At 30.3% G+C, this 56,445-nt stretch carries 41 protein-coding genes, 2 tRNA genes and 1 rRNA gene; 22 read left to right on the plus strand and 22 right to left on the minus strand.

Annotated features, from left to right (window positions below):
- The first annotated feature begins 19 nt into the window (after positions 1–19).
- Positions 20–128 (plus strand): 5S ribosomal RNA (gene rrf, locus L0U72_RS10535).
- Positions 129–567: 439 nt separating this feature from the next.
- On the opposite strand, the gene L0U72_RS10540 is transcribed toward rrf, so the two are convergent.
- The gene (locus tag L0U72_RS10540) at positions 568–2,793 is read right to left on the minus strand and encodes a SulP family inorganic anion transporter (RefSeq protein ID WP_233899135.1); all 2,226 of its coding nucleotides are present in this window, start codon (positions 2,791–2,793) and stop codon (positions 568–570) included.
- Positions 2,794–3,621: a universal stress protein gene (locus tag L0U72_RS10545; protein WP_233899139.1), complete on the minus strand. Its 828-nt coding sequence runs from the start codon at positions 3,619–3,621 to the stop codon at positions 2,794–2,796.
- A gap of 78 nt (positions 3,622–3,699) precedes the next feature.
- On the opposite strand from L0U72_RS10545, the gene L0U72_RS10550 reads away from it, so the two are divergent.
- Positions 3,700–5,523 carry a cation:proton antiporter gene (locus tag L0U72_RS10550; RefSeq protein WP_233897952.1) on the plus strand — a complete coding sequence of 608 codons (1,824 nt, stop codon included), beginning with the start codon at positions 3,700–3,702 and terminating at the stop codon, positions 5,521–5,523.
- Here L0U72_RS10550 and dnaX read toward each other — a convergent pair.
- The 5 genes from dnaX to purB all read right to left on the minus strand — a co-directional run bounded on the left by dnaX (position 5,512) and on the right by purB (position 12,104).
- Positions 5,512–7,245 (minus strand): DNA polymerase III subunit gamma/tau, encoded by a 1,734-nt coding sequence (dnaX, locus tag L0U72_RS10555; protein ID WP_233899141.1) that lies wholly within the window; start codon positions 7,243–7,245, stop codon positions 5,512–5,514. The genes L0U72_RS10550 and dnaX overlap by 12 nt on opposite strands.
- Before the next feature lie 110 nt (positions 7,246–7,355).
- On the minus strand, positions 7,356–9,689 hold the full coding sequence (locus tag L0U72_RS10560) for a TonB-dependent receptor (RefSeq protein WP_233899143.1): 2,334 nt from the start codon (positions 9,687–9,689) through the stop codon (positions 7,356–7,358).
- Between the two features lie 217 nt (positions 9,690–9,906).
- Positions 9,907–10,227 (minus strand): hypothetical protein, encoded by a 321-nt coding sequence (locus L0U72_RS10565; protein WP_233885553.1) that lies wholly within the window; start codon positions 10,225–10,227, stop codon positions 9,907–9,909.
- Between the two features lie 114 nt (positions 10,228–10,341).
- Entirely contained in the window at positions 10,342–10,761 is a 420-nt protein-coding gene (locus tag L0U72_RS10570) for a hypothetical protein (RefSeq protein WP_233885555.1), read from the minus strand.
- Positions 10,761–12,104: an adenylosuccinate lyase gene (gene purB, locus L0U72_RS10575; RefSeq protein WP_233899145.1), complete on the minus strand. Its 1,344-nt coding sequence runs from the start codon at positions 12,102–12,104 to the stop codon at positions 10,761–10,763. The genes L0U72_RS10570 and purB overlap by 1 nt, the downstream gene beginning before the upstream one ends.
- Before the next feature lie 216 nt (positions 12,105–12,320).
- Between purB and L0U72_RS10580 the strand changes: the two genes are divergently transcribed.
- The 9 genes from L0U72_RS10580 to fabG all read left to right on the plus strand — a co-directional run bounded on the left by L0U72_RS10580 (position 12,321) and on the right by fabG (position 26,412).
- On the plus strand, positions 12,321–12,740 hold the full coding sequence (locus L0U72_RS10580; protein ID WP_233899147.1) for a group III truncated hemoglobin: 420 nt from the start codon (positions 12,321–12,323) through the stop codon (positions 12,738–12,740).
- Between the two features lie 64 nt (positions 12,741–12,804).
- Positions 12,805–14,892: a VWA domain-containing protein gene (locus L0U72_RS10585; RefSeq protein ID WP_233899149.1), complete on the plus strand. Its 2,088-nt coding sequence runs from the start codon at positions 12,805–12,807 to the stop codon at positions 14,890–14,892.
- Between the two features lie 75 nt (positions 14,893–14,967).
- On the plus strand, positions 14,968–15,363 hold the full coding sequence (locus tag L0U72_RS10590; RefSeq protein WP_101918242.1) for an acyl-CoA thioesterase: 396 nt from the start codon (positions 14,968–14,970) through the stop codon (positions 15,361–15,363).
- Between the two features lie 77 nt (positions 15,364–15,440).
- On the plus strand, positions 15,441–15,800 hold the full coding sequence (locus L0U72_RS10595; protein WP_145993236.1) for a hypothetical protein: 360 nt from the start codon (positions 15,441–15,443) through the stop codon (positions 15,798–15,800).
- A gap of 323 nt (positions 15,801–16,123) precedes the next feature.
- Positions 16,124–20,509 (plus strand): CusA/CzcA family heavy metal efflux RND transporter, encoded by a 4,386-nt coding sequence (locus L0U72_RS10600; protein WP_233899151.1) that lies wholly within the window; start codon positions 16,124–16,126, stop codon positions 20,507–20,509.
- Between the two features lie 66 nt (positions 20,510–20,575).
- A complete protein-coding gene (locus tag L0U72_RS10605; RefSeq protein ID WP_233899154.1) occupies positions 20,576–21,778 on the plus strand; it encodes an efflux RND transporter periplasmic adaptor subunit in 1,203 nt (400 codons plus the stop codon).
- 38 nt (positions 21,779–21,816) lie between these two features.
- A complete protein-coding gene (locus L0U72_RS10610; protein WP_233899155.1) occupies positions 21,817–23,841 on the plus strand; it encodes a heavy metal translocating P-type ATPase in 2,025 nt (674 codons plus the stop codon).
- Positions 23,842–24,098: 257 nt separating this feature from the next.
- Positions 24,099–24,935 carry a prohibitin family protein gene (locus L0U72_RS10615; protein ID WP_101918247.1) on the plus strand — a complete coding sequence of 279 codons (837 nt, stop codon included), beginning with the start codon at positions 24,099–24,101 and terminating at the stop codon, positions 24,933–24,935.
- Between the two features lie 730 nt (positions 24,936–25,665).
- Complete coding sequence (gene fabG / locus L0U72_RS10620) at positions 25,666–26,412, plus strand: 3-oxoacyl-[acyl-carrier-protein] reductase (RefSeq protein WP_193706654.1); 747 nt, start codon at positions 25,666–25,668, stop codon at positions 26,410–26,412.
- A 92-nt stretch (positions 26,413–26,504) separates the two neighbouring features.
- Here the strand turns inward: fabG and L0U72_RS10625 are convergent, their stop codons facing one another.
- The 5 genes from L0U72_RS10625 to L0U72_RS10645 form a co-directional block, all read right to left on the minus strand.
- Positions 26,505–26,933: a helix-turn-helix domain-containing protein gene (locus L0U72_RS10625; protein WP_233899157.1), complete on the minus strand. Its 429-nt coding sequence runs from the start codon at positions 26,931–26,933 to the stop codon at positions 26,505–26,507.
- Positions 26,934–27,979: 1,046 nt separating this feature from the next.
- Positions 27,980–31,693, minus strand: a complete 3,714-nt coding sequence (purL, locus tag L0U72_RS10630) for a phosphoribosylformylglycinamidine synthase (RefSeq protein WP_233899159.1) — start codon at positions 31,691–31,693, stop codon at positions 27,980–27,982.
- A gap of 232 nt (positions 31,694–31,925) precedes the next feature.
- Positions 31,926–32,759, minus strand: a complete 834-nt coding sequence (locus L0U72_RS10635; RefSeq protein WP_233899161.1) for a carboxypeptidase-like regulatory domain-containing protein — start codon at positions 32,757–32,759, stop codon at positions 31,926–31,928.
- A 138-nt stretch (positions 32,760–32,897) separates the two neighbouring features.
- Positions 32,898–32,980: transfer RNA gene (locus tag L0U72_RS10640), tRNA-Leu, on the minus strand.
- Positions 32,981–33,076: 96 nt separating this feature from the next.
- Positions 33,077–33,149, minus strand: a tRNA-Lys gene (locus L0U72_RS10645).
- A 151-nt stretch (positions 33,150–33,300) separates the two neighbouring features.
- Here L0U72_RS10645 and L0U72_RS10650 point away from each other — a divergent pair.
- The gene (locus L0U72_RS10650; protein ID WP_233899163.1) at positions 33,301–33,816 is read left to right on the plus strand and encodes a shikimate kinase; all 516 of its coding nucleotides are present in this window, start codon (positions 33,301–33,303) and stop codon (positions 33,814–33,816) included.
- Between the two features lie 113 nt (positions 33,817–33,929).
- On the opposite strand, the gene L0U72_RS10655 is transcribed toward L0U72_RS10650, so the two are convergent.
- Together L0U72_RS10655 and L0U72_RS10660 are read right to left on the minus strand one after the other, a co-directional pair.
- Positions 33,930–34,445 (minus strand): phosphoribosyltransferase domain-containing protein, encoded by a 516-nt coding sequence (locus L0U72_RS10655; RefSeq protein WP_101918252.1) that lies wholly within the window; start codon positions 34,443–34,445, stop codon positions 33,930–33,932.
- A 57-nt stretch (positions 34,446–34,502) separates the two neighbouring features.
- Positions 34,503–34,901 carry an RNA-binding S4 domain-containing protein gene (locus L0U72_RS10660; RefSeq protein ID WP_101918253.1) on the minus strand — a complete coding sequence of 133 codons (399 nt, stop codon included), beginning with the start codon at positions 34,899–34,901 and terminating at the stop codon, positions 34,503–34,505.
- Positions 34,902–35,064: 163 nt separating this feature from the next.
- Here L0U72_RS10660 and L0U72_RS10665 point away from each other — a divergent pair, with 163 nt between their 5' ends.
- Complete coding sequence (locus L0U72_RS10665; protein WP_193700206.1) at positions 35,065–35,940, plus strand: peptidylprolyl isomerase; 876 nt, start codon at positions 35,065–35,067, stop codon at positions 35,938–35,940.
- Positions 35,941–36,034: 94 nt separating this feature from the next.
- Here L0U72_RS10665 and L0U72_RS10670 read toward each other — a convergent pair whose 3' ends face one another.
- From L0U72_RS10670 to smpB, 4 genes are all read right to left on the minus strand, one after another.
- Positions 36,035–36,667 (minus strand): porin family protein, encoded by a 633-nt coding sequence (locus L0U72_RS10670; protein ID WP_233899165.1) that lies wholly within the window; start codon positions 36,665–36,667, stop codon positions 36,035–36,037.
- A gap of 225 nt (positions 36,668–36,892) precedes the next feature.
- Positions 36,893–37,849 (minus strand): transketolase family protein, encoded by a 957-nt coding sequence (locus L0U72_RS10675; protein ID WP_193706651.1) that lies wholly within the window; start codon positions 37,847–37,849, stop codon positions 36,893–36,895.
- A gap of 90 nt (positions 37,850–37,939) precedes the next feature.
- Positions 37,940–38,563, minus strand: coding sequence for a Maf family nucleotide pyrophosphatase (locus tag L0U72_RS10680; RefSeq protein ID WP_233899167.1), 624 nt, complete (start codon positions 38,561–38,563; stop codon positions 37,940–37,942).
- 35 nt (positions 38,564–38,598) lie between these two features.
- Positions 38,599–39,057, minus strand: a complete 459-nt coding sequence (gene smpB, locus L0U72_RS10685) for an SsrA-binding protein SmpB (protein WP_193700202.1) — start codon at positions 39,055–39,057, stop codon at positions 38,599–38,601.
- A gap of 172 nt (positions 39,058–39,229) precedes the next feature.
- Between smpB and L0U72_RS10690 the strand changes: the two genes are divergently transcribed.
- Positions 39,230–39,895, plus strand: a complete 666-nt coding sequence (locus L0U72_RS10690) for an OmpW/AlkL family protein (RefSeq protein WP_101918257.1) — start codon at positions 39,230–39,232, stop codon at positions 39,893–39,895.
- Positions 39,896–40,072: 177 nt separating this feature from the next.
- Here L0U72_RS10690 and clpB read toward each other — a convergent pair whose 3' ends face one another.
- Positions 40,073–42,691, minus strand: coding sequence for an ATP-dependent chaperone ClpB (gene clpB / locus L0U72_RS10695; protein ID WP_233899169.1), 2,619 nt, complete (start codon positions 42,689–42,691; stop codon positions 40,073–40,075).
- A 284-nt stretch (positions 42,692–42,975) separates the two neighbouring features.
- Between clpB and L0U72_RS10700 the strand changes: the two genes are divergently transcribed.
- A complete protein-coding gene (locus L0U72_RS10700; protein ID WP_233899171.1) occupies positions 42,976–43,431 on the plus strand; it encodes a thioredoxin family protein in 456 nt (151 codons plus the stop codon).
- A gap of 80 nt (positions 43,432–43,511) precedes the next feature.
- The gene (locus L0U72_RS10705) at positions 43,512–45,077 is read left to right on the plus strand and encodes a DEAD/DEAH box helicase (RefSeq protein ID WP_233862389.1); all 1,566 of its coding nucleotides are present in this window, start codon (positions 43,512–43,514) and stop codon (positions 45,075–45,077) included.
- 106 nt (positions 45,078–45,183) lie between these two features.
- On the opposite strand, the gene fahA is transcribed toward L0U72_RS10705, so the two are convergent.
- Positions 45,184–46,473, minus strand: coding sequence for a fumarylacetoacetase (gene fahA, locus L0U72_RS10710; protein WP_233899173.1), 1,290 nt, complete (start codon positions 46,471–46,473; stop codon positions 45,184–45,186).
- Between the two features lie 319 nt (positions 46,474–46,792).
- On the opposite strand from fahA, the gene glyA reads away from it, so the two are divergent.
- The 6 genes from glyA (at position 46,793) to L0U72_RS10740 (ending at position 54,160) form a co-directional block, all read left to right on the plus strand.
- On the plus strand, positions 46,793–48,067 hold the full coding sequence (glyA, locus tag L0U72_RS10715) for a serine hydroxymethyltransferase (protein WP_233899175.1): 1,275 nt from the start codon (positions 46,793–46,795) through the stop codon (positions 48,065–48,067).
- Positions 48,068–48,252: 185 nt separating this feature from the next.
- A complete protein-coding gene (locus tag L0U72_RS10720; protein WP_233897972.1) occupies positions 48,253–49,494 on the plus strand; it encodes a cation:proton antiporter in 1,242 nt (413 codons plus the stop codon).
- A gap of 167 nt (positions 49,495–49,661) precedes the next feature.
- Entirely contained in the window at positions 49,662–50,213 is a 552-nt protein-coding gene (locus tag L0U72_RS10725; protein ID WP_233899176.1) for a 1-acyl-sn-glycerol-3-phosphate acyltransferase, read from the plus strand.
- A 77-nt stretch (positions 50,214–50,290) separates the two neighbouring features.
- Entirely contained in the window at positions 50,291–51,628 is a 1,338-nt protein-coding gene (locus L0U72_RS10730; RefSeq protein WP_233885631.1) for a DEAD/DEAH box helicase, read from the plus strand.
- Between the two features lie 325 nt (positions 51,629–51,953).
- Complete coding sequence (locus tag L0U72_RS10735) at positions 51,954–52,418, plus strand: cold-shock protein (RefSeq protein ID WP_101918266.1); 465 nt, start codon at positions 51,954–51,956, stop codon at positions 52,416–52,418.
- A gap of 206 nt (positions 52,419–52,624) precedes the next feature.
- Positions 52,625–54,160, plus strand: a complete 1,536-nt coding sequence (locus L0U72_RS10740; protein ID WP_233899178.1) for an SDR family NAD(P)-dependent oxidoreductase — start codon at positions 52,625–52,627, stop codon at positions 54,158–54,160.
- Positions 54,161–54,268: 108 nt separating this feature from the next.
- Here the strand turns inward: L0U72_RS10740 and L0U72_RS10745 are convergent, their stop codons facing one another.
- Both L0U72_RS10745 and L0U72_RS10750 read right to left on the minus strand, forming a co-directional pair.
- Positions 54,269–55,090 carry a type 1 glutamine amidotransferase domain-containing protein gene (locus L0U72_RS10745; RefSeq protein WP_233899180.1) on the minus strand — a complete coding sequence of 274 codons (822 nt, stop codon included), beginning with the start codon at positions 55,088–55,090 and terminating at the stop codon, positions 54,269–54,271.
- Between the two features lie 16 nt (positions 55,091–55,106).
- Positions 55,107–56,267: an iron-containing alcohol dehydrogenase gene (locus L0U72_RS10750; protein ID WP_233899182.1), complete on the minus strand. Its 1,161-nt coding sequence runs from the start codon at positions 56,265–56,267 to the stop codon at positions 55,107–55,109.
- Between the last annotated feature and the right edge of the window lie 178 nt (positions 56,268–56,445).

The following is a 56,445-nucleotide window of genomic DNA, read 5'->3' on the forward strand; positions in this document are numbered from 1 at the left end:
GAAATATACTGAAACATTTTAAGGTGATTATCGCAATGGGGCTCACCTCTTTCCATCCCGAACAGAGAAGTTAAGCCCATTTGCGCCGATGGTACTGCCAATGGTGGGAGAGTAGGTCGTTGCCTTTCTTTTAAAACCTCAATCTTTCTAGCTAGATTGAGGTTTTTTTGTGCTAAATTGAAATGATTAAAGCCCTTTTTTAATATCTAAACGTTATGCTGAATTTATTTTAGCATCGTATAAAAACGAAGAACTACGTCAAATCAGAATGCAAAACTGAAATAAATTTAGGTTGACGGATTCTATTTCTTATTTTTCTCTGATATTTTTTTCAGATAAAATTTAAAACAGACTCTACTAATAATTACTACTACACGTTTACCTATCTGTTAAAAAGATTCTTTGAAATGACTGGATTTCATAAATAAAAACTAATTTATGAATTTACCGAAACTCAATAAATAGACTTAGCCCCGATTGAAGCTTTGTTTGAGCTCTTTTTTTGATTTTTCTTTAAAAAAAAGCGAGTGCGGAAAGCGGGAATAGCTTCTAATAAAAAATAACATTTTACTTACCAATAATATTTTTTAATCGAATACCAAAATCAGCTAATTTTTTAACCTCTTTAATTCCTGCCAATCTTTCAGATCCTATAACTAATAATCCATCATTAGTTCCCTCAATATGATAATACGTATTACTCTCAAAAAATAAAACAAGATCATCCGTGAAGAAACTTCTTATCTCAGTAGAATTTTTACCAGAAAGATAAAAACGTTTTGAAAAATCAGAATGGTTTTTAATATCAATATCCTTAAAACCAGAAAAATGATAAATGTATTCAAATATTCCTTCTTTATCTAAAGTAAATTCAGGAATATATTTATCAACATTAATATACATCATCGTAACTTTTATAATCTGTTTCGCTATTAATTCTCCCTCAGAAAATTCAACATCAAACAAAGTACAATTTCCATTCGATAATGTATTTGATATTTTACTAATATGACGTGTTTTAAAATATCCAAAATTATATATTTCATCAATAGAAAATTTTGGTGAAACAGTATAATTCCATTTTAAATCATTACAAATACGCTGTAAAGACTTTTGTCGCTTCGTTAAATTTTTTTGTGAATTTAATAATTTATCTTTTTCTAATAAAACTTCAGAAACCAAAAGAGGAGTGTTTTTACGCAAAGCAAATGGATGATTACTTCTTGTCTTATAACCATCTAAACCAATAACTTCAAAATGTCCTCCTTTACGCTTAAAAGTTTCAGCGTAATTATTAAGGTTTTCCATTACAGAATGATCAATAAAATCACATAAAGAAAAATCAATAATAGCTTCCTCACTTTCAGGAATCTGATCTAATTTCATTTTTAACTTCGTGAAATTTAAAAAACTAGAGAAATTTTTAACCGAAACGTAATATTTATCCTCTTCTTTAAACATTAAAACATTTGGTTTTAATAAATTACGAATAAAAAACATACTATTCTTTTTAATAATAATATGAATAATAAACGTAATAAAAATTCCAGCTAAAATTCCTGTAATCAAATTAGTAGTGATAGTAGTTAAAAGAGTTACTAAAAATATAATTAATTGCTCTTTACCAATTTTAAATACTTTTACAATATTTTCAGGAGATGCTAATTTATAACCTGTATATACCAATATCGCGGCTAAAGCAGGCAAAGGTATTTTTCGTAATTCACTAGCAAAAATTAAAATAAAAAATACTAAAAAAGATGCATGGAAAAAATTTGCAGAACGATTACTACCCTTATTATTTACATTTACCGAACTTCTAGCAATTACTGTAACAACATTTAATCCTCCTAAAAAACCACTAATTACAGTAGCCAAACCCAAAGCACGAATATCTTTATTTACATTCGAACGTCTTTTTAATATATCTAATTTATCAACAGCTTTAATACTTAATAAACTTTCGATACTTGCAATTAATGTAATCGAAATAACAGCATTTATAAATTCAAATTCATAAATTTTACCGAAATCAGGAAAAGCAAAATTAGATAAAACATCATCAGGTAATTCAATTAATAAACTTTTATCAATAGGGTATTCTAAAATAGAAAATAAATCAAAATAATAATACATTCCAACACTTAAAACAACAATCCACATAGGAGCAGGGATTAATTGAAAATATTTGTTGCGAATCTTACTGTAAAAAATCATGATTAATAAACTGATAACACCAACTAAACCAGCATAAAAAATACTTGTATCTGGTGTTTTTATAAAATCAAAAATTCCAGTAGGTATCTGTAAAATTAAATCAACAATACTTCCTTTTGCACTTAAATTCCCCAACATTACATGTATCTGTTTTGCGAAAATTCCAATTCCAATAGCCGCTAACATTCCTTGAATTGCTGAAGAAGGAAAATAATCACCTAAGGCACCCATCCGAAGAAAACCTAAAATAACCATAATAATTCCAGAGATAACAATTGCAGCAAGTGTATATAAATATCCTTGATGCATATCGCCAGCTCCTAGAGTTGTTATTGCGGCAAGCACAACGACCACTAATCCATTACCAGGACCTGTAATTGTTACATTAGAACCTCCTAAAATTGAAACAACTGTACCGCCAACCACCGCAGCTATAATTCCTGATATTGGAGGAGCTCCTGATGCTAAAGCCAACCCAAAACCTAAAGGAAGTGCAATTAATGATACAACAAAACCAGCAAAAATATTCTGCGGAATCTCACTTAAAAATGTTTTAAAGTGTTTTCTTTTTCCCATTTATTTAACAATTAAAACATCAGTTGGTAATTCGGATAAAATATATTCTAAATCATGTGGAAAAATTCGGTCTAAAATACCTGTCTTTTTACAGGAACTCATCACTAATAAATCCGCTCTTTTTACTTTCGCATAATGACCTATAGAATAGCCACTACGACCGAAAATACCTTGAGTTTTTATGATAATATCACTCGTATCTATATGTTCTAACATCTTGTTAACCCGTGCATCTTCACGTTTTTGCATCCGTTCTTTTGTTATTGTTGTTTTACGTAATGATACATCATCACTAACGTTTACTTTTAATGTTGCTTGATCAATTTCTTCAACAATTATTACTCTTTTACATGCTAATTTTTTTGAAAAATAAAATCCAGCTTTTATAGTTTCTTCTGTTTTTTCATCTTGCAAACCACTGATAACAATATGTTTACAAGGATGTCTTTCAATAGATGGTTTTATCAGTAATAATACCGAACAGAGAGCTTTACGAGTCAGTTTTCGAGCAATAGAACCTACATAATATTTGTATATTTTTTCTTTTTGCAAAGCACCGAGTATTAATAAATCGATGTTTTTGTGTACTGTCGTTTCTAAAATAACATCTACAGGTTTTCCTTCTTGCCAGATTACTTTTAATGGAAATTTTAAAGTAGGAACTTCACTTAATAAATTATTTAATTGCGTTTCTTTTTTAGTAGATTTTTCTCCAACATGCACGCCAAATAACTGCGCATTAAACATGTTTGACAATCGAATCGCTTCACATAAATTTGCTTTTAAATTAGGAGAAAAAGCAATACCAATAAGTATATTTTTTATCAAAGTATAAAAATTTAAACGTTCGAAGATATAATTTTATTGTTGTTTAAAAAAAAATTACTTTTACACAAAAAGATTTAGATGATAGAATTAGCAGGAATTATTATACTTGGAATTTTAGCACAATGGTTTGCATGGAAATTTAAAATTCCAGCCATATTACCTTTAATTTTAATAGGACTCCTTGTAGGTCCTATTGCTGCTGAATTTTTAAGCGAAGATGGAAGCAAATGGATAGAGCCAATTTGGAATGGTAAAAAAGGGCTTTTTCCTGGTCAAGGGTTATACTATTTTGTTTCATTATCGATAAGTATTATCCTTTTTGAGGGAGGATTAACACTCAGAAGAGATGAAATTAAAAATATTGGTCCCGTAATTACAAAGTTAATTACCCTAGGTTCTAGTATTACTTTTTTTGGAGCAGGAATTATAGCACATTATACTTTTGATTTAAGCTGGGAATTATCTTTTCTATTTTCAGGATTAATTATTGTAACAGGTCCTACGGTTATTACACCAATTTTAAGAAATATTCCTCTTAAAAAAGATGTATCAGCAGTTTTAAAATGGGAAGGAATTTTAATTGATCCTATTGGCGCATTAGTTGCTGTACTTGTTTTTGAATTTATTAGTGTTGGTGGAGGCGCAGGTTTTACACAAACAGCTTTATTAGAATTTTTAAAAATTATTTTATTTGGATCAACATTTGGATTTACTTTTGCACATGCTTTAATTTTTATCATTAATAAAAAATGGGTTCCTCATTATTTATTAAATGTAGTATCGCTGTCTGCTGTACTTTTGGTTTTTGTACTCTCAGAGTTATTTGCGCATGAATCAGGCTTATTAGCGGTTGTCGTAATGGGAATGGTATTAGGAAATAGCAAGTTGAAAAACTTAAAAGAAATACTTTATTTTAAAGAATCATTAAGTGTTCTCTTAATTTCAATCTTATTTATTTTGCTGGCTGCAAATATGGATATTAAAGAGTTAATGTTATTATATCGATGGGAAACAGTACTCCTTTTTACACTGATAGTATTTGTAATTAGACCATTGGCAGTGTTTATAAGTACTTATAAATCAAACTTAAAAGTAAACGAAAAACTTTTTATAAGTTGGGTAGGTCCAAGAGGTATTGTGGCTGCTGGTATCGCTTCATTATTTGGGAGTAAATTACTTAAAGAAGGTGTCGAAGGAGCAGAATACATAACTCCACTTGTTTTTATGGTTGTCCTAGGAACGGTATTATTAAATGCAACTACCGCAAGATTCTTTGCTAAAGCTGTAGGAGTCTTTTTAAAACGTTCTAACGCTATTATGATTATTGGTGCTTCGGATCTTGCAATTCTTATAGCGGTATATCTAAATGAAAATAATAGGAGAGTAGTTGTAATAGATTCGAATAAAGACAATATAGAAAAAGCTAAAAATAAGGGTTTAGAAGCTTTTGAAGCTAATATTTATGATGATGAATTAACCAATAATATAGAACTTAATGATGTTGGTTATTTACTCGCCTTAACAGGTAGTGATTCAATTAATAAACATACGATATCAAATTTTTCATCTGTTTTTGGAGAGCAAGGTGCTTATCGTTTGGCAAGTTCACAAGAAGTAATTACCAAAGAATACGAAAATAAGGAACAATTATTTACTGTTCACGATGATTATTTAAACTTAATGGAAGCCGTAAGAGAGTTTCCTGAAATTAATGAAACTCCTGTTAATTCTATTGAAGAATATAAAGAAAAAATCAGTAAAATTTATGCTGAATTAAAATCGACACCTATTTTTGTGAAAAATAAAAATAATGAAATCTTATTAATTGCGGAGTTTGAAAAAAATACTACAATAATCGAAGATTGGAAATTAGTTTATATCGGTAAAAGATTAAAGATCTAAACCAAAGATATTTTTTAATTTTTCTATTAATGGATTTTTCTCTTTTAATTTTGCGTATTTTTCTTGAGGAGTGTAGGCAAACTTTTTTTCAGAAACTTCATTGATTATAATTTCGATAGTAATTCCATAATTATTTAATTTTTCACGTAAAAACTTTGTAAGTTTTGGTTTCACACGTTCTAATTGAATTTTCATTAAATCATTAGGAAGTGAAAAAAGAATTATAAAGTTTTTTGTGTTTTTTGATAATTGTGGTTCACTAGAAGATAAAACGGCAGAAATACTACGTTCTCCAAGTTTTTGTATTTCTAAAGAATAGGTATTCCACGCATTTTTAAGTTGTTGTTGGGTAAAAATTGTTCTTGGATGATTTTCGAAATTTTCATCAATATCTAAGGACGTTTTAACCGTTGTTTTTTGATGAATACTTTTCAACGATAATGCTGATGAACGTCGTTTTATATCTTTTATAAAAGGTTTTGATGGAGTTGTAGCTGTTTTTTTTACTACATTTTCTATTTTAACTGGTTTTACTACGGATGAATTAATTTCATCCGTATTTTTTATATTATTTTTTGTTACTTTTTTTATTGTTGGAGATAAAGAAGTAAAAAAAGTAGCTGGAATTATGTAGTTGCTAGATTTTTTTTTTGCTCCATCAAAATTGATAGAGGCTATTTTCATTAATGTTAATTCCACCAGCAATCGTTGATTTTTACTACCTCGATATTTTAAATCACAATCATTTGCTTTATCAATCGCGGGAAGTAAAAATTGCATGGTTGCTTTCTTTGATTGCTCAAAGTATTTTTTCTTAATTGAATCACCAACTTCTAACAAAGTAATTGTTGCAGCATCTTTAGCTACTAATAAATCTCTAAAATGAGATGCTAATCCGTTTATAAAATGATGTCCTTCAAAACCTTTGCTTAAAACATCATTAAAAGCCATTAAAACTTGCGGAATTTTTTGTTCAATTAGTAAATCAGTAATGTTAAAATATACTTCATAATCTAAGACATTTAAATTTTGAGTAACGGCTTCACGTGTTAAATTTTTCCCCGAAAAACTAATGACTCTATCAAAAATAGACAAAGCATCACGCATAGCACCATCTGCTTTTTGAGCGATAATATGTAACGCATCATCATCAGCGGTAATATTTTCTTTGATACAAATGGTTTTTAAATATTCTTTTGCATCTAAAACACCAATGCGTTTAAAATCAAAAATTTGACAACGAGATAATATCGTAGGAATAATTTTATATTTTTCTGTCGTTGCTAAAATAAAAATAGCGTGGGCAGGTGGCTCTTCTAACGTTTTTAAAAAGGCGTTAAAAGCCGCTTGAGAAAGCATGTGAACTTCATCAATAATATACACTTTATATTTTCCTGTTTGCGGCGGAATACGAACTTGATCCGTTAAATTTCGGATATCATCGACAGAATTATTGGAAGCTGCATCTAACTCAAAAATATTAAAGGCAAAATCTTCATCAGGATTTATAACATTTTCTTGACTTTGATGATTTATTTGTTTTGCTAAAATACGCGCACACGAAGTTTTACCAACGCCTCGAGGACCTGTAAATAATAAGGCTTGTGCTAAATGATTATTTTTTATAGCATTTTCTAACGTATTTGTTATCGCCTTTTGCCCAACGACATCTTCAAAAACTTGAGGACGATATTTACGCGCTGATACTATAAAATGTTCCATTTAATTGCTCCTTTTTATACTCACAAAAATAGAAAAACTCCGCTATAATAGCGGAGTTTTTTACATTTATTTAGAATAAATTATTAAATTTAAGCTGATGTTTAAAAAAATTAAATAGTAAAATCAATTCCAAAAACAATATTTCTACCAGAATTTAAAATAGCGTCTGATTTTAAACGAGATAAATGATTTATATATTTTTTATCGAAGATATTTTTAACAGTAACGGAAGTTCTAAATTTATATTTATTGATAAAAATATTACCACCAATGCCAAAATTAACCAAACTATAGCCAGGTGTTTTTGTTTCAAAAGAGCTTATGTTTTTTTGTTCAAAAGAAGAATGAATGCTTAATGAAGTATATCCATTTTGTAACCATTTAGTGTTTAAAAATTCGGTTCTAAGCGTATTTTTTAACGTGTTTGCAGGAATTAATGGCAAATACGTATTTTCATTTTTCGTATTATCTCGTTTACCGATAACGGTTTCAAAACTACTTTCTAAATGCAACCAATCTAAAGGGTGTGGATGTAAATGAACTCCAAATTCACCACCGTATAATTTAGCATCTTCTTGTAAATAGGTATAAACAGGTGCTTCATCTTCAATTTTACCCGTTGGCGATAGATAAATATAATCATTTATTTTATTATAAAATCCGTTTGCAAAAACTTCAAAATGTTTCGATTTATAATCAAAAGAAATATCTAATTGCACATTTTTTTCATTGGATAAATTATTATTTCCTTCTTCAAATCGATTCGTTCCGTGATGAACGCCGTTTGATGTTAATTCGGCTAAATTTGGTGCTCTAAAACCGTTAGCGATATTAATACGGGTATTTATTTCTTTAAAAAGTAAGGTTTTAAAACCTAAAGATGCAGTAAAACTATTAAATTGTTTATCTATTGGATTAAAAACATGCACTTCATCTTCATGTTTAATTTCATGTTTTTCGGTTTTTATAGCTCTATTATCGAAACGAATTCCTCCTTGTAGTTTAGTGGTTTCGTTTACATCAAAATTAGCGGTTGTAAAAACACCAAAATCATTAATAGTTGCATCAGGAATTAATAATTCTTCACCAAAATTAGTGTTTGTTTGATGCAAACCTTGTGTTCCTAAAAGAATTTCAAAATTTTTCATTTTAGGAAAATGATATTTCAAATTATAGCTAAATGTTTTTAGCTCCATATTTAAGGCCGGCTCATTATTTACGTGTTCGTCATGCTCCTCATGGTCATCGTGTTCGTCGTGGTCATGATCTTCGTGATTCGCATGGTCATCATCATGGTCATCGTGTTCATCTTCATGATGTTCGTGTTCATCTTCAAATTCTTTTCTACTATTGATTGTATATCCTAAATCGATATCTAATTTTGAAGCATTAAAAAAAATGTGATTATGCAAACTTATAATATGATTATTAATATCTTGATACGGTTTTTCGAAACTCGTTTCTTTGGTTTGCGTGCCAATTCCTTCTGTTAAACCTAATTTTGAGTTATTAAAATTATAACGTAATTCTGAAAAAAAGTTTTTTTGATGAAAACCAACGCCTACTTTTAAATCTTTTTCTTTAAAACGAGTATTAGTAACACGATATGATGGTGTTTTATAATCGGAATGAATTCCATGAGTTCCACGGGCTAAAAATTGCCAGTTTTTAAGAGATGATTTAACACCTAGCGACACATTACTACCCATAGTATTGCTAAAATAACGCTGATTAACATTGATTTTAGTGGTATTTTCTGATGCAAATTTTTCTGGTTGAATATATAAAACTCCTCCTAAAGCATCAGAACCATAAAGGAGCGATGCAGGTCCTTTTATAACTTCAATTCCTTGAATACCTGCCTCATTAATACCTAAGCCGTGTTCACCACCAAATTGTTGATTTTCTAATCGAATTCCTTGTGTGTACACTAAAACACGGTTACCACTTAAACCTCTAATTACAGGTTTTCCAATAGATGCACCTGTCGATATTTGAGAAACTCCAGCAATATTTGTAATTCCTTCGGATAAAGTAATAGCACCTGTTTTATGCAATGCTTTTGCCGACAACCGCTCGACTTTCATTACATTTTCAGATTGTAATTTATTAAAAGGCGTAGAAATAATTATTTCATCAATTTTAAAAATAGCTTCTTCTAACGAAGGATTAAATGTTTGATTTTCATTATTAAAAATAAACTCTTTTGAAATGTTTTTAAAGCCTAAATAATTAAATGTAATGGTTATTTTTCCGTTCGGAATAGTATTAAAAGTATAGTTTCCTTGCGCATCCGAAGTAACTCCTTTATGTAATTGTTCGGCATAAATTTCAACGCCTAATAAAGGAGTTTTATTGATATCTGTAATTTTTCCTGATAGGCTATTTTGTGCGTACGAGTTTGACATCCCTATTAAAAATAGGAAAAATATAATTTTTTTCATTAAATGTTTTTTATAAATATTTTTTACTGATAAACCCTTTATAAGTCAAATAATTATTCATTATTAAAATCATTTAAAATCATTATAAAGTGTTGTAAAGTGTTGTAAATGGTGTAATATGTAATAATGAAGCATCATTTTACTTTTTTTTTGAATTTAAAAATCAAAAAAGAAGCAAAATCAAGTTCAAAAAACTAGATTACATAAAAAGACTATTTTAAACAGTAAAATAGGGCGGACCTCTGGTAAGTTTTTTATCCGTATAAACAACCGAAATTACTTGTGGTTGCTCATTATATTGCTTTTTGTAAAAATGTTGAGGAATTACAGCATACTTTGAAATCGCCGTATATGAAAATATTTGAAGATGAAAATCATCTAACGAACAATCTAATTCTTGTTCGTGAAAATGATGCTCATCAGTACTGGTACAAACAGTATGTTTATGGTTCTCAAAAGTATGCGCAAGTTGTATTACTGACGGAAGCAGTAATAGCAACAAACTAAAAAAGGCGATATGTTTTTTAAAACGATACATTAAGTTTGCAAATGTAATAAAAAAATAAAGACCTGAGAGTTACGTATAACTATTCAGGTCTTTAAAAAATCAAAAATAATAAATTCAATAAATTTTTTACTGATTTTATCTAATTTATTCTTTTATATAAACTGTTCCGTTTTGTTTGAAATTTGAATATCCAATTTTGGCGGTAAAGCTATAAGAAGTATCCGTAACTTTTGTTATTTGTACAAAAATAGGATCTTTATCCAAATCAGTTTTTGGACTTTTCATTCGCAATGAATAGGCGAAATTATTTTTCCATTTGATAAAAAGCGTATCAATATGTTTTTCTTGCTTTTCCGTAACTGAACCATCAGCAGAAGAAACACTTATTTTTTTAGTGTATTCTTCAATTTGTAAACTATCGGTTCTCACAATCGTTGTTGCACCGTAGTTGTCGCTTCCTGGAATTTGAAAAGTTCCATATTTAAAACGCGTAGGATTTCCTTTTTTTTCAGGAGTACACGAATAAACCAAAAAAATGACTAAAAAAATAAGTGAATATCTCATTAAATTCCGGTGTAATTAGCGGGTGTAATTGCTTTTAATTCTTCTTTAATTTCTGATGAAACTTCTAAAGTATCAATAAAATTAGCAATTGATTTTTGATTGATTTTTTCATTCGTACGCGTTAATCCTTTTAAAGCTTCGTAAGGATTCGGATACGCTTCACGACGTAAAATTGTTTGAATAGCTTCGGCAACAACTGCCCAGTTATTTTCTAAATCTTCGGCAAATTTCGATTCGTTTAATAATAACTTATTCAATCCTTTTAAAGTAGATGAAAAAGCAATTAACGTATGTCCGAAAGGAACTCCTACGTTACGTAAAACCGTACTGTCGGTTAAATCACGTTGTAATCTTGAAAGTGGTAATTTTGCTGATAAATGTTCAAAAATAGCATTTGCTAAGCCTAAATTTCCTTCAGAATTTTCAAAATCGATAGGATTTACTTTATGTGGCATTGCTGATGAACCAACTTCTCCTTCTTTAATTTTTTGCTTGAAATAATCGTTAGAAACGTAGGTCCAAACATCTCTATCTAAATCAATTAAAATAGTATTGATACGTTTTAAACCGTCATATAAAGCCGCCATGTGGTCGTAATGCTCTATTTGAGTTGTTGGAAAAGAATGGTGTAAACCTAAAATATCTTCTACAAAATGCGTTCCAAAATTTTTCCAATCAATATCTTTATACGCTACTTTATGTGCGTTAAAATTACCTGTTGCTCCACCAAATTTAGCAGCGTGAGGCGTGTGTTGAATATGAATTGCTTGGTTGTTAATTCGCTCTACAAAAACAAAAAATTCTTTTCCTAAACGAGTAGGAGAAGCTGGTTGTCCGTGCGTACGTGCTAACATTGGAATATCGTCCCATTCTTCGGCTAAATCAGCTAATTTAGAAACCAATTCATCTAAAGCAGGATAATAAACTTCATCCATCGCATCTTTAATAGATAATGGAATTGCCGTATTATTAATGTCTTGAGAAGTTAATCCGAAGTGAATAAATTCCTTGTATTTATTCAAGCTTAACTTGTCAAATTCTTCTTTGATAAAATATTCAACCGCTTTTACATCATGATTTGTAATCGCTTCAATATCTTTAATTTTCTGTGCATTTTCCGTAGAAAAATCCTCATAAATTTTACGTAAATTAGGATATAATTCTTTGTTGAAATCGGCTAATTGTGGCAACGGAATTTCACATAAAGCGATAAAATATTCAATTTCAACTTTTACTCTATATTTAATTAAAGCTTCTTCAGAAAAATAGTTTGCTAAATTGGCTATTTTATTACGGTATCTACCATCAATAGGAGAAATGGCGTTTAATTGTGTTAAGCTCATGATTTGTGCTATTTTATGTAATTTTGTTGTGAATTTGTTGTGTTGTTTGGCAAAAATAGAAAATACTATTCTTTTTTAACGGATTATAATTGATTAATAATCGTATTATTTTGGTATTCTTTTTATTTGTGAAATAAAAATTATGACACTTGTCATAGAATAATATCATATAAAAAGATATTTTTGTATTTTATTAAATAGAAATTTAAGAAAATAATGAATAGTAAAATAGATACAAAAGAAATTGAAAATAGAGAAGATGTTTATTTATTAGTATCAACTTTTTATGATAAAATTAAAGAAGATGATTTTATTGGGCATATTTTTTTAAAAACAATTCCTACGGATGCTTGGGATGCTCATTTAGAAAAATTAACTGATTTTTGGGAATCGAATCTTTTTTTCGTTCGAAAATTTAAAGGAAATCCGATGAAAGCCCACAAAGATTTAGATGCTCATTTTAATCACAGTATTTCACAAGAGCATTTTGGAAGATGGTTGCTTTTATGGTTTGAAACATTAGATGAAAATTTTCATGGCAATAAAGCCAACGAAGCCAAAGAACGTGCTAGAAACATCGCTTCTATGTTGTTTTTTAAAATGTTTGAAGATAAACCGAAAGAAACTAATTCATAATAAAATAAGTGAATCTATTTTTATTTGATAGCTTTTTTTATCTTCACAAATTAAAATATTTTTTGTGGAAAAAATAACTATCATTTATATTGTTTTAGCTGTTTTATTGAGTGTAGCAATCGCTTATTTTCAATATTTCTACAAAACAACATCGAAATTTAGCTTAAAACTTAAAAGAAAAACGCTTCTTTTTGCTCTAAAAGCATTGAGCTTATTTTTACTGTTTTTATTATTGATAAATCCTGAAATAAAAACCGTTGAAACTCAAAATATAAAACCTGTTTTAACTATTTTAGTTGATAATTCATCATCAATAAAATATTTTAACGAAGACAAAAAAGTTAAAAATATCATTCAGAAAATAAAAAAATCTGAAAAAATAAACAATAAATTTGACGTTGAATCTTTTTATTTTGATGAAAAAACGGCTGTTTTAATTGCTGATAGTTTAAATTTTTCAGGAACTCAAACAGCTATTTATCAAGCAATAAATTCGGTTAATGAATTGCAAAAAGAACGTTTAAATGCAACTGTTTTAATTACTGATGGAAATCAAACCAAAGGAAATGAGTATCAATATGTAACATCAAAAAACAAGATTTTTCCCGTTGTTGTAGGCGATACTACTTTATATAAAGATTTACAAATATCGCAGGTAAACGTAAATAAATACAGTTATATAAAAAATAAATTTCCTGTTGAAACATTACTATATTATCAAGGAGAATTTAACGGAAAAGAAACTGTAAACGCTACTTTTTCAATTACACATCAAGGAAAAAAAGTATTTTCTAAGAAAGTAGCCTTTTCAGCAGAAAATCCTACAAAAACAATTACCACTACTTTAACTTCGGATAAAAAAGGAATTCAATATTATAAAACTTCGATTAGTAAAATTGAAAACGAAAAAAACACCAAAAATAATTACAAAAATTTTTCAGTAGAAGTAATTGACGAGCAAACAAAAGTATTAATTTTAAGCACTTTTTTGCATCCTGATATAGGAGCGATTAAAAAATCAATAGAAAGTAATAAGCAACGAAAGGTTGATATCGCTTTTATAAATGATAAAAATATTAAATATAATGACTATCAGTTTTTTGTTTTTTATCAGCCAAATAGTTCTTTTAAAAAGGTTTTTGAAAAAGTAACATCTAATTATTTAATCGTTTCAGGAACAAAAACTGATTGGAATTTTTTAAACACACAGAATTTAGGCGTTCAAAAAGAAGCAATTAAGCAATCTGAAAATTATACGGCACTTTACAACGCTAATTTTTTACCTTTTTTACAAAAAGATATCAATTTTAATAATTTTCCGCCACTAAAAGATGTTTTTGGAGAGGTAACAATAACAGGCGATGCACAGATTTTATTGCATCAAAAATATGCAGGTTTTAAAACCAAAGAACCCTTATTAGCAACTTTCGAAAACTTTCAAAATAAAAATTATGAAACTGAAAAATTGGCAAAAACCAATCAAAAACAGGCTGTTTTATTTGGTGAAGGAATCTGGAAATGGCGTTCAGCTAGTTTTTTAGAAGCACAAGGATTTGAAAATTTTGATGCTTTTTTAGGCAATTTAGTACAATATTTAGCATCTAACAAAAAAAGAAAAAGACTCGATGTAAAAAGTAAATCATCGTATTCACAAAATGAATACGTAACAATTTCAGCATTTTATGTTAACGAAAATTATACCTTTGACAACAGGGTGTCACTAGAAATAACGATTACAAACAGCCAAACAAAGCATCAAAAAATACTGCCTTTTTCATTGGTCAATAATTCGTATCAAGTTTCAATTTCTGACCTTTCTTCTGGCGATTATTCATATAAAGTTGCTGTAAAAAATCAGAAAATAAACAGCTACGGAAAATTTAAAATTACCGAGTTTAATATAGAAGAGCAGTTTGTAAATGCCAATGATCAAAAACTACATCAATTAGCCTTAAAAACAGCAGGAAAATTAATATATCCTGATAAAATAAATACTTTAATTACTCAATTATCCGAAGATAAAACCTATTATACTACTCAAAAATCAATCACAAAAAAAGAAAATTTACTAGATTGGAAATGGATATTATCTTTAATCGTTGTTTTACTTTCTGTAGAATGGTTTATCAGAAAATTTGATGGCAAAATATAAAAAACAAATTGCTTTTAATTGTGTAACTTAGCATTGTTCCTGTAATTTGTATAAAATAACTAAAACTAAAAAAACATGAAGTTTCACACAAGAAAATGGATAAAACCAGAAGATTTAAACCCAAACGGTACTTTATTTGGCGGTCGATTATTACAATGGATCGATGAAGAATTAGGAATTTATGCTATTATTCAATTAGAAATACCTCGAACAGTTACTAAATTTATGTCTGAAATAGATTTTGTAAGTTCGGCTAAACAAGGCGATATTATTGAAATTGGTATTGAAATTGTTAAATTTGGAAACACCTCAATTACTTTACATTGTCAAGTACGTAACAAACTGACGCATAAAAAAATTATTGGAATTGATAAAATTGTAATGGTTACTTTAGATGAAAATGGAACGCCAATGGCTCACGGAAAAACGAAAGTTGAATATGTTAAAGACCGATTAAATCCGATTAAATAAATAATCTAATTACTTTTTTTATATATTTGTCATTTAGTATTCTTTTATTATTTCTGAAATAAAAATAAGTAAATCATTTGAAAATTATTAGCATCCTCATATTAATATTATTACTGTTTGTGCCTCCTGTTCAGGTGCATTCGGATGCTATTATTTTTAATGATGGTAATGTAATAGTTAATGATGGCGATGTAATTCACCATATTAACACGATGGACTATGCGCATTCTGAAACGCATCATAAAAACAATACCGAAGAAGAAAGCAAGGAACACCATCATATTTGTATTTTTTCAGGTATTTCAAGTGCTATTATTACGGAGGAATTTAATTTTAAAATTGTTACATTCTTTCAAGAATACTCGAAAATTCATTTTCATAAAGTGTTAAATACCGCTAGTTATTTAGCCCAACTTTTTCATCCTCCAATAGTTTAATTCTTTTTTTATTATTCGATAATCGTATTATTTCAGCTGTTTAAAACAGTCGAAATGATATTATTATTTCGTGTAAATTTTTATCATTTTCATTTATTTTTATTGACTTTCTTTGAAGCAATTTCCCGCTTTCCGCACTCGCTCTTTTTTGAAAAAAATCAAAAAAGGAGCTCAAACAATTGCTACAATCGGGGCTAGGCATATCGGTATTCAACATTATTTAGAATATTAATTCATAAGAAGTTATATCAATATAAAAATAAATTACAGGTGATAAATTACACTTCAAAATTTTTAAAAATCAAGAATTAAATACATCAAAAATGTTAGATAACATTATAAAATTTTCAATTAAAAACAAATTGATTATTGGCGCTTTTGTATTGGTGTTAATTGGTTGGGGAATTTATTCGCTAAAACAATTACCGATCGATGCAGTGCCAGATATTACCAATAATCAGGTGCAAATTATTACTTCGGCACCCTCACAATCGGCACAAGATATTGAACGATTAGTAACATTTCCTATCGAAATGACCATGTCTAGTATTCCTGATATTGAAGAAGTTCGTTCTTTTTCTCGTTTCGGACTAAGCGTGGTTACTATTGTTTTTAAAGACGATGTCGATATTTATTGGGCAAGGCAACAAATTAGCGAACGCTTAAACGAAGCAAAAAGCAATATTCCAGACGGAGTTGGTTCGCCCGAAATGGCGCCTGTAACTACTGGTTTAGGAGAAATTTATCAATATACATTATTTGCAAAAAAAGGTTTTAAAGAAAAGTTTCCTATTATGGAATTACGTTCTCTTCAAGATTGGGTTGTTCGTCGTCAATTATTAGGAATCGAAGGAATTGCAGACGTAAGTAGTTTTGGTGGTTTTTTAAAACAATATGAAGTTGCTTTACAACCCGAAAGATTGCAAACATTGGGTGTAAGTGTTAACGAAGTTTTAGAGGCTTTATCTAAAAACAATCAAAATACAGGAGGTGCTTATATTGATAAAAATCCGAAAGCATATTTTATAAGAAGCCAAGGATTAATTCAAACACCTGAAGATATTCAGAATATTGTTATTAAAAATACCCTAAATGGTACGCCAGTTTTAATTAAAGATATCGGAAAAGTACAATTAGGAAGTGCCATCAGATACGGCGCAATGACCAGAAATGGCGAAGGCGAAGTTGTCGGTGGAATTGTAATGATGCTAAAAGACGCAAACTCATCAAAAGTAATAAAGCGTGTAAAAGAGCGAATTGCGCAAATACAAAAAAATTTACCCGAAGGTGTTGTAATCGAACCTTTTTTAGATAGAACAAAATTAGTTGATAAAGCAATCAGTACGGTATCCACCAATTTAATTGAAGGCGCTTTAATTGTAGTTCTTATTTTGGTATTATTATTAGGAAATTTACGTGCGGGTTTAATTGTTGCATCTGTAATTCCGCTGGCAATGTTATTTGCAATTATATTGATGAATCTTTTTGGAGTTTCAGGAAACTTAATGAGTTTAGGAGCCATTGATTTTGGAATTATAGTTGATGGTTCGGTGATTATTGTGGAAGCAACATTGCATTATTTAGTGCTAAAAAAATCAGGAAAAAAATTAACGCAATCCGAAATGGATGAAGAAGTATATCAATCAGCTTCAAAAATTAGAACGAGTGCGGCCTTTGGAGAAATCATTATTTTAATTGTATATCTTCCTATTTTGGCGTTAGTCGGTATTGAAGGGAAAATGTTTAAACCGATGGCGATAACCGTAAGTTTTGCCATTTTAGGGGCTTTTATTTTATCATTAACATATGTTCCGATGATTAGTGCCTTGTTTTTAAAGAAAACAATTAGACATCATAATGACAAAAAAAATATTTCTGATAAAATAATAGGTGCATTACAAAATGTTTATACACCTGTATTGGAATTTGTTTTAAGTTATAAAAAATCAGTACTTATTGGCGCTGTACTTGTTTTTATAGTAAGTCTTTTTACCTTTAAAAATATGGGTTCTGAATTTATTCCATCTTTAGATGAAGGAGATTTAGCCGTGCAAGCAACGGTTTCTACAGGAAGTTCATTATCATATACGATTGATGTGACAAATAAATCTTCAAAATTATTATTAAAAGAATTTCCAGATGAAATTGAACAAATTGTAAGTAGAATTGGTTCATCAGAAATACCTACAGATCCAATGCCTGTTGAAGTTGCGGATATTATTATCATCTTAAAAGATAAAAATGATTGGACAAAAGCAAGCAGTAAAGACGAGTTAACCGAAAAAATGAATCATTTATTAGATGAAAATATGTTAGGTGTTAATTACGGATTTCAGCAGCCTATACAAATGCGTTTTAATGAATTGATGACAGGAGCAAGACAAGATGTTGTCTTAAAAATTTACGGAGAAAATTTAGATAAATTAGTAAAATACGCAAATGAATTAGGTGAAATTATTCCTGATATAGCTGGTGCTCAAGATTTGTATATCGAAAAAATGACAGGTTTAAAGCAAATAGTTATCGATTACAAAAGAAATCAATTAGCCTTATATGGCTTAAATATTTCTGATGTAAATACGGCTGTAAATACCGCTTTTGCTGGGCAAAGCGCAGGTTCAGTGTATGAAGGCGAACAACGTTATGATTTGGTTGTTAGAATGAATAAACAAAATAGAGCGAGTATTCAAGATATTCGTAAACTGTATGTAACGACATCAAATGGATCACAAATTCCGTTAGAAAATGTTGCTGATGTAAGCTTTAAAACAGGACCAAATCAAATACAAAGAGATGACGCAAAACGAAGAATAACAGTCGGTTTTAACGTTCGAGGGCGTGATGTAGCAAGTATTGTTGCTGAATTACAAGCTAAAGTTAGTGAAAAAATACAATTCGATACAGGATATTATATCACCTACGGTGGAACTTTTAAAAATTTGGAAGAAGCACGTACACGATTAGGAATTGCAGTTCCTGTTGCCTTATTATTGATCTTTTTATTATTGTATTTTACTTTTAAATCGATTAAACAAAGTTTCTTAATTTATACGGCAATTCCAATGTCGGCAATTGGTGGAATTTTCGCTTTATGGTTTAGAGATATGCCTTTTTCAATATCCGCAGGAATAGGATTTATAGCCTTATTTGGTGTCGCTGTTTTAAACGGAATTGTATTAATTGCCGAATTCAATCGTTTAAAAGAAGCTGGAATGACGGATATAAAAGAAATTATAAAAAAAGGAACTTCTGTTCGATTACGTCCCGTAATTATGACGGCAATGGTAGCATCATTAGGTTTTTTACCGATGGCAATTTCAGCATCAGCAGGAGCAGAGGTTCAAAAACCATTGGCAACCGTGGTGATTGGCGGTTTAATATCAGCAACCTTATTAACTTTATTAATTTTACCAGTTTTATATCTGTTTTCTGAAAGTAAATCAGGAAATAAAACAGCTAAATCAATGAAAATAAACTCAAAAATACTCAGCTTATTATTTATAGTAACGGGAAGTTTATGTATTCAGGCACAAGAAAATACACAAGAAATAATACAAATAAATATTCAGAAAAATCCTCAGAAATTAAGCGAGCAAGACGCAATTAATATCGCTTTAAAAAAATCAGTAGCTCGTTATAAATCAACTTTAAATATCGCTAAAAATAAAGCAGGGATTGCAAGTGCAATTACTTTAGATCCTATTGCTGTAAAATATCAAGATGTTGGAGTTAGTACTGGTTTATCAGAAAAAGAATGGTCGGCTACTCAAAATTTCGGAGCTGTTTTAACACATCTTCAAAAAAGAAAATTAGCGATTGCAAAACATGAATTAGCCATTTTAGAAAATGATATTTCAAGAAAAGAAACGATTCGAACTGCTAGAAGTTTATATCAGCAATGGCATTATTTATATGGACTTATTTCATTACTTGAAGAACAAACTAAAAATAGTAATCTGATAAAAAGTATTTCTAATAAATTATACGATGCAGGAGAAATAGGAGGCTTAGAAAATGATTTAACAATCTTACAATCGTTAGATATTCAATCTAAAAAAAGCACTATTTACAAGGATTTTATACAGATAGAAAATAAACTAAAAGAAGTATTACAATTGAAAAACTTGATAGTTCCTGAAACAAAATTCCCTATAAAAAAGCTAGTTTCACTTCAAAATAAGAACGAAAAAGATAGCATTTCAACAGCCTTTTTAGAAATTTTATCTAAAAGAGAAAAAGTAGCTCAAAAGAATATTTCAGTAGCAAAATCATCTTATTTCCCAGAGATAACCGCAGGGATTATCAATAGAAAAACAGGAAACTTAACCGATTATACAGGTTTTAATATCGGTTTAAATGTTCCTATTTCATTTTGGGCTAACAATGCTAAAATTAAACAGCAAAAAATAATATCCGAAGAAATAGCTTTTGAAAATGACGCGCGTAAAATAGCAATTCAGAATAATTTTAAAAGTTTACAAGAACAATTAACGTATTTAAAAACGGAATTAATTCCTATTGATACAATGAAAATAAAGGCTGAAAAATTTATCAAAAAACTAAAAATAGCCTATACAACTGGCGAAATAGATGCGTATCAATATAATCAAAGTTTTAATACTTATTTTCAGGTGATGCAAAATTATTTGTTATTGATTCATAATTATAATCAAACAGTAATTAGCTACGAGTTTTACACAAAAAAATAATTAAAAATTAAAAAATACCCGACTTTTATTTAGTCAAGATTTAGTCAGGTTAAAAAATATAAAAAGATGAAAAAATTTATCAATATAATCAGTTTTGTAGTATTCATATTATCGGTTAGTAGTTGTAATTCTAAAAAAGAAAATCATACAGGACAAGATCATACATCCGAAGAAAAAGAAAAAAAACAGGGAAAATCAGAAGAAAAATACACCGAAAATGAATTGCATTTAACAACCGAACAAATAGCATCAGCAAATATAAAAGTAGCCGAAATTACACAACGAAAAATACGCAATAGCATTGCCGTTACAGGAACTATTGAAGTGCCTCCACAAAGTAAAGCAACTATTTACGCGCCTTTAGAATCGTTTGTATATAAAACATATTTATTGCCTGGAGATAAAGTGAAAAAAGGACAAACCGTAGCTGTATTACAGCATCCAAATTTTATAAAATTGCAATATTCATATTTAGAAGCAGTTAATAATAATAAGGTTACAAAAGCAGATTATGAGCGTAAAAAAATGTTATTAGCAAACGAAATCACTTCAAAAAAATCGTTTCAAATAGCAGAAGGAATATATAATTCTTCAAAAAGTTTAGTGGAAAGTTATGCTTCACAATTAAAAATGGCAAATTTATCGCCAAATACGATTTCAAAAAATGGAATTCAACAATATGTGTACATAAAAGCACCGATTTCTGGCTATGTGGTAGAAAATAACTTAAATAAAGGAATGTTTTTAGCAGGAAATTCAAAAATGATGGAAATTATTGATACCGATCATATGCACGCCGAATTAAATGTTTTTGGAACCGATATTACCAAAATTAAAAAAGGCGATTCATTTGTTTTTAAACCTTCAGGAATTGACTCAGAATATCAAGGATACATCAAATTAATTAGTCAGAAAGTAAATGACAAAACAAAAACAATAAATGTACACGGACATTTTGAGGATGAAAAAAATAACTTAAAATCAGGAATGTTTATTAACGCAGATGTATTATTAGGCGGTGAAAAAACAATGGCTGTTCCTCAAACCGCAATTATAGAAAAAGAAGGCGAAAGCTTTGTTTTTATGGCAAAAAGTACTGTTGAATTTATTCCTTTAAAAGTAACATTGGGAAATAATGATGCTGGTTTTGTAGCCATAAAAACAATTGAAGGAAATAATTTTGATATTAAAATAGTTACGCAAGGTGCACATATTTTAAAAGGAAAATTATTACAACAAGCAGGTGGCATGGAAGGTCATGCACATTAAAAATATAAATCAATTTTATTCAAATATCAAATACAAAAATGGCAACAAAAAGTTCAGTGAAAAACTCAGAAGAACATTCACAGCAGCATCAAAATAACCATCAAAATCATGGTGGAATATTAGGCGAAAAATCAGAATTATATTTCGCTATTTTAAGTGGAGTTTTCTTTTTTACAGGATTAATTATCGAAAATTTCACTTCTTTATCAATAAAGTATCCAACTTATATTGTCGTCAGTTTTATGATTTCCATCATTTTAGGTGGGTGGTTCACGACAATCGAAGCTTTTAAGAAAATCAAAAAAGGAGAATTTGAAATCGATTTTTTAATGTTAGCCGCAGCCGCTGGAGCTATTTATATCAATAAATGGGGAGAAGGCGCTTTGCTATTATTTTTGTTCAGCTTAGGACACGCATTAGAACATTTTGCCATGAACAAAGCCCGAAAATCAATAGAGAATTTAGGAAAATTATCACCTAAAAAAGCCTTGGTGAAACGTAACAATAATCTTGTTGAAGTTTTAATCAATGAATTAAAAATAAATGATATCATCATTGTAAAACCAAATACCAAAATTGCTGCCGATGGCGTAATTATCAAAGGAAATAGTAGCATTAATCAAGCGTCGATAACAGGAGAAAGTATGCCTGTTGATAAAACAGCAATTAATTCAATAGAAAATATTGCCAAATATAAAGATTTTAACGAAATACCTAAAAAAAATGTAGTATATACCGGTACAATTAATGGAGATAGCGTACTAGAAATTCAGGTTTTAAAACTAAGTAAAGATAGTACCATTTCTCGTTTAGTGAAAATGGTAAGTGAGGTAGAAAATCAAAAATCACCAACGCAATTAGTTACTAAAAAATTTGAAAAATGGTTTGTGCCAATCGTACTTATTTTGGTACTTACATTATGTTTTGCATATCTGGTAATTAATGAATCTTTTGAGCAAAGTTTTTATAGAGCAATTACCGTATTAATAGCCGCAAGCCCTTGTGCTTTAGCAATTTCTACACCAAGTGCTGTATTGAGCGGAGTCGCACGTGCTGCAAAAAGTGGCGTGCTGATAAAAGGAGGAAGAGCCTTAGAGAATCTGGGAAGTTTAACAACCATTGCTTTTGATAAAACAGGAACACTAACACAAGGAAAACCAAAATTAACCAACGCAATTGCTCTTAATAATTTTGATGAAATCGAATTTTTAGAAATAACGCTAGAAGTCGAAAGTTTAAGCAATCATCCATTGGCAAAGGCAATATCTAAAGATATTAGTACAAAATATCAACTGAAAAATAACAATAATGCATCTGATATTAAAGCTATCCAAGGAAAAGGTATTAAAGCAACCTATAAAAATAAACCTGTTTTTATCGGAAATAAAAAATTAATGACCGATGAAAATATAATCGTTTCTGATGCAATCGATACTCAAATGAATACGCTTCTTTTAAACGGACATACCGCCATGTTAGTCGGATATCAACAGCAAATAATAGGATTGCTAAGCGTAATGGATATCCCAAGAATTACAGCTAAAGAAACCTTGAATAAATTAAGAAAAATAGGCATCAAAAAAATGGTTATGCTTACTGGAGATCATCAAAATGTAGCAAATTCAATAGCATCACAAATAGGTTTAACTGCCGCCAAAGGAAATTTATTACCCGAAGATAAAGTTATCGAAATTCAAAAATTAAAAGCAAATAATAATAAAGTTGCCATGGTTGGCGATGGCGTAAATGATGCTCCCGCAATGGCAAATAGTACCGTTGGTATTGCTATGGGAGCCGCTGGTAGTGATGTCGCATTAGAAACAGCAGATGTTGCTTTGATGTCCGATAAAATAGAAAAATTACCATTCGTAATTGCATTAAGTAGAAAATCAAAAACTATTATCAAACAAAATATTTGGATTAGTTTAGGAGTCGTTGCAATATTAATTCCCCTAACATTATTCGGTGTAACATCAATAGGATATACCGTATTGATTCATGAAGGATCAACATTAGTAGTCGTTTTAAATGCCTTGAGATTGTTAAGATTTAAAGAAGAATAATCAATAATAATGAAGACAACTATTTAGAGCCTGTTTAAATTTTATTCCAAAAATTTTTGTAACATCAAAATAGCAAGGCAAGGGGTTAAAACCCCTTGTTTTAAAAATAAAAATGCGTCAAAGGAAATTTATTTCAGTTTTGCATTCTGATTTGTCGCCATTTTTTGACACTATATTTTTTTCAGATGAAAAATCGTATATTTGGTATATATATAATGACATCATTTTATAATATATCATCAACTTAAATTCAAAAAATGAGTAACAACAGACAATTAGATTTTCAATTACCAAAAGGAGGACTTCTTATCGGAATAATTGGCGTACTTGCAATTATCGGATTCTCAAAATCAACAGTAACTATTAAATCTGGTCAGGCAGGAGTTTTGTACAAAACCTTTGGAGGCGGGGTCGTAACAGATGAAGCTCCAATGGGAGAAGGATTTCAAGTAGTCGCTCCATGGAATAAAGTTTTTATTTATGAAGTTCGTCAGCAAGAAATATATGAAAAAATGCAAGTTTTATCATCTAACGGATTAGAAATTCAATTAGAAGCTTCTGTTTGGTTTCAGCCACAAGCTGAAAAAATAGGTTCGCTACATAAAGAAAAAGGAGAAAATTATATTTCAAGAGTTATTCAACCTGTTATCCGTTCCGCAGCACGTAGCGTTGTAGGACGTTATACACCCGAACAATTATATTCTAGCAAAAGAGATGTAATACAAGTTGAGATTTTTTCCGAAACAAAAAAGATTTTAGACGAACAATACATTCAATTAAATGAAGTTTTAGTAAGAGATGTTACCTTGCCTCCAACTATTAAAATGGCAATTGAACGTAAATTAAAACAAGAACAAGAATCGTTAGAATATGAATTTCGATTAGTAACCGCTCAAAAAGAAGCCGAAAAACAAATTATTGAAGCAAAAGGAAAAGCCGATGCTAATAAAATTTTAAGTGCTTCTTTAACTGATAAAATTTTGCAAGATAAAGGTATTGAAGCTACACTAAAATTAGCTGAATCACAAAATAGTAAAGTCGTGTTAATTGGTGCAGGAAAAAGTGGAATGCCAATTATTTTAGGAAATCAATAATCTAAAAATCAATACTTTTCTACTTTCCTAAGTAAAAGTTCAGTAAAAAAATAAAAAACCCAGCTTGATACACATCAAGCTGGTTTTTTTATTTATATAAATTCTCTGTAATTTATTAAGAGCCTGTTTAAATTTTATTCCAAAATTTTTTGTAACATCAAAATAGTATGGCAAGGGGTTAAAACCCCTTGTTTTCAAAATAAAAATGCGTCAAAGGGATTTTATTTCAGTTTCTCATCCTGATTTGCCACATTTTTTAGCTTTTTTTGTGATTTTCAGCTCCTTTTAACAAGGGGTTTTAACCCCTTGCCGTCATTTTTTGCCACTATATTTTTTTCAGATGAAATTTAAACAGGCTCTAAAAATTATCAAATAATTTTTTTATTTATTTTTATTTAAAAATTAAACACAAATTGTTATATTTGTCTTTCGTAAATCGAATTTTAAACTAATTTTGATTGACTTTGTTTGACATAATAAAACTATTCTAAAATAATTTAGCCTATAACTAAATTATTATTTAAGGTTATTATTATTATTGATGAGGTTTTAATTAAATCATTTTTTGAAAATTTATCAATAAATTCTTAGCCTATAACTAAATTTTTAATTGATGATTTTTAAAAAATTAGAATTAAAAATTATACATAAAAATAAATTTATTTCTATGTATTGATAAAATTTAGATTTTTCGACAAGAGAAACAAAAAGACTAAAGAACAGAAAAAGAATGAAACTTTTAAAAGATAAAACAGCCATTATTACAGGAGCTACCAGAGGAATCGGTAGGGGTATCGCATTAGAATTTGCAAACCAAGGATGTAATATTGCGTTTACTTATAGTTCATCAGTTGAAGCAGCGAATGCTTTAGAAAATGAATTGACCGCTTTAGGAATAAAAGCAAAAGGATACCAATCGAATGCCGCAAATTTTGATGCCGCTCAAGAATTAGCAAAAAATGTTTTAGAAGAATTTAAAACAATTGATGTACTTGTAAATAATGCAGGAATCACCAAAGATAATTTATTGATGCGTATTTCAGAAACTGATTTTGATAAAGTTATTGAAGTTAATTTAAAATCTGTTTTTAATTTAACGAAAGCTGTTATCCGACCAATGATGAAACAACGTTCAGGTTCTATCATAAATATGAGTTCTATTGTTGGATTAAAAGGAAATGCAGGTCAGGCAAATTATGCAGCTTCAAAAGCTGGGATTTTAGGTTTTTCTAAATCAGTAGCCTTAGAGTTAGGATCAAGAAATATTAGAAGTAACGTAGTTGCTCCTGGTTTTATTGAAACTGAAATGACTGCTAAATTAGATGAAAAAGTAGTAGATGCTTGGCGCAATGATATTCCTTTAAAAAGAGGAGGAACTCCAAAAGATATCGCAAACGCTTGTGTATTTTTAGCGTCAGATATGAGTAGCTATATTACAGGACAAACATTATCTGTTGATGGTGGAATGTTAACCTAGAAAAAATAAATTTTATTTTTTAACTTAACTTTATTTTATAAAACCAAAAAAGTAGCAATTCTAGAATTGCTACTTTTTTGGTTTTATAATTATTATTGATTGAATTCATTAAAACTACCATCATCATATAAAAGTACGATTTTTACTAATTTTTTATTTCCAGAATTATTAGGCTCATTTTTTGAATTATTCTCGATAGAAGTAGTGCTTGTAGAGAATAGGGTAGGGCTAATTTCTGTTTTTTCTTCTTGAATAATTTCTTTTGTTGAAGTTTCTTCGGCTACTATTTCCTCTTCAGGCTCTATTTTCGGAAAAGTTCCTTCGCCATATAAGAACCAATACAAATCAACTTCAGGAAATTTATTAATTGTCTTCATAACAAAATCTAAACTTGGCTTATTTCTACCAGATAAAAGGTGAGATATGCTAGAACGTTGAACATTTATAGCGTCAGCAAATGTTGATGAAGTTAAATTATAATGAGAAATAATCTTTTTTAAACGAGTAAGTATATCATCCATAGAGTTTATTTTTTTACAATTGTAATTATATGTTTATATGTAGCAAATATATACATTTGTCAATTAATTACAAATTATTATTTAAAATTTTAATTTGTTTTTTGTATTCTAAAATAATTACAACAGTTTACAAAAGAGAATTAAGTAATAATTATGAGAAGTAAGACAAGTACACAAATGTAAAATTAGTTAGTAATCGTTGCTGTTTGTTTCTGCTAATTACATTTGTATCAAGCATCATTAATAAAAAAATAAAAGCATTAAACTTAAGCTTTAAGCAATCATCGTTTTATCCTTTTGCTTTATATGAAAAGAAAAGAGATTATATAATCACAGTAGAGTAGGGAAAAGGAACTTAACTACAACGAACGAGGTATGACAGGCATAATTAATTAAGAATAAAATTAAGATTATTTATATAATGTTTGTTTTAGAGTACGAGGTTTAAACAACACATAATTGTATTTTACATATGTAACAGACTTGTTCTTTAATTAATAAGGTTCACTGAATATTTAGTAAGATTACATTTGTATACGACTGAATTATGATTAACTTCCTGTTTAATTTTCTTAAAAGAATATTTTACTGTTTACAATTGTGCATCAACTAATTGACGAATACTAATTTACTTTTGTATCAATAAATATAAAGGAAGAGGAGATTCTATCTATTGACTAAAATTAAAATCTGTTCAAATAATTTTACTTTACTCAAAAGTTTTATAGATAATCGAACTCGTCATGATAATTTATTTCAGCTTGACGTTGATGGATTCGATTTCTTATTGTTCTATTTTAAGATACATATGAAAACTTAATTTACTTCTCTAAAATATTAAGTTTTGTTTAAGGCACAAGCAAAACACTTCCGCTAGGATTTTTCTTAATAAATAAATAGAGAGTAAAAGAGTAAAATAAAAAAAAGCCTGAACAATTTGTTCAGGCTTAATAAGAAACAATATAACTAAAATTTAAAATAAAGTATTATGAATAACAATTATTTTATCCATTAAAAGTAATAAAAAAACTGATAATTTGTTTGATTTATTTCTTATTTTCAATCCAAGTTTTAGCATTTACAAACGCTTCTAACCAAGGTGAAACTTCGTCTTTTCTTCCGGCAGGGTAGTTTGCCCAGTTCCATTGAAAAGTTGAACGTTCAATATGTGGCATTGTTACTAAATGACGACCTGTAGCATCACATAACATTGCGGTGTTATAATCTGAACCATTCGGATTATTAGGATACCCTTGATAACCATATTTAGCTACAATACTATAATTAGTTTCAGCTTCTGGTAAGTTAAATTTTCCTTCTCCATGAGAAATCCAAACACCTAATTCAGTTCCTGCTAATGATGATAACATTACCGAATTATTCTCTTGAATTTTAACAGAAGTAAATGAGCTTTCATGTTTCTTAGAATCGTTATGAACTAATCTACCATGAACTTTATGATCAGGATTGATTAAATCTAATTCCATCCATAATTGTGCTCCGTTACAAATTCCTACAGATAAAGTATCTTCACGTTTAAAGAAATTCTTTAAAGCCGTATTTGCTTTTTCATTATATAAAAATGCTCCAGCCCAACCTTTCGCCGAACCTAAAACATCAGAATTAGAAAAACCACCAACAGCTCCAATAAATTGAATATCTTCTAAAGTTTCACGTCCAGAAATTAAATCTGTCATGTGAACATCTTTTACATCGAAACCAGCTAAGTACATTGCGTTTGCCATTTCACGTTCAGAGTTAGAACCCTTTTCACGAATAATAGCTGCTTTTGGTTTGTCTTTTTTATCCGAAGAACCTAAAACATCTGAAATTTTTCCTGTAAAATTAGTAGGGAAAGTATATTTTAAAGGCTGATTTTTATAATTATCAAATCTGTTTTTAGCTAAACCATTTGCAGTTTGCTTGTCATCTAATAAATAAGAAGTTTTATACCAAGTATCTCTTACTTCTGAAACATCAAAAGAGAAATTATCTTCATTATTTTTGATGCTTACTTTACCAGAATCATTTGCTGTTCCGATAGTAAAAAATTCAATATTATTTTCTGATAAAATTGTTTCTACTGAAGCATCAGCTTGAAAAACAATTCCTGCATTTTCAGCAAATAAAACTTTTAATGAATCTTCTTCGTTTAAAGAAGAGATATCAAAATCAGCTCCTAAATTAACATCAGCAAAACACATTTCTAATAAAGTAGTTAATAATCCACCAGAAGCAACATCGTGTCCAGCAGAAATTTTATCAGCTTTTATTAAATTTTGAATCGTATTAAAAGCATCTTTTAAGAAGGCTGGATTTGTAACATCTGGCGCTTCATTTCCAATAGTATTTAATACTTGATTGAAAGAACTACCACCTAATTTGAAAGAATCTTGCGAAATATTGATGTAATAAATGCTTTCTCCGTTCTTTTGTAAAACAGGTTCTATTACTTTAGATAAGTCGTTGCAATTTGCTGTTGCAGAGATTATTACAGTACCAGGAGAAATCACTTCATCCTCTTTGTATTTCTGTTTCATTGAAAGAGAATCCTTTCCTGTTGGCACATTGATACCTAAATCAATAGAAAGGTCAGAAATAGCTTTTACCGCTTTATATAAACGAGCATCTTCACCTTCGTTTTTACAAGGCCACATCCAATTTGCTGATAAAGAAACCGAAGCTAAATTATCTTTTAAAGGTGCCCAAATAATATTTGTTAACGATTCTGCAATAGAATTTCTACTACCAGCAGCTGGATTAATTAAAGCAGAAATAGGCGAGTGCCCAATAGAAGTTGCAATTCCTTCTTTCCCGTTATAATCTAACGCCATCACTCCGACATTATTTAAAGGGATTTGTAACGGACCAACACATTGTTGTTTAGCTACTTTACCACCAACACATCTATCAACTTTATTGGTTAACCAATCTTTACATCCTACAGCTTCTAGTTGTAAAACTTGCGCTAAATAGATGTTTAAGTTTTTAGTTTTATATCTTGAATTCTTGTAGTTTCTTACAATAGTTTTATCAGTTAAAACAGTTTTAGGAGAACTACCAAACATATCTTCTAAAGCTAAATCCATCGGTTTATCACCTTTAGTTTCAGATTCAAAAGTAAAACGATTATCACCAGTAACATCACCAACAGTATATATTGGAGAACGCTCACGTTCAGCAATTTTCTGTAAAGTATCAATATGTTTTTCAGCGATAACTAATCCCATTCTTTCTTGAGATTCGTTTCCGATAATTTCTTTTGCTGATAAAGTAGGATCTCCAACAGGTAAACTATCTAAATTGATTTTCCCACCAGTATCTTCAACTAATTCTGATAAACAATTTAAATGTCCACCAGCACCATGATCGTGAATAGAAACGATAAAGTTTTCTTCGCTTTCTACCATACCACGAACGGCGTTAGCAGCACGTTTTTGCATTTCAGGATTCGAACGCTGTACAGCGTTTAATTCAATTCCTGAAGCAAATTCACCGGTATCCGCAGATGAAACCGCAGCGCCACCCATTCCAATACGGTAATTTTCACCACCAAGAATTACAATTTTATCTCCTTTTTTAGGCGTATCTTTTAATGCTTGATCAGCTTTTCCGTATCCAATACCACCAGCTTGCATGATTACTTTATCAAAACCTAATTTTCTAGGTTTAGCATCACTTGAAGCAGCATTTTCTTCATGTTCAAAAGTTAATACAGAACCTGTAATTAACGGCTGACCAAATTTATTTCCAAAATCAGAAGCTCCGTTTGATGCTTTTATTAAAATATCCATCGGAGTTTGGTATAACCAATCTCTAGCTTCAAATTTATTTTCCCAAAATCTTGTATTCTTAACTGAATCTATAGAAGCTTCTAAACGAGAGTAAGAAGTCATATAAACTGCTGTTCCTGCCAAAGGTAAAGAACCTTTTCCACCAGCAAGTCTATCTCTAATTTCTCCACCTGAACCTGTTGCAGCTCCGTTAAAAGGCTCTACAGTAGTAGGGAAGTTGTGCGTTTCTGCTTTTAATGAAATTACAGATTCAAATTCTTTTGTTTCGTAAAAATCAGGTTTATCCGCAGTTTTAGGCGCAAACTGAGTTACTTTAGGACCTTTTATAAAAGCAACGTTGTCTTTATATGCAGAAACAATATCATTAGGAAATTGTTTAGCCGTTTCTTTTATCAATTTGAATAAAGATGTTGGCATTTCCTCGCCATCAATAACGAAAGTTCCGTTAAATATTTTATGACGACAGTGTTCAGAGTTTACTTGACTGAAACCAAAAACCTCAGAATCTGTTAATTTTCTACCTATTTTTGTTGCTACACTTTCTAAATATTCAACTTCTTCATCACTTAAAGCTAAGCCTTCTGCTTGGTTGTAAGCAGCAATATCATCAATGTTTAAAATTGGTTCTGGTTGAATATCGATTGTAAAACTATCTTGATTTAAACCATCGTATTTTTGAGAAATCATTGGGTCGAAATCTGAAAAATCTTCAGAAACAACGTCAAATTCCTCTATTCTGATAATATCAGAAATACCCATATTTTGGGTAATTTCCACAGCATTAGTACTCCAAGGAGTAATCATTGCCGCTCTTGGACCAATAAAAAAGACATCTAATGATGTCGCATTTATTTTGGGTTGTTCTCCAAATAACCAGGTAAGTTTTGAAATAGTTTCGGTAGATAATTCTTTTGTTGTTTGAACAGTAAATATTTTACTGCTAACGTTTCCAAAGAAATGAATCATTATTTTGTTGTATTAAGTGTGTTGTTTCTAATCAATTTTAATTGACAAATTTACTTTTTTTCAATTAAATAAAGGCTACAAAATCCTATAAAATCACCAAAAACCTATAAAAATGATATAAAATTAAAAAAATAACAAAACAGTTATAAAAACAACAAAATAAAAAAAGTAGCTTTTGGCTACTTTTTTATTATTAAAGAATATTAAATAATATTATTTTTGATAAATATTATTATTTTGTATCAGGAATTCTATTTAGTTCAATTTTACCTTTTTGAAGTGCTTTATAATTTTCATAACAATTTAAAACAGCTTCAATCATCTGTAAATCACTTGCTTTTTTGATAAAATAATCAGAATATTCACAGTCAATAAGTAATTTAGAAAGTTGTTGTTTATCCATTTGTAGATATTCCATCATTACTTCACGGTCGAATTTTCCTGCTAACATTTTACGTAAATTATCTTCTTTCTTTAATTTTTGAAGCTTTTTAAGTTGTTTCGGCTTTCTTCCAAAGAGATTATACATTAAATCGACAGGTTCAAATAATTTTGCAATTGGCGATGTTATTTTTTGAGGTTTTCCAACTTCATAGGTTTGCGGAAGCCCGTTAATATGGATTCGTGTAAATCTATCTTTCGGAACTTGTTTCACATCGACTTCTAAAACACCAATCAGTTGGGTTGATTTGATAATAATTTCTTTAACTTCTTCGGGTTTTTCTCGTAATGATATTACGACTTCATTTCCTTTTAACAAATCGTTGGTCACTTTTAATTTGATAGAAGAGAATCCTAAAAACGATACTAAAACGGTATCATTTGCTTTTGCGATCAGTTCAAAAAAACCTCTTTCGTTGGTGATTGTTCCTGTAACGGAATTTAAATTTAAGATATGCGAAGCACTCAACGGTTTTTTGGTTTCAACATCAATAACTTGTCCTTTTAGTTGATGTTTTTGATGTTCGGAATTTTGAGAAAATCCGACATTAGTAATTAAGATGAATACGAAAGTAAAAAATAAATATGTTTTTTGCATTGTTGGCAAGGATAAAGATTTATCCAAACAAATTTAGATGATTTTATGATAGTTTAAGAAATTAATAAAAATTATTTTATTAATTTGGATATAAACTCAAATTAACTCAGTTTTTTGATGGAAATCAGCTATTAAAAATAGGGAAGAAGTATTAAAAATATTTTGTGCACGTAACAAGAGTCGAACTTGCACTCACGATGTGAACAAGCCCCTCAAGCCTGCGCGTCTACCAATTCCGCCATACGTGCTAAAAATAGTTTTCTTAAATCAATTTAAATATTAATAATATTGATTTAAGAAGTAAATAAAAAGAAAAAAAGCTAAGTAAAAACTTAGCTTTTCAGTGACCGGGCTGGGGCTCGAACCCAGGACCCTCTCCTTAAAAGGGAGATGCTCTACCAACTGAGCTACCAGGTCATTATTGCTTAATTGCCTAAGCGGTTGCAAATATACAAGCTTTATCCGAATATAAAAGCTTTTTTTTATTTATTTTGATTTTATTTTTTATCATATTTGTAATGCTATTTCTAACTGCTTAATAATTAGCGAATATAAACCATTAATTAGCATGAAAATAATACTACTAGGATACATGGGAAGTGGAAAATCAACCATTGGTAGGCTGATTGCCAGTAAAAAGAATTTTTCATTTATCGATTTAGATAACTATATCGAAGAAAAAGAAAATAAGACCGTAGCTGAAATTTTCGAAACTAAAGGTGAAATTTATTTCAGAAAAAAAGAAGACTTATATTTAAAAGAAATACTCAATCTAAAACAAAAAATCGTTTTGGCACTTGGTGGAGGAACGCCTTGCTATGGAAATAATATGGAGTATATTCTAAATGATAAAACAGCAAAAACCGTTTATTTAAAAACAAGTATCAATACGATTGTAGCACGATTAATCAACGAAAAAAGCCAAAGACCTTTAGTCGCTCGATTAAAACAAGAAGAATTACACGAATTTGTAGCCAAACATTTATTCGAAAGAAGCTATTTTTACAATCAATCGGAATATAAAATAACAGTCGACAACAAAAATGTACACGAAATTGTCGCCGAATTAAACAAAATTGTTTGAAGTAAAATGGGCAAAAAAAATAACAAGAAGAACAAAAACAAGAAGAAAAACAAGGGGCTTAAGCCCCTTGTTGAAAAAAATAAAAAATATTATTAAGTATAATTTATGATAAATTACGTCAAATAAACAACCGTTTTAGCATTTTCAAAAGAAACAACAACATGTTCTTTTATTGAGGTAGAAAGTGAAATCCCTTTAAAATCGGCTTTTACAGGATACTTTTTATGATTTCTATTAACCAAAACAGCCGTTTTAAAACGTTTTAAAGGAACTTCTAAAAAATGCTTTACCGCATAAATTAAAGTTGTTCCAGAATTTAAAACATCATCAATTAAAACCAATGATTTATTTTGATATTCAGCAACCGTTAAAGAAGTCGTGATAGGAGTTCTAGGATTTTTTTTATCAATAAAAACCTTACAAAGTGAAATTTTTAAAGGCGAAATCTCTGATAATAAAACACCTATTTTTTCGGCAAATAAATAACCATTTTCGGCAATTCCTGCGATAATAATTTCAGTTTCATTACTGTTGCTTTCGTAGATTTGAAAAGCAATACGACGAATTTTTTGCTCAACTTGTAAATTCGTTAAAATAATCGCATCTGAGGATGTATTGATAGTATTCATTAATTATGATTTTAGGTATAATTTGATGATAATAGTAATTAAATAAGAACTTATTTTTTAATTTTCTTCTGGATTTTCAGTATTTTCTTCAGGCTGAACGCTATAATCATCAATATCTCTTCGGTCTTTTTTGGTTGGTCGTCCTGTTCCTTTTTTACGATAATAATCTTTCGAATATTTTAACAATGCTGTTTTATCAAACTCTTCTTTTGGTGTTATATCTTTACGATATAAATCGACTAATTTAGCACCTAAACGGCTTTCAGGAATATCTAAAACCTTAATTTTATAATTAATCTGATTTTTACGAATCATTATTTCTTCATTTCCAAAAACATCTCTTGAAGGCTTTAATTTTACATCGTTAATTTTAACGTGTCCTTTTTTACAAGCATCGGTAGCGATAGTTCGTGTTTTATAAAAACGGATACACCATAAATATTTATCTATTCTCATCTTGTTTTTATTGTTTTACAGCATTTATAAGTGTTTATAAGTCTGATTGCAAGGCAGATTATCAACTTAAATTAAATCTTAAATTATATTTTGTAAAGTTTTTTACAAAATTTTTTACAAAGGTATAAAAATGGTAAATTGCAAGTTAAAATTTAAGAATTAAATGATAAAATTTAAACACCTTTTTTATTTCGTATTGACAAGTATTTTTCTGTATTCCTGCGGATCAGATAATAATGGAAGAAGGATTATTAATTTCGACCATGAAGCACAAGCAGTAAAAGACAAAGACACGATTATTAAGTTTTTAAAAACGCATTATTATAAAGATGCAGTTGATTCGATAAAACCTTTAATCACAGGTAAAACAGCTTTATTTACTGATGCAAGATTGAAAAGTAAGACTGTAAACGAATACGATTTAGACTATACGTATTATTATTTCGTAAAAAAAACGGGCGTATCTACCAAAGGATTTCCAAGTGTTGTCGATTCTGTTTTAACAACGTACCGATTAAGTTCGTTAGTTTCATCAAAAAACTTAGTAAAAGAACAAGATTTAGACATACCAACATGGTTTAATGCGGCTCAAATTGCTGTAAGAGGTTGGTTATATGGTTTTACACATTTTAAAGCAGGGAAAAACGTCACTAATTTAACGGATAAGAATCAGCCAATTACCTATGAAAATGGGGGAGAAGGATTCTTTTTATTACCATCAGGATTGAGTTATCGAAACGGACGAACTTTAACAAACAAAAATTTATTATACATTGTTACGTTACACGATATTGTTCAAAATACCGATCATGATAACGATAATGTTCCTTCTATTTTTGAGGATGTTAATAATGATGGTAAACCTTGGAATGATGATACCGATCAAGATGGCGTTTTAAATTATTTAGATACGGATGATGATGGCGATGAAATTTTGACAATCAACGAAGATAAAAATAAGGATAAAGATCCAAGAAATGATTTTAACGATCCAAATAATCCAACAACACCAGATTATTTAAATAGAAAAATTAGATAATTTTATTTATTATTCTAGCTAAATTCTAAACACAAAAAATCCCCGAAACTTTTAAAGTTTCGGGGATTTTTATTTTAACTATTTTCGTAAATAATTAAAAACGATACGATATTCCTACAATAATTTGATTTACACGAGTATCAAATTGAACTTTTGTTTCCTTCGGATTCGCTTCTGTTTTATTTAAAAATTCACTTTCAGTATCTGAAAAAGCTCTTTCCCAACGCACATCAAGTCCGAATTTCCCTAAATCAATACCTGCTCCTAATTGTAATCCGACAGAAAAACCATCTGCTTCTACATCTTTAATTTCTTTTGCGTCAAAATCTCCTTCTATAATATATTGAAAGGTAGGTCCTGCAAAAACACGAGCAATTCCTAATTTTTTACCAATCAATACAGGAACATCAATTTTTCTAAAAGAATACGATGTTTTTATTGATGATGATAACGCGGTTGGTTTAAAAGTTACATCGCTATTTAACTGCGTATATACCAATTCTGGCTGAATATACAATCCAATAATAGGAATTTTCCCACGTAAAAAGATACCAGCATGAAAACCAGTTTTACTTTCTGCACCCGATAATACATCATTTTTAACATCCGAAAAAGAATCTGAATTATAATTAATTCCTCCTTTAATTCCAAACTGCACTTGACCTTGCATAAACTGTGTCGCTCCTACAAAAAGAAGCAATGCCATGAACTTTTTAATTGTTTTCATTTTCATCATTTTTATTTAGTATTAATTAATTTTATTTTTAAGATTGGTTAGGTTCGTTGGTTAGAACATATTTAAATTTAAATTATTCTAGATTTATATTATTTGAAGAAATCAAAGGAAAAAGCATCAAAATTATAAATAAAATTGATGCTTTTAATTTTTTTAAAAACTCTTATAAAATTATCTTAATTAAGAAGAAGTTCTAAACGTATAATTAGAAAATAATTATTTATTTTTTCTAGCGATAACTTTTTCTACAGCTTTGATAATTGCAGTATCATTTAAGCCATATTTTTCCATTAATTGTTCAGGCGTTGCTGATTCTCCAAAACTATCATTTACCGCTACAAATTCCTGAGGAGTAGGTGTGTTGGTTACTAAACAACGAGCAACACTTTCTCCTAAACCACCAAATTTATTATGTTCTTCTGCCGTTACGATACAACCTGTTTTTGCTACGGATTTTAAAATAATTTCTTCATCTAACGGCTTAATAGTATGAATATTTATAACTTCTACTGAAATTCCTTTTGCTTCCAATTGCTCGGCAGCTTGTAATGATTCCCACACTAAATGTCCTGTTGCAACAATGGTTACATCAGTTCCTTCGGTCATTTTGATTCCTTTTCCGATAATAAAAGGTTCATCGGTCATAAAAACAGGTACTTTTGGACGACCGAAACGTAAATATACAGGTCCTTCATATTCCGCAATTGCCAATGTCGCTGCTTTAGTTTGACTGTAATCACAAGTATTAATAACGGTCATACCAGGAAGCATTTTCATCAATCCGATATCTTCTAAAATTTGATGCGTTGCACCGTCTTCACCTAAAGTTAATCCTGCGTGTGAAGCACAAATTTTCACATTTTTATCAGAATAAGCAACCGATTGACGAATTTGGTCATAAACACGACCCGTAGAAAAATTTGCAAAAGTTCCTGTAAATGGAATTTTTCCACCAATCGTTAAACCAGCAGCAATACTAATCATATTTGCTTCAGCAATTCCTATTTGAAAGAAACGCTCTGGATGATTATTTTTAAAATCGTCCATCTTTAAAGATCCTGTTAAATCGGCACATAAAGCAACTACATTAGGATTTTTTTGTCCTAATTCCGTTAAACCATCACCAAACCCAGAACGGGTATCTTTTTTTTCGGTATATGTATATTTTTTCATCAATTTCAGTTTGTTGTGTTGTTCAAGTTGTGTTTGAAGCGTCAAAAATAATCAAAAATAATATTTTATAAGATGAAAATGAAAACTAAATTATTCATTAATATTCATTAATTCTTGATAAAGTTTATGAACAGGGAATCCCATTACGTTAAAATAACTTCCTTCAATTTTAGTGATCGCTATTTTACCAATCCATTCTTGAATACCGTAAGCGCCCGCTTTATCAAAAGGTTTGTAAGTATTTATGTAATAATCAACCTCATCATGCGTTAATTTTTTAAAAGTAACTGTAGTGGTGTCGTTGAATATTATTTTTTTAGGTTGCTTTGTTGAGGTTTTAGAAACATCAGAAACGCCAATCGAAATACAAATAGAGGTAATTACTTGATGTGTTGTATCAGAAAAACTTTGAAGCATTTCAAAAGCATCTTGATAATCTTTTGGTTTTCCTAAAGCTTTATTCTGATGCCAAACAATGGTATCCGAAGTAATTAAAAGATCATTTTCGAGAAGCTCTTTTTCAAAAGGAACGGCTTTTAAAGTAGCAAGAAAATCTGAAATTTCTGCACCTTTTAAATGCTCAGGATAAAGCTCTTCAATTTCTTTTGTTTTGATGATAAAAGGAATGTTTAAATCCTTAATTAATTCCTGTCTTCTTGGTGAATTTGAGGCTAAAATCACCCTATATTTTGAAAGTTTATCAGCTAATAACATCTTAAAAATTAAGTATTTGAAATTAAATTAAAAAATTAATTAAAATCCTTTTTGATACGCGCTAAATCTTTTTTATTATCACGATCTTTCATGGTTTGACGTTTATCGTGCGTCTTTTTTCCTCTAGCTAAAGCGATATCTAATTTTGCCCAACCATTATTATTGATAAATAATTTTAACGGAACAATGGTATTTCCTTTAGCTTCGACTTCACGCGCTAATTTTTTTAATTCGTTTTTATTTAACAATAAACGACGTTCGCTTGTTGTTTTATGATTAAAATGATTTCCGAAAGCATATTCTTCGATATACATATTAACCACGAAAAGTTCTCCTTGTTCATTAAATTCACAAAAACTTTCGGTTATTCTGGCTTTACTAAGACGTATTGATTTAATTTCAGTACCTGTAAGCTGAATTCCTGCGGTATATTTATCGAGTATCTCGTATTCAAAACGAGCCTTTTTATTTTGTATGTTGATGTTTTTCTGCATAATAGTGCAAATATAACGATATAATCTATATAATTTTCAGGCTTTTTTTAAAGCAAGGCAAGCGTAAACATTGAGCATCTGTATAAAACAAATTTAGCAAACTATGATTTTAGTCATTTATTATAGTTAATCAGTAAAGTAATTTTGCGGTATATAATAAAACAGTAAAATCATGAAAAAAGTTTTTTTAAGTATTGCTTTAGGAGTATTATTTTTTGCCAATGTAAATAATGCAAATGCTCAAGAAAGTTCAAAAGAGGATTCAGAAAACACTACAAAAACGGACAAAAAATGGCAAGCTCGTTTCAGATGGGTTAGTGTATTACCAAACGAATCAGCAACTATCAGTACCATAGGAGGTGATGTGGATATTACACAAAGTTTTATTCCAGAATTAGATTTTACGTATTTTTTCACCGAAAATATTGCGGCAGAATTAATTTTAGGAACAACACAGCACGATGTTAAAGCAACAGGAACAAGCTTAGGAAATGTAAATTTAGGTGATGTTTGGTTATTGCCTCCAACATTAACGGTTCAGTATCATTTTACAGGATTGAATAAATTCAGACCGTATGTAGGAGCAGGGGTAAATTACACTATTTTTTACGATGCAAATCCAGGAGCTGTTGTTGATGTTGATTATGACAACGCCTTCGGATACGCTGCACAATTAGGTTTCGATTATGATTTAAACGATACTTGGTTTTTAAATGTTGATGCAAAATACATCGGCTTAAGTACTGATGTTACCGTAAATGCAGGAATTGCTACCGTAACTGCGGATGTTGATATCAATCCTATTTTAGTAGGTTTTGGTGTTGGTATGAGATTTTAAATCAACCAACAAAAAACATCAAAAATAAAGCGAGAAAAAAGAGTGCAAAGAAAAAGAAAAGTTAATTGTTTAGATTAGAAAAAAAATAAACAAACAACAAAAAAGAGCTACCCCAAAAAGGTAGCTCTTTTAATTTACATAATATTAATATTAATTTTAGTAAATCAATTTAAAATATTAAACAGTAGTTTCTAATGTAACGGTTTGATTTCTAAAAACCAAAGCATCATCAAAAGCATCTAATAGAATAACACTATCCGTGGTAACATTTCCTGATAATATTTCTTTCGATAATTGATTTAATACTTCTTTTTGAATCACACGTTTTACAGGTCTTGCACCAAATTCTGGTTGATATCCTTTTTTAGCCAAATATGCAACAGCATCATCAGTGGCATCTAAAGTAATATGCTGTTCGGCAATCATATTTTTAACACCGTTTAATTGTATGCGTACAATTTGTTTAATATCTTCTTTTGATAATGGCGTAAACAAAATAATATCATCAATTCTATTAATAAACTCAGGACGAACCGTTTGTTTTAACAATCCTAAAACATCGGTTTTAGCATGTTCCATAACAGTATCTACATCATCTTTTGAAGCATCGAAATTATCGAATTTTTCTTGAATTAAATGACTTCCCATGTTAGAGGTCATAATAATGATAGTATTTTTAAAATCAGCAACACGTCCTTTATTATCCGTTAAACGTCCTTCATCTAAAACTTGTAATAAAACATTAAACGTATCAGGATGCGCTTTTTCAATTTCATCTAACAAAACAACAGAGTAGGGCTTTCTACGAACCGCTTCCGTTAATTGTCCGCCTTCATCATAACCAACATATCCTGGAGGCGCTCCAACTAATCTACTTACCGAATGACGCTCCTGATATTCACTCATATCAATACGAGTCATCGCATTTTCATCATCAAATAAATAATCGGCTAAGGCTTTTGCAAGTTCCGTTTTACCAACTCCTGTAGTTCCTAAAAATAAGAAACTACCCAGTGGTTTATTCGGATTTTGTAAACCAGCTCTCGAACGGCGAACCGCATCAGAAACCGCTACAATAGCTTCTTGTTGTCCGACAACACGTTTGTGTAATTCATCTTCTAATTTTAACAATTTTTCACGTTCCGATTGAATCATTTTGGTAACAGGAACGCCTGTCCATTTCGCTACAACTTCGGCAATATCTTCGTAAGTAACTTCTTCTTTAATTAAAGAGCCTTCACGTTGATTCTCTAAAGCCTCTTGTTGAACTTCTAATAATTTTTGCGCTTCTTTAATTTTTCCGTAACGTAATTCGGCAACTTTTCCGTAATCGCCATTACGTTCGGCTTTATCAGCTTCTAAATTATAATTTTCGATATCCGTTTTTAATTGCTGAACAGTATCTACCACGGCTTTTTCTGATTGCCATTTTGCATTTATTTCGTTACGTTCTTCTTTTAAATTAGCGATATCTGAATTTAACGATTTTAACTTAACGGTATCATTTTCACGTTTAATCGCTTCAATTTCGATTTCTAACTGCATTATTTTACGGTCAAGAATATCTAAATTTTCGGGTTTAGAATTCATTTCCATGCGTAATTTAGCCGCCGCTTCGTCCATTAAATCAATGGCTTTATCTGGCAAAAATCGATTGGTAATATAACGTTGTGATAATTCAACGGCACCGATAATCGCTTCATCTTTGATACGTACTTTATGGTGTGCTTCGTATTTTTCTTTAATTCCTCGCAGAATAGAAATAGCACTTTCGGTATCAGGTTCATTTACAATTACCTTTTGAAAACGACGTTCTAAGGCTTTATCTTTTTCAAAATATTTTTGATATTCATCTAACGTAGTAGCTCCGATTGCTCGTAATTCGCCACGGGCTAGGGCAGGTTTTAAAATATTTGCGGCATCCATCGCACCTTGACCGCCACCAGCGCCAACTAAGGTATGGATTTCATCAATAAATAACACAATATTTCCTTCGGATGCTGTAACTTCTTTTACGACGGATTTTAAACGTTCTTCAAATTCTCCTTTATATTTTGCACCTGCAATTAACGAACCCATATCCAAAGAATAAATCACTTTATCTTTTAAATTTTCAGGAACATCGCCACGGATAATTCTGTGTGCTAAACCTTCGGCGATAGCGGTTTTTCCTGTTCCAGGTTCACCGACTAAAATTGGATTGTTTTTTGTTCTTCGAGATAAAATTTGCAATAATCTTCGAATTTCTTCATCACGACCAATTACAGGATCTAACTTTCCGTCTTGTGCTAATTTATTTAAATTATTAGCGTACTTATTTAATGAATTATAGGTTTCCTCGGCACTTTGAGAAGTAACACGTTCTCCTTTTCGAAGTTCTTCAATAGTTGCTGTTAAGCTTTTCTCAGTAACGCCTTGATCTTTTAAAACTTGCGCAATTTGACTTTTTGATTTGAAAATTGCTAAAATTAAATGCTCAATAGAGACGTATTCATCGTTCATTTTTTTAGCGATGATTGACGCTTCATTTAACGCTTTATTCGCTTCTTTCGATAACATTAATTCCCCTCCAGAAACTTTAGGAAAACTAGCTAATTGTTTCTCTAAAACTTGCTGTAAAACAGTAATATTAATGTTAAGTTTCTTTAAAATAAAAGGCAATACGTTTTCATCAACCGCAAATAAAGCTTTGAAAATATGCTCGTTTTCTAATTGCTGATGTCCATATCCTTGCGCAATCTGTTGCGCCTGTTGTATGGTTTCTTGTGATTTTGTTGTATAATTGTTGAGGTTCATAGTGTTGTTTTTTTAGTTGTTATTTTCCTTATTTTCATTCTTTAAAGTTACTATTTTTTAAAGCTATTTAAGACTTATAAATAGATTATTTAGAATTATCTACAAGTAAAAAAGCAAAAACAAGACCAAATCAATTTTAAACGCATTTTAACAAATTCTTGATGGAAAGATATTAAAAACCTGCTAAAACGTCAGGTAAAAACTAAAAATAAAGACAAAAAGACAGGTAAAAACCTCATCAAAAATTAATAAAAAATAAAATCAGTAAAAAACGACAAAAAATAATGGGAATATTAAATAAGATTTTTAAAAATAAACAACAGGAAAAAAATGAAGAAAATCAGCAAAAACAAACCGAACTCGTTACCTGGATTCCCTTAATATCCTTGCATCAACTAGAAGAAATTAAAGAAGCATCGACCCAAAAACCCGTGGCAATTTTTAAACATTCCACCAGATGTGGCGTGAGTAGTATGGTAATTAAACGATTTGTAAAAAGTTTCGAGAGTTTCGAAAATATCGATGCTGAAAATAATCAGAAAAACACGCCTCAAAAAAACCTAAAAGATTTTAAAGTCTATTATTTAGATTTAATTTCATATCGAGAAATATCCAACGAAATAGCAACCCAATTTCAAGTAACACATCAATCACCTCAACTCTTAATTATTCAAAAAAAAGTAGTGATAGCACACGCTTCTCATAACGATATTGCTCAAATTGATTTAAGAAACTTCTAAAAAAGATGCCTGTTTTATCAAAACTTACTTAAATACGTCGTATTTTTGCATATTCCAAAAAAGTATAAAAAAGCATAAAATTGAGCAACGAAAACACACCTACAAAAGAAACAAAAGGAAAAAACTTATACGATTATCAAAAAGAAGCACTCTTCAAAATATTCAAATGTTTTGAAAATGCGCCTGAAAATTTTCATCTATTATATCAACTGCCAACAGGTGGTGGTAAAACAGTTATTTTCTCAGAAATCACGCGTCAGTTTATAAAACATTATCAGAAAAAAGTGCTGATAATGACACACCGAATCGAATTATGCAAGCAAACAGCAAAAATGCTTGGAGAATTTGGTGTCGAAAATAAAATTATCGATAGTAAAGCCGATTTAGAAGATCAAGATAAATACGATTGTTTCGTTGCAATGGTAGAAACATTAAACAATCGTTTAAATGACGAAATGCTCGATATTTCCGATGTAGGTTTGGTAATTATTGATGAAGCACACTACAATTCATTTACTAAATTATTTAAGTTTTTTGATAAATCATTTGTCCTTGGAGTTACCGCAACACCTTTAAGTTCAAATATCAAACTGCCAATGAAAGATAATTATGACGACTTAATTGCAGGCGAAAGTATTGGAACTTTAATTCAAAACGAATACTTAGCCAAAGCAAATGTGTTTTCATATAATGTTGGTTTAACATCTTTAGAAATAGGAGCAAACGGAGATTATACCGTGAAATCATCCGAAGATTTATATACCAATACCGATATGTTATCGAAACTTTTGCAGGCATACGAAGAACGTGCAAAAGGTACAAAAACACTGATATTTAACAACGGAATTAATACGTCGCTTCACGTATATGATACCTTCAGCAAAGCTGGATATCCAATCGCACATTTAGACAATACCAATACCAAAAAAGAACGAGACGGAATTTTAAAATGGTTTCACAAAACGCCAAATGCCATTATCACTTCGGTAAGTATTTTAACCACTGGTTTTGATGAACCTTCGGTAAAATCAATTATTTTAAATAGAGCGACAAAATCATTAACGCTGTATTATCAAATGATTGGTAGAGGTTCTCGTGTTTTAAAAGGAAAATCAGACTTTAATGTAATCGATTTAGGAAACAATTTCCACCGTTTTGGTCCTTGGGGAGCCGATTTAGATTGGCACAAAATGTTTAGAGCGCCTAATTTCTATTTAGATAATTTATTATCTGATGAAGAAATAGAAAACGAATTCAGATACGAATTACCCGCAAATATTAGAGAAGAATTTTCGAAAACAGAAGACTTATATTTCGATGTTAAAAAAGTATATATTGATACCATTCAAGCAGGACAATCGTCTAAAAAAGTGCTGGAAAAATCAATCGAACATCATGCAAGAATTTGTATCGAAAATAGTGACGATGTTTTTGACGCTCTTATTTTAGCTAAAAAATTAGGCGGTGAAATTGATGATAGAATCCACCGATATTCAAAATGTATCTGTAAATCTACACATAATTTTATCGATTGGTTACAAGATGATTATCGAAAAAAATTAAACGCCTATTTACGTGCTAATTTTGATGCCGTTTATGAAGATATTTTCGGACATCCACCAATTGAAGAAGAGGACGAAGAATAAAGAGAATAAAGTATTCAATAAATCAATAATTATATTTTATAAAAAAAAGCCATTTCAAAACGAAATGGCTTTTTTTATTTTCATATTATTTATTTGATGATATAATCTAAATATCAAAAGCAGGCAATACTTTACCTGAACATTCACCAAAACCAACACGAACCTCATCATTTTGAGCATAACCACGCATAATAACAGTATCGTAATCGTTTATAAATTTTCGCTGTGAACCATCGTTTAATTGTATCGGGTTTTGACCTCGCCATGTTAATTCTAACATCGAACCAAAACTATCTTTGGTAGGTCCTGAAATTGTTCCTGAACCCATCATATCACCTGCATTTACAGGACAACCATTTACCGTATGATGCGCTAATTGTTGTGCCATTGTCCAATACATATATTTGAAATTCGAATTACAAACAACCGTTTCTTGCTTTCCTTCTGGTTGAATCGACATTTGTAAATTGATATCAAAACTATCCTTACTTTTTGCTTGTTTTTTAAGATATGGCAACGGTTCATGTACTTGCTTCGGATTATCAACTCTAAAAGGTGCTAACGCATCTAAAGTAACAATCCAAGGAGAAATAGTAGAGGCAAAGCTCTTTCCTAAAAAAGGTCCTAAAGGAACGTATTCCCAAGCCTGAATATCACGTGCCGACCAATCGTTAAACAAAACCAACCCGAAGATATATTCATCCGCTTCTTCAATAGAAATTCGATCGCCTAAATCATTAGCAACTGTCGTTATAAACGCCATTTCTAATTCAAAATCTAATAGTTTTGACGCCCCAAAATTAGGCGTTGTACTACCTTCTGATGGTTTTTGTTGTCCAACAGGACGACGCACAGGCGTTCCAGAAGGAATAATAGACGAACTTCTTCCATGATATCCAATAGGAATGTGCAACCAATTGGGCAATAACGCATTTTCAGGATCACGAAATAACGAACCAACATTGGTTGCGTGTTCTTTACTTGCATAAAAATCAGTATAATCGCCAACAGCCACGGGAAGTTGCATTTCAACATCTTCCATTCGGAAGATAATTTTGTCTTTATGTATCGGGTTATCACGTAGTTTTCCGTTGATAACATCAAAAATATCCGCGATTTTATTACGAACTAAACGCCATGTTTTACGACCATCAGCAATAAAATCATTTAAAGTATCTTGTAAAAAAATATCATCTGTTAAAGGAATATCTTCAAAATACCCTAACTGATGCAACGCTCCTAAATCAATGGCAAAATCACCAATTCTAGTACCGATAGTAATAATATCATCTTTAGTTAAAAAAACTCCAAATGGAATGTTTTGAATAGGGAAATCAGAAGCTTTATCAACAGGTAACCACGATTTTCTATTTGGATTATTTGCCGTTATTTTCATTGAAAAAAATTAAAAATTAATTGAAAGGTTTTATTTATATAATGTTATTTCTAGTTAACACTGCTCAAACCTACATCTTTTTTAAATTAAAACCAATATCAAAATCAATAAAAAATGAACACTAAAAGTTAAATTTATAAACTGACCTTATTTTCTAATGCTATTCTATAATCCTTATAAAAATATATTTTATATCGATAAAATAATAAAAAAACAATAAATCATGATAAATACTTAATTAACTAAACATTAAGTAAACATTCCATAATAAAATTATTACATTTGGTTTATTATATAACTAAACAAACGATGTAATAAGATGCAAAAAGATCATCAAATATTTGATTTAATTCAAGAAGAAAAAGAACGTCAGCTAAATGGTTTAGAACTCATTGCTTCAGAAAACTTTGTAAGCGAACAAGTTATGGAAGCACAAGGTTCTATTTTAACGAATAAATATGCAGAAGGATATCCTGGTAAACGTTATTACGGTGGATGTGAAGTCGTAGATATTGTAGAACAAATTGCCATTGATAGAGCAAAAGAATTATTTGGAGCCGAATACGTAAATGTACAACCTCACTCAGGTTCACAAGCAAATACCGCTGTTTTTGCAGCTTGTTTAAATCCTGGTGATACTATTTTAGGTTTTGATTTATCGCACGGAGGACATTTAACACACGGTTCTCCTGTAAATTTTTCAGGGAAATTATACAATCCAGTTTTTTATGGCGTAACCAAAGAAACAGGACAGATTGATTATAATCATTTAGCCGAACAAGCTAAAAAACACCAACCAAAATTAATTATCGCAGGAGCTTCAGCGTATTCTCGTGATATGGATTTTGCCAAATTCAGAGAAGTTGCCGATAGTGTAGGCGCTATTTTAATGGCTGATATTTCACATCCCGCAGGTTTAATTGCCAAAGGAATTTTATCAGATCCATTACCACATTGTCATATTGTTACCTCAACAACACATAAAACATTACGTGGTCCTCGTGGAGGAATTATCATGATTGGAAAAGATTTTGAAAATCCTTTTGGATTAACATTAAAATCAGGAAAATTAAAGAAAATGTCAACATTGATTAATTCTGCCGTTTTTCCTGGAAATCAAGGAGGACCTTTAGAACACGTTATCGCAGCCAAAGCAGTCGCTTTTGGAGAAGCTTTAACCGATGAATTTTTAGAATATCAACTGCAAGTAAAAGAAAATGCACAAGCAATGGCAAAAGCTTTTGTTAGTAGAGGATATGATCTTATTTCTGGAGGAACAGACAATCATTGTATGTTAATCGACCTAAGAAATAAAGATATTACTGGAAAAGATGCAGAAATCGCCTTAGGAAAAGCGGAAATTACCGTTAATAAAAATATGGTGCCTTTTGATACTCAAAGTCCATTTATAACTTCAGGGATTCGTATCGGAACACCTGCAATTACTACACGTGGATTGTTAGAAGAAGATATGGAAACAGTTGTCGATTTAATCGATCAAGCTATTAAAAATGCTAATAACGAAGAAAAATTAGCCGAAATCGGTGAAAAAGTAAACGACTTAATGCAACATCGTAGATTATTTATTATGTAATATTTTATAATTATCTATTTGATAAAAAGATTAATAAAAAGCACCTTTAATAAAAATTAAAGGTGCTTTTTTTGTCTGAATACATTAGTTTTGTTTCTGAAAATTTTTGAAGTATCTTTTTTATTATCATCAAAAATTTATCAAAAAAAAGAAACAAATAACTAAAAGAAAATTTAAAAAATAGTATGAATGATATTTATGTAATAGCCACCGTCCTGATTTTCCTGTCAGCAATATTTGGATATATTAATGTTCGATTTTTAAAACTCCCCAACACGATTGGCTTAATGATTTTAACCATCGTATTTACCTTAGCCGTGTTGTTGTTAAGCAATTTTGATCCAACCTTATTAAATTTTGAGAAATCAATTATTTCAAATATCGATTTTAAAACGTTGCTTTTAGATGAAATGCTAAGTTTCTTACTTTTCGCAGGAGCGTTACACACCAATTTTGACCAATTAAAAATACAACGAAGACCGATTTTATTATTTTCAACCTTAGGAGTTTTAACATCGACATTTCTAGTGGGAATCGGAATGTATTTTGGCTTACAGCTTATCAGTTTAGACGTTAGTTTTATCAATTGTTTGTTATTTGGAGCATTAATTTCACCAACCGATCCAATTGCGGTTTTAGGAATCTTAAAAAAAGCAGGAGTTCCTAAGAAATTAGAAACTAAAATTGTTGGAGAATCACTTTTTAATGATGGCGTAGGCGTTGTTATTTTCTTAACTATTTATAAAATTGCTGAATCAGGTATCGCAAATGTAAGTGCACTCGATGTGGCACAGCTTTTCGGACAGGAAGTAATAGGAGGAATCGGAATTGGGCTTGTTTTAGGTTGGGTTACCTACCGATTATTAAAATCTATTGATGATTTTGATATTGAAGTAATCATCACTTTAGCAACCGTTATGGGTGGAACTGTTTTATGTCATAAATTTCATTTATCAGCACCATTAGCGATGGTTACCGCAGGTTTAATTGTAGGAAACGACACCGTAAGAGCTCATTCAATGTCGGAAAATACCGAGAAATATGTTGATAAATTCTGGGAATTATTAGACATCTTATTAAACGCCGTTTTATTCGTATTGATAGGAATGGAAATGTTAGTGTTAGTAATTGAAGGGAAATTTATTTTAGCAGGTTTATTAGCAATTCCTATTTGTTTGATATGCCGTTATGCATCGTTATTTTTACCGATAAAAATATTTGAAAAGAAACTAGATTTCGTTAAAAATACTGATATCATCATGACTTGGGGAGGTTTACGAGGAGGGATTTCAATCGCTTTAGCCTTAGGATTATCAGCAAGTATGGAAAGAGAATTATTTTTAGTTGTTACCTATATCGTAGTGGTTTTTTCTATAATCGCACAGGGTTTAACTGTGGATAAATTAGTGAATAGATTAAAGGAGTAAATAAACAAAATTAAACAATCTATAAATTTAAAAAACCTCAACATTTTATACTGTTGAGGTTTTTTTGATTTTTGATGTAAATTTTGATGTAAACAGATTATCTAAAATAAAACTGTATTTTTGGCATCTTACTTATTAAAAAAATCTTTAAAAAGCTTGATAAAAATATGATATCAAAATTTATATTTACAAAAATTTTTGGTTGGAAATTTAACGGAGAATTTCCGAAAGAACTTAAAAAATATGTATTAATTGGCGCACCTCACACAAGCTGGAAAGATTTTTTAGTAGGATTGTTTTCGAAAAATAGTACGAATACAAAACTTAATTTTGTAGGAAAAAAAGCCTTATTTAAACCGCCATTTGGTTGGTTTTTTAAAGCATTAGGAGGGACTCCTATCGACAGAACAAAAAGTACTAACGTGGTAGATGCAATTATCGAAGTCTTTAATGCAAAAGAAGAATTTCGATTAGCAATATCACCAGAAGGAACAAGGCAATTTGTAGAGAAATGGAAAACAGGTTTTTATTATATCGCACAAGGGGCAAACGTGCCGATTGTAATGCTTGGTTTCGATTTCGAAAATAAAGAAGTAAAATTATCTAAACCCTTTTACACAACAGGCGATATAAAAGCAGATTTTGAGCATTTTTATCAATTTTATAAAAATATTAAAGGCGAAAATCCTGAATTATTCAATAATAAATCTTTTTTATAATTTCTGATAAAAAACTAAAATAAAAAGAAGTGTATTTCCTATAAAGTGTGATTATCTTTGCATAAAAATATATTTTTATGCCAAAACAATTTTCAGATTTAGGAATTAATCAACAATTACAACAGGGTTTAGTTGCTTTAAAAATTACCGTACCTACAGATGTACAAGAAAAAACAATCCCTGTTATTCTAAATCAAAAAGAAGATGTTGTTGTTTTAGCAAAAACAGGAACAGGAAAAACCGCTTCCTTCGGATTGCCTTTATTACAACATATTGATACCGAAAACACCAACATACAAACTTTAATTTTAGCGCCAACAAGAGAATTAGGACAGCAGATTCATGCAAATCTAGTATCTTTTGCTACAAATATGCCTGAAATAAGCATCGCTTCCGTATGTGGAGGGATTCCTATAAAACCTCAAATAGAACGCTTAAAAGAAACCACACATATTGTAGTGGCAACGCCAGGTCGTTTGGTCGATTTAGTAAAACGTGGTGCTATCAATATTAAAGAAATAAAGCAGTTGGTTTTAGATGAAGCTGACGAAATGGTAAGCGCTTTAAAAGAGGAGGTAGATACTATTATAAAAGAAATTCCAAATTCTAAAAATAGAAGAACATTCTTATTTACGGCAACGATGTCGGGAGTTATAAAACAATTGGTTCAAAATTATATGGCTAAAAATGTTGTAAATATCCAAGCAGATATGGCAACAGTTGGACATCAGGGAATCGAACATCAATATGTAGTGGTAAAACCTATTGAAAAATTAGAAGTATTACTTCATTTTCTAAATTCAAAAGAAGGAAAACGTGGAATCATCTTCTGTAAAACCAAAGCAGCCGTTAATAAATTAGCCAAAAATTTAGCAATTAATAAATTTTCATCAGGAGCTATTCACGGAAGTTTAACGCAAGGAATCCGTGATCGAATTATGGGGCAATTCAGAGAAGGATATATTGATATTTTAGTCGCTACCGATTTAGCCGCGCGTGGTATTGATGTCAAAGAAATTGAATATGTTGTTAATTATCATTTGCCAGATACCTATGAAGCGTATGTTCACCGAAGCGGAAGAACGGCAAGAGCAGGAGCAAAGGGACTTTCTTTGACTGTTTTACAAGAAGATGAGGTAAAAGATATTGCTGATTTTGAAAAAGAATTAGGGATTGTTTTTAAACCGTTTAAAAAAGCAGATGCACAAAGTATTGAAGAAAATAACGGCTTAATCTGGGCGAAAAAAATATTTAAAACAAAACCAAATAGAAATATTTCAGAAGATTTTAAATCAAAAGTAAAAACAATATTTCATCATCTAACAAAAGAAGAATTAGTCGATAAAATTTTAGCAAACTATTTAGCCGAATCGAACACAGTAACTCCTAAAAAAGAGCAAACTAAAAAAAGCTAAACGCCTAAAATAGTTTCTAATTATTATAAAAATTGATTATTCTATACTTAAATTAGACCGATTTAGTACTTTTTTTGCAATAAATGGTAAAAAAAAGCACAAAGATGCACTATATGTAAAAATATGGTAGCATCTTTGCAATAATTAGAGTATCATAGTTAGCGAACATCATCTAATTATGAATCTAATATCAAAAATAAATGCCCAAAAACACAAAAAAATAAACATATTTTAGCTATATTGGGGCTGTTGTAATTTCTTCAAAAAATAAATTATAACTTTATTCTAAAAAAACTAGTAGTATAATTCTATATTAATTAATCTTATGGCAAAATCTCAGCAATCATTTAACAAGAATGAAAAAGAGAAAAAGCGTTTAAAAAAACGTGAAGATAAAAGAAAGAAAATGGATGCTCGTAAAGCAGACATCAGAGAAAATGGTTCAACTGGAATTGAATTCGCATACACCGATGCGTATGGAAATTTATCTTCAACTCCTCCAGATCCAGACCAAAAACCAATCGTTATTAACGCTGAAGACATTCAAGTTAGCGTTCCTAAAACATTAGAAGGCGATAAAGAAGCATTTGATCCTATTAGAAAAGGAACTGTTTCGTTTTTTGATTCGTCTAAAGGATTTGGTTTTATTATCGATTCAGCAGATCAAGAAAAATATTTTACACACGTAAGTGGTATTATTGATCAAATTTCTGAAAATGACAAAGTAAGTTTCGAACTTGAAAAAGGAATGAAAGGAATGAATGCCGTAAAAGTAACTTTAGTTAAATAAGTTTAGACTTTTACAAATTCAATCAAAAACAAAAAAAGAGAAGAGATTGACCTATAAAAAGGTTACTCTCTTTTTTTGGTTTTAAACAAGGATACTTGCGCTAACGTTATCAAGCTATAAAGCCTTTTTTATGATAATACTTAAAAAACTCATTAAAAATTGATAATTTCGCGCCCAAATACAAAAAATTAAAAAAGTAGTTTGATATGAGTGAACAAAAATCAAGTGTAGATATAGCATCTTGTATCGCTACATTACAACATTTATTAGCAGATACAAATCAGCTTTTTGAATTGCCTGAAACACAAAGAGTAGCACTTTTTAAAGCTGCTGGGGAATTAACAAGACCCAACAGAGAAGAGTTTGAGCGTAGAAGAAAAGATGCCAAAAAAGCGGCAAAACGTAAAATGATTGCCAAAGATACACACGCTAGAAAATCAACAGGTATTCGTTCTGCAAGAGAATCGGCTTTGTTTGTTGCGCCTAAATTATTGGCTGCTGCGGATTTATCCGAAGATACTTTAGAATTAGAATCGCCAAGAAACTGCTACGTTTGTAAAACTGTTTATACAAAATTGCATCATTTTTATGATACGATGTGTAAAGATTGTGGTGATTTAAATTACGCAAAACGTTTTCAATTAACGGATTTAACAGATCAAGTAGCTGTTATTACAGGGTCTCGATTAAAAATTGGATATCATATAACATTAATGTTATTGCGTTCGGGAGCGAGAGTTGTTGCAACTACGCGTTTTCCTGCGGATTCAGCAATTCGTTTTTCTAAAGAAGAAGATTATAAAGATTGGAGCGACCGTTTACATATTCACGGGCTTGATTTACGTCATATTCCAAGTGTAGAGATTTTCTGTAATTATATAGAGCAAAAATACGATCGATTAGATATTTTAATCAATAATGCAGCACAAACCGTAAGAAGACCTTCAGGTTTTTACTTCCATTTAATGGAAAATGAAAAGCTTCCTGTTGATAAACTTCCGAAGTTAGCCCAAAAGTTATTAAAAGATCATGTTGGCTGTTTAGAAGAGTTATCAAGTTTAAGTGTTCCTACGGATAAAACAAGTAAAAATAATGTATTGCCTGTTACTTGGCACGGTCCTGAGCCTGGAATTGGCTTGCGTAATTCAGCAGCATTATCTCAAATCCCATACAGTTTTGATAATTCGTTACAAACTGCTGAGGTTTTTCCCGAAGGTGAATTAGATGCAGATTTACAACAAGTAGATTTAAGAAAAACCAATAGCTGGCGTTTGCGTTTAGGTGAAATTGAAACCACGGAAATGGTAGAAGTACAGCTAGTAAATGCTGTTGCACCGTTTGTTTTGTGTAATCGTTTGTCTAATTTAATGATGAAAGAAAACACGGGTAAAAAACATATTATTAATGTAACGGCAATGGAAGGAAAGTTCCATAGATTTAAAAAAGTAGATAGACATCCGCACACAAATATGGCAAAAGCGGCTTTAAATATGTTAACGCATACCTCAGCATCAACTTTTGCAAAATCGGGTATTTATATGAATGCCGTGGATACTGGTTGGGTTACTGATGAAGATCCTGCGGAATTATCAAAAAAGAAAGTAGAAACACACGATTTTCAACCGCCTTTAGATATTGTAGATGGTGCGGCACGTGTTATGGATCCGTTAATTGACGGTATAAATACAGGGAAACATTGGTCTGGTAAGTTCTTAAAAGATTATTTTCCTATTGATTGGTAGGCGATTATTCAAAATAAGATATTATATAAAATAAAAAAGGCTGTCATTTTAAATGACAGCCTTTTTGTTAAAAAAAATAAAAAAAGAGGGAAATATATGAAGGGATTATTATTTTAAACTTTCTAACAATTTATCAGCAACTAATTCAGAAGATGCTGGGTTTTGTCCTGTAATTAAATTACCATCTTGTATTGCGTAAGCATTCCAGTCGTCTTTTTTCGAATAGATACCACCATTTTTAGTTAACATATCTTCTACTAAAAAAGGAACAATATCGGTAAGCCCAACAGCTTCTTCTTCTGTATTGGTAAATCCTGTAACTTTTTTACCGTTTACTAAAGGAGTTCCATCTTCGTTTTTAACTTCTTTTAAAGCCGCAGGAGCATGACATACAAAAGCAATCGGTTTGTTTTGATTATTGAAATCTTCAATTAACGCTATCGAAGCAACATCTTCTGCTAAATCCCATAAAGGACCGTGTCCGCCAGGATAAAAAATAGCGTCAAAATCTTCTGCATCAATTGTTGATAATACTTTTGTATTTGCAATTTTAGTTTTTACAGCGTCATCGTTATTAAAACGTTCGGTTGCTTTTGTAGCAGCATCAGGAGAATCACTACTTGGGTCAATAGGAGCAGCACCTCCTTTTGGCGTTGCAATGGTAATTGTAGCACCTTTATCTAACAAAGTGTAATATGGAGAAGCAAATTCTTCTACCCAAAATCCTGTTTTTTTATCAGTATCTCCTAATTTATCGTGTGATGTTAAAACAAATAAGATGTTCATTTTTTTAGTTTTAGTGGTTGTTTTTTCTTCTGAAGAAATTGTTTCAGAATTATTGTTTTCCTTATTTTCTGTTTTACAGCTTGACGCCATAATCATTGCAGAAATCATTGTAAATACAATGGCTGCTTTTTGTAGTATTTTCATCTATCAAAAAAATAAATTAATACGCCATTTTTACGATCTCTTCAACGTTTTTAGGCGATAAAGATTGATGCTCTCCTAAACCTAACCAACCACGTTCTGTAAAGCGTTTTGCGATTATTTCAGCAGTTCCTTCGTAATCTTTCGTGTACTCTGATAATTTAGTGTCAATACCTAATTCATGGAAAAAAGTCACTGTTTTATCAATACCAGCTTGTGCTTTTTCATCCGTAGAACCTGTGGTAACATTCCAAACACGTTCGGCATATTGTGCTAATTTTTCTTTTTTAGCTTCAAAATTAAAGGCGTAATGGCTTGGTGCAATTATTGCCAAAGTACGCGCGTGATCAATACCAAATAAAGCCGTTAATTCATGTCCAATTCCATGTACTGCCCAATCGCCAGGAACACCTTGTTGAATTAATCCATTTAACGCCATCGTGCAACTCCACATATAATTTGCAGCGGCTTTGTAATCCGTAGGATCTTTTAAAACTTTTGGCGCAACTTCAATAATTGTTTGTAAAATGCTTTCTGCAAAACGATCTTGCAATAATCCACCTACAGGATAGGTCATATATTGTTCTAAAACGTGTGTAAAAGAATCGGCTAAACCATTGGCTAATTGACGTTGTGGAATAGAGGTAATTACTTGCGGATCTAACACTGAAAATTCAGGAAATAATCCAGGACCGCCCATCGCAAGTTTTTCTTTGGTTTCTCTTCGGGTAATTACTGCGCCAGAATTCATTTCAGAACCTGTTGCTGGCATTGTTAAAACTGTTCCAAAAGGCATTCCTTTTTCAGTTCTGATGTTATTGGTTAAAATATCCCAAGGAGTTTCGCCATCGTATAATGCAGCCGCTGATAAAAACTTCGTTCCATCAATAACAGAACCACCACCAACAGCTAATAAATACGTGATTTTTTCCTCTTTAATTACTTTTAAAGCGTCTAATAATAGCGAATATTCTGGATTTGCAGGAATCCCGCCAAACTCAACAACTTCAACAGTTTTTAAAGCTTCTTTTACTTGGTTGTAAACGCCATTTTTTTTGATACTTCCGCCACCAAAAAGAAGTAAGACTTTTGCATCTTTAGGAATTTCTGTTGTGATTTCTTTTATAGTATCTTTTCCAAAGATAATTTTGGTTGGATTTTTAAATTGAAAATTATTCATCTTTTAATTTTTTAGGGAAATTTTTTAGTTTTACTCAATTACGGTTACTAATTCATCCATCGGTTTTCTAACTTTTACTAAGTTTACTAGCCAATCTTCGTCTTCAGCTCTGTAACCTAGGGGAAGTAATACAGCAATTACTTCCCCTAGGTTACAGAGCTGAAGACGAAGATTGGCT

Source organism: Tenacibaculum piscium (assembly GCF_021390755.1).
GTDB classification, from domain to species: domain Bacteria; phylum Bacteroidota; class Bacteroidia; order Flavobacteriales; family Flavobacteriaceae; genus Polaribacter; species Polaribacter piscius.

Bases quoted from the DNA above. Each gene is read 5' to 3' on its own strand.
- L0U72_RS10540 (WP_233899135.1), bottom strand. From the start codon at position 2,793: ATGGGAAAAAGAAAACACTTTAAAACATTTTTAAGTGAGATTCCGCAG.
- L0U72_RS10550 (WP_233897952.1), top strand. From the start codon at position 3,700: ATGATAGAATTAGCAGGAATTATTATACTTGGAATTTTAGCACAATGG.
- dnaX (WP_233899141.1), bottom strand. From the start codon at position 7,245: ATGGAACATTTTATAGTATCAGCGCGTAAATATCGTCCTCAAGTTTTT.
- L0U72_RS10560 (WP_233899143.1), bottom strand. From the start codon at position 9,689: ATGAAAAAAATTATATTTTTCCTATTTTTAATAGGGATGTCAAACTCG.
- L0U72_RS10565 (WP_233885553.1), bottom strand. From the start codon at position 10,227: ATGTATCGTTTTAAAAAACATATCGCCTTTTTTAGTTTGTTGCTATTA.
- L0U72_RS10570 (WP_233885555.1), bottom strand. From the start codon at position 10,761: ATGAGATATTCACTTATTTTTTTAGTCATTTTTTTGGTTTATTCGTGT.
- purB (WP_233899145.1), bottom strand. From the start codon at position 12,104: ATGAGCTTAACACAATTAAACGCCATTTCTCCTATTGATGGTAGATAC.
- L0U72_RS10580 (WP_233899147.1), top strand. From the start codon at position 12,321: ATGAATAGTAAAATAGATACAAAAGAAATTGAAAATAGAGAAGATGTT.
- L0U72_RS10590 (WP_101918242.1), top strand. From the start codon at position 14,968: ATGAAGTTTCACACAAGAAAATGGATAAAACCAGAAGATTTAAACCCA.
- L0U72_RS10600 (WP_233899151.1), top strand. From the start codon at position 16,124: ATGTTAGATAACATTATAAAATTTTCAATTAAAAACAAATTGATTATT.
- L0U72_RS10605 (WP_233899154.1), top strand. From the start codon at position 20,576: ATGAAAAAATTTATCAATATAATCAGTTTTGTAGTATTCATATTATCG.
- L0U72_RS10610 (WP_233899155.1), top strand. From the start codon at position 21,817: ATGGCAACAAAAAGTTCAGTGAAAAACTCAGAAGAACATTCACAGCAG.
- L0U72_RS10615 (WP_101918247.1), top strand. From the start codon at position 24,099: ATGAGTAACAACAGACAATTAGATTTTCAATTACCAAAAGGAGGACTT.
- fabG (WP_193706654.1), top strand. From the start codon at position 25,666: ATGAAACTTTTAAAAGATAAAACAGCCATTATTACAGGAGCTACCAGA.
- L0U72_RS10625 (WP_233899157.1), bottom strand. From the start codon at position 26,933: ATGGATGATATACTTACTCGTTTAAAAAAGATTATTTCTCATTATAAT.
- purL (WP_233899159.1), bottom strand. From the start codon at position 31,693: ATGATTCATTTCTTTGGAAACGTTAGCAGTAAAATATTTACTGTTCAA.
- L0U72_RS10650 (WP_233899163.1), top strand. From the start codon at position 33,301: ATGAAAATAATACTACTAGGATACATGGGAAGTGGAAAATCAACCATT.
- L0U72_RS10655 (WP_101918252.1), bottom strand. From the start codon at position 34,445: ATGAATACTATCAATACATCCTCAGATGCGATTATTTTAACGAATTTA.
- L0U72_RS10660 (WP_101918253.1), bottom strand. From the start codon at position 34,901: ATGAGAATAGATAAATATTTATGGTGTATCCGTTTTTATAAAACACGA.
- L0U72_RS10665 (WP_193700206.1), top strand. From the start codon at position 35,065: ATGATAAAATTTAAACACCTTTTTTATTTCGTATTGACAAGTATTTTT.
- L0U72_RS10670 (WP_233899165.1), bottom strand. From the start codon at position 36,667: ATGAAAACAATTAAAAAGTTCATGGCATTGCTTCTTTTTGTAGGAGCG.
- L0U72_RS10675 (WP_193706651.1), bottom strand. From the start codon at position 37,849: ATGAAAAAATATACATATACCGAAAAAAAAGATACCCGTTCTGGGTTT.
- L0U72_RS10680 (WP_233899167.1), bottom strand. From the start codon at position 38,563: ATGTTATTAGCTGATAAACTTTCAAAATATAGGGTGATTTTAGCCTCA.
- smpB (WP_193700202.1), bottom strand. From the start codon at position 39,057: ATGCAGAAAAACATCAACATACAAAATAAAAAGGCTCGTTTTGAATAC.
- L0U72_RS10690 (WP_101918257.1), top strand. From the start codon at position 39,230: ATGAAAAAAGTTTTTTTAAGTATTGCTTTAGGAGTATTATTTTTTGCC.
- clpB (WP_233899169.1), bottom strand. From the start codon at position 42,691: ATGAACCTCAACAATTATACAACAAAATCACAAGAAACCATACAACAG.
- L0U72_RS10700 (WP_233899171.1), top strand. From the start codon at position 42,976: ATGGGAATATTAAATAAGATTTTTAAAAATAAACAACAGGAAAAAAAT.
- fahA (WP_233899173.1), bottom strand. From the start codon at position 46,473: ATGAAAATAACGGCAAATAATCCAAATAGAAAATCGTGGTTACCTGTT.
- glyA (WP_233899175.1), top strand. From the start codon at position 46,793: ATGCAAAAAGATCATCAAATATTTGATTTAATTCAAGAAGAAAAAGAA.
- L0U72_RS10720 (WP_233897972.1), top strand. From the start codon at position 48,253: ATGAATGATATTTATGTAATAGCCACCGTCCTGATTTTCCTGTCAGCA.
- L0U72_RS10725 (WP_233899176.1), top strand. From the start codon at position 49,662: ATGATATCAAAATTTATATTTACAAAAATTTTTGGTTGGAAATTTAAC.
- L0U72_RS10730 (WP_233885631.1), top strand. From the start codon at position 50,291: ATGCCAAAACAATTTTCAGATTTAGGAATTAATCAACAATTACAACAG.
- L0U72_RS10735 (WP_101918266.1), top strand. From the start codon at position 51,954: ATGGCAAAATCTCAGCAATCATTTAACAAGAATGAAAAAGAGAAAAAG.
- L0U72_RS10740 (WP_233899178.1), top strand. From the start codon at position 52,625: ATGAGTGAACAAAAATCAAGTGTAGATATAGCATCTTGTATCGCTACA.
- L0U72_RS10745 (WP_233899180.1), bottom strand. From the start codon at position 55,090: ATGAAAATACTACAAAAAGCAGCCATTGTATTTACAATGATTTCTGCA.
- L0U72_RS10750 (WP_233899182.1), bottom strand. From the start codon at position 56,267: ATGAATAATTTTCAATTTAAAAATCCAACCAAAATTATCTTTGGAAAA.